At 30.6% G+C, this 57,671-nt stretch carries 47 protein-coding genes and 1 other RNA gene (1 of these 48 running past the window's edge); 15 read left to right on the forward strand and 33 right to left on the reverse strand.

What is annotated here, in order from left to right:
- Nucleotides 1–272: 272 nt before the first annotated feature.
- The gene (locus ACKTTC_RS17520; RefSeq protein WP_408041156.1) at nucleotides 273–659 is read left to right on the forward strand and encodes a DUF2147 domain-containing protein; all 387 of its coding nucleotides are present in this window, start codon (nucleotides 273–275) and stop codon (nucleotides 657–659) included.
- 51 nt (nucleotides 660–710) lie between these two features.
- Here the strand turns inward: ACKTTC_RS17520 and ACKTTC_RS17525 are convergent, their stop codons facing one another.
- The 6 genes from ACKTTC_RS17525 to acs form a co-directional block, all read right to left on the reverse strand.
- Entirely contained in the window at nucleotides 711–1,460 is a 750-nt protein-coding gene (locus tag ACKTTC_RS17525) for a DUF4294 domain-containing protein (protein WP_408041157.1), read from the reverse strand.
- Between the two features lie 102 nt (nucleotides 1,461–1,562).
- Complete coding sequence (locus tag ACKTTC_RS17530; protein WP_408041211.1) at nucleotides 1,563–2,813, reverse strand: aminotransferase class I/II-fold pyridoxal phosphate-dependent enzyme; 1,251 nt, start codon at nucleotides 2,811–2,813, stop codon at nucleotides 1,563–1,565.
- Between the two features lie 71 nt (nucleotides 2,814–2,884).
- A complete protein-coding gene (locus tag ACKTTC_RS17535; protein WP_408041158.1) occupies nucleotides 2,885–6,337 on the reverse strand; it encodes a pyruvate carboxylase in 3,453 nt (1,150 codons plus the stop codon).
- 297 nt (nucleotides 6,338–6,634) lie between these two features.
- Nucleotides 6,635–8,797 carry a xanthine dehydrogenase family protein molybdopterin-binding subunit gene (locus ACKTTC_RS17540; protein WP_408041159.1) on the reverse strand — a complete coding sequence of 721 codons (2,163 nt, stop codon included), beginning with the start codon at nucleotides 8,795–8,797 and terminating at the stop codon, nucleotides 6,635–6,637.
- Between the two features lie 11 nt (nucleotides 8,798–8,808).
- On the reverse strand, nucleotides 8,809–9,270 hold the full coding sequence (locus ACKTTC_RS17545) for a (2Fe-2S)-binding protein (RefSeq protein ID WP_408041160.1): 462 nt from the start codon (nucleotides 9,268–9,270) through the stop codon (nucleotides 8,809–8,811).
- 168 nt (nucleotides 9,271–9,438) lie between these two features.
- A complete protein-coding gene (gene acs / locus ACKTTC_RS17550; protein WP_408041161.1) occupies nucleotides 9,439–11,346 on the reverse strand; it encodes an acetate--CoA ligase in 1,908 nt (635 codons plus the stop codon).
- A 134-nt stretch (nucleotides 11,347–11,480) separates the two neighbouring features.
- Between acs and ACKTTC_RS17555 the strand changes: the two genes are divergently transcribed.
- Nucleotides 11,481–11,990 (forward strand): hypothetical protein, encoded by a 510-nt coding sequence (locus tag ACKTTC_RS17555; RefSeq protein ID WP_408041162.1) that lies wholly within the window; start codon nucleotides 11,481–11,483, stop codon nucleotides 11,988–11,990.
- A gap of 2 nt (nucleotides 11,991–11,992) precedes the next feature.
- Here the strand turns inward: ACKTTC_RS17555 and ACKTTC_RS17560 are convergent, their stop codons facing one another.
- The 7 genes from ACKTTC_RS17560 to ACKTTC_RS17590 all read right to left on the reverse strand — a co-directional run bounded on the left by ACKTTC_RS17560 (nucleotide 11,993) and on the right by ACKTTC_RS17590 (nucleotide 17,660).
- The gene (locus ACKTTC_RS17560; RefSeq protein ID WP_408041163.1) at nucleotides 11,993–12,469 is read right to left on the reverse strand and encodes a hypothetical protein; all 477 of its coding nucleotides are present in this window, start codon (nucleotides 12,467–12,469) and stop codon (nucleotides 11,993–11,995) included.
- A 274-nt stretch (nucleotides 12,470–12,743) separates the two neighbouring features.
- Complete coding sequence (gene fabV, locus ACKTTC_RS17565; protein ID WP_408041164.1) at nucleotides 12,744–13,931, reverse strand: enoyl-ACP reductase FabV; 1,188 nt, start codon at nucleotides 13,929–13,931, stop codon at nucleotides 12,744–12,746.
- A 23-nt stretch (nucleotides 13,932–13,954) separates the two neighbouring features.
- Complete coding sequence (locus tag ACKTTC_RS17570; RefSeq protein WP_408041165.1) at nucleotides 13,955–14,320, reverse strand: glyoxalase; 366 nt, start codon at nucleotides 14,318–14,320, stop codon at nucleotides 13,955–13,957.
- Between the two features lie 7 nt (nucleotides 14,321–14,327).
- On the reverse strand, nucleotides 14,328–15,014 hold the full coding sequence (locus ACKTTC_RS17575) for a DUF4240 domain-containing protein (RefSeq protein WP_408041166.1): 687 nt from the start codon (nucleotides 15,012–15,014) through the stop codon (nucleotides 14,328–14,330).
- The gene (locus ACKTTC_RS17580) at nucleotides 15,007–15,954 is read right to left on the reverse strand and encodes a phosphoribosylaminoimidazolesuccinocarboxamide synthase (protein WP_408041167.1); all 948 of its coding nucleotides are present in this window, start codon (nucleotides 15,952–15,954) and stop codon (nucleotides 15,007–15,009) included. Before ACKTTC_RS17580 ends, ACKTTC_RS17575 begins: the two co-directional genes overlap by 8 nt.
- A 147-nt stretch (nucleotides 15,955–16,101) precedes the next feature.
- Nucleotides 16,102–16,704: a hypothetical protein gene (locus ACKTTC_RS17585; protein ID WP_408041168.1), complete on the reverse strand. Its 603-nt coding sequence runs from the start codon at nucleotides 16,702–16,704 to the stop codon at nucleotides 16,102–16,104.
- Between the two features lie 2 nt (nucleotides 16,705–16,706).
- On the reverse strand, nucleotides 16,707–17,660 hold the full coding sequence (locus tag ACKTTC_RS17590; protein ID WP_408041169.1) for a PhoH family protein: 954 nt from the start codon (nucleotides 17,658–17,660) through the stop codon (nucleotides 16,707–16,709).
- A 122-nt stretch (nucleotides 17,661–17,782) separates the two neighbouring features.
- Here ACKTTC_RS17590 and ACKTTC_RS17595 point away from each other — a divergent pair, with 122 nt between their 5' ends.
- The 4 genes from ACKTTC_RS17595 to gldG all read left to right on the forward strand — a co-directional run bounded on the left by ACKTTC_RS17595 (nucleotide 17,783) and on the right by gldG (nucleotide 21,381).
- Nucleotides 17,783–18,640 (forward strand): SAM hydrolase/SAM-dependent halogenase family protein, encoded by an 858-nt coding sequence (locus ACKTTC_RS17595; protein WP_408041170.1) that lies wholly within the window; start codon nucleotides 17,783–17,785, stop codon nucleotides 18,638–18,640.
- A 64-nt stretch (nucleotides 18,641–18,704) separates the two neighbouring features.
- Entirely contained in the window at nucleotides 18,705–19,001 is a 297-nt protein-coding gene (locus ACKTTC_RS17600) for a putative quinol monooxygenase (protein WP_408041171.1), read from the forward strand.
- A gap of 27 nt (nucleotides 19,002–19,028) precedes the next feature.
- Entirely contained in the window at nucleotides 19,029–19,748 is a 720-nt protein-coding gene (gene gldF / locus ACKTTC_RS17605; RefSeq protein WP_408041172.1) for a gliding motility-associated ABC transporter permease subunit GldF, read from the forward strand.
- The gene (gene gldG / locus ACKTTC_RS17610; protein WP_408041173.1) at nucleotides 19,741–21,381 is read left to right on the forward strand and encodes a gliding motility-associated ABC transporter substrate-binding protein GldG; all 1,641 of its coding nucleotides are present in this window, start codon (nucleotides 19,741–19,743) and stop codon (nucleotides 21,379–21,381) included. Before gldF ends, gldG begins: the two co-directional genes overlap by 8 nt.
- A gap of 112 nt (nucleotides 21,382–21,493) precedes the next feature.
- On the opposite strand, the gene ACKTTC_RS17615 is transcribed toward gldG, so the two are convergent.
- The 4 genes from ACKTTC_RS17615 to ACKTTC_RS17630 all read right to left on the reverse strand — a co-directional run bounded on the left by ACKTTC_RS17615 (nucleotide 21,494) and on the right by ACKTTC_RS17630 (nucleotide 26,521).
- Nucleotides 21,494–22,447, reverse strand: a complete 954-nt coding sequence (locus ACKTTC_RS17615; protein ID WP_408041174.1) for a hypothetical protein — start codon at nucleotides 22,445–22,447, stop codon at nucleotides 21,494–21,496.
- A gap of 65 nt (nucleotides 22,448–22,512) precedes the next feature.
- Nucleotides 22,513–25,077, reverse strand: a complete 2,565-nt coding sequence (locus tag ACKTTC_RS17620) for a TonB-dependent receptor (RefSeq protein ID WP_408041175.1) — start codon at nucleotides 25,075–25,077, stop codon at nucleotides 22,513–22,515.
- Between the two features lie 12 nt (nucleotides 25,078–25,089).
- Nucleotides 25,090–26,007, reverse strand: a complete 918-nt coding sequence (locus ACKTTC_RS17625; protein WP_408041176.1) for a FecR family protein — start codon at nucleotides 26,005–26,007, stop codon at nucleotides 25,090–25,092.
- A 4-nt stretch (nucleotides 26,008–26,011) separates the two neighbouring features.
- A complete protein-coding gene (locus ACKTTC_RS17630; RefSeq protein WP_408041177.1) occupies nucleotides 26,012–26,521 on the reverse strand; it encodes an RNA polymerase sigma factor in 510 nt (169 codons plus the stop codon).
- 250 nt (nucleotides 26,522–26,771) lie between these two features.
- On the opposite strand from ACKTTC_RS17630, the gene ACKTTC_RS17635 reads away from it, so the two are divergent.
- On the forward strand, nucleotides 26,772–28,292 hold the full coding sequence (locus ACKTTC_RS17635) for a PKD domain-containing protein (RefSeq protein ID WP_408041178.1): 1,521 nt from the start codon (nucleotides 26,772–26,774) through the stop codon (nucleotides 28,290–28,292).
- A gap of 248 nt (nucleotides 28,293–28,540) precedes the next feature.
- On the forward strand, nucleotides 28,541–30,814 hold the full coding sequence (locus ACKTTC_RS17640) for a neutral/alkaline non-lysosomal ceramidase N-terminal domain-containing protein (RefSeq protein ID WP_408041179.1): 2,274 nt from the start codon (nucleotides 28,541–28,543) through the stop codon (nucleotides 30,812–30,814).
- A 104-nt stretch (nucleotides 30,815–30,918) separates the two neighbouring features.
- On the opposite strand, the gene ACKTTC_RS17645 is transcribed toward ACKTTC_RS17640, so the two are convergent.
- Nucleotides 30,919–31,581: an MIP/aquaporin family protein gene (locus ACKTTC_RS17645; protein WP_408041180.1), complete on the reverse strand. Its 663-nt coding sequence runs from the start codon at nucleotides 31,579–31,581 to the stop codon at nucleotides 30,919–30,921.
- A gap of 100 nt (nucleotides 31,582–31,681) precedes the next feature.
- Between ACKTTC_RS17645 and ACKTTC_RS17650 the strand changes: the two genes are divergently transcribed.
- Nucleotides 31,682–32,527, forward strand: a complete 846-nt coding sequence (locus tag ACKTTC_RS17650) for a DUF2911 domain-containing protein (RefSeq protein ID WP_408041181.1) — start codon at nucleotides 31,682–31,684, stop codon at nucleotides 32,525–32,527.
- 92 nt (nucleotides 32,528–32,619) lie between these two features.
- Here ACKTTC_RS17650 and ACKTTC_RS17655 read toward each other — a convergent pair whose 3' ends face one another.
- From ACKTTC_RS17655 to ACKTTC_RS17695, 9 genes are all read right to left on the reverse strand, one after another.
- The gene (locus ACKTTC_RS17655) at nucleotides 32,620–33,801 is read right to left on the reverse strand and encodes an alanine racemase (protein WP_408041182.1); all 1,182 of its coding nucleotides are present in this window, start codon (nucleotides 33,799–33,801) and stop codon (nucleotides 32,620–32,622) included.
- Nucleotides 33,798–35,087: a D-arabinono-1,4-lactone oxidase gene (locus ACKTTC_RS17660; protein ID WP_408041183.1), complete on the reverse strand. Its 1,290-nt coding sequence runs from the start codon at nucleotides 35,085–35,087 to the stop codon at nucleotides 33,798–33,800. Before ACKTTC_RS17660 ends, ACKTTC_RS17655 begins: the two co-directional genes overlap by 4 nt.
- A complete protein-coding gene (locus ACKTTC_RS17665) occupies nucleotides 35,087–35,695 on the reverse strand; it encodes a TetR/AcrR family transcriptional regulator (protein ID WP_408041184.1) in 609 nt (202 codons plus the stop codon). Before ACKTTC_RS17665 ends, ACKTTC_RS17660 begins: the two co-directional genes overlap by 1 nt.
- A gap of 103 nt (nucleotides 35,696–35,798) precedes the next feature.
- Nucleotides 35,799–36,413 carry a VOC family protein gene (locus ACKTTC_RS17670; protein ID WP_408041185.1) on the reverse strand — a complete coding sequence of 205 codons (615 nt, stop codon included), beginning with the start codon at nucleotides 36,411–36,413 and terminating at the stop codon, nucleotides 35,799–35,801.
- 142 nt (nucleotides 36,414–36,555) lie between these two features.
- Nucleotides 36,556–38,250: a sodium:solute symporter gene (locus ACKTTC_RS17675; protein WP_408041186.1), complete on the reverse strand. Its 1,695-nt coding sequence runs from the start codon at nucleotides 38,248–38,250 to the stop codon at nucleotides 36,556–36,558.
- A 139-nt stretch (nucleotides 38,251–38,389) separates the two neighbouring features.
- Nucleotides 38,390–39,169, reverse strand: a complete 780-nt coding sequence (locus ACKTTC_RS17680; RefSeq protein WP_408041187.1) for a DUF6503 family protein — start codon at nucleotides 39,167–39,169, stop codon at nucleotides 38,390–38,392.
- A 230-nt stretch (nucleotides 39,170–39,399) separates the two neighbouring features.
- Entirely contained in the window at nucleotides 39,400–41,193 is a 1,794-nt protein-coding gene (locus ACKTTC_RS17685; protein WP_408041188.1) for a cytochrome-c peroxidase, read from the reverse strand.
- A gap of 3 nt (nucleotides 41,194–41,196) precedes the next feature.
- Nucleotides 41,197–42,717 (reverse strand): alkaline phosphatase PhoX, encoded by a 1,521-nt coding sequence (locus tag ACKTTC_RS17690; RefSeq protein ID WP_408041189.1) that lies wholly within the window; start codon nucleotides 42,715–42,717, stop codon nucleotides 41,197–41,199.
- A 226-nt stretch (nucleotides 42,718–42,943) separates the two neighbouring features.
- Nucleotides 42,944–43,414, reverse strand: a complete 471-nt coding sequence (locus tag ACKTTC_RS17695; protein ID WP_408041190.1) for a Dps family protein — start codon at nucleotides 43,412–43,414, stop codon at nucleotides 42,944–42,946.
- 113 nt (nucleotides 43,415–43,527) lie between these two features.
- Here ACKTTC_RS17695 and ACKTTC_RS17700 point away from each other — a divergent pair, with 113 nt between their 5' ends.
- On the forward strand, nucleotides 43,528–44,469 hold the full coding sequence (locus ACKTTC_RS17700; RefSeq protein ID WP_408041191.1) for a LysR family transcriptional regulator: 942 nt from the start codon (nucleotides 43,528–43,530) through the stop codon (nucleotides 44,467–44,469).
- A gap of 61 nt (nucleotides 44,470–44,530) precedes the next feature.
- Here the strand turns inward: ACKTTC_RS17700 and ACKTTC_RS17705 are convergent, their stop codons facing one another.
- A complete protein-coding gene (locus ACKTTC_RS17705; protein ID WP_408041192.1) occupies nucleotides 44,531–46,153 on the reverse strand; it encodes an ABC-F family ATP-binding cassette domain-containing protein in 1,623 nt (540 codons plus the stop codon).
- 182 nt (nucleotides 46,154–46,335) lie between these two features.
- Here ACKTTC_RS17705 and ACKTTC_RS17710 point away from each other — a divergent pair, with 182 nt between their 5' ends.
- Together ACKTTC_RS17710 and ACKTTC_RS17715 are read left to right on the forward strand one after the other, a co-directional pair.
- Complete coding sequence (locus ACKTTC_RS17710) at nucleotides 46,336–47,688, forward strand: TlpA family protein disulfide reductase (protein ID WP_408041193.1); 1,353 nt, start codon at nucleotides 46,336–46,338, stop codon at nucleotides 47,686–47,688.
- 121 nt (nucleotides 47,689–47,809) lie between these two features.
- Nucleotides 47,810–49,630, forward strand: coding sequence for a DEAD/DEAH box helicase (locus tag ACKTTC_RS17715; RefSeq protein WP_408041194.1), 1,821 nt, complete (start codon nucleotides 47,810–47,812; stop codon nucleotides 49,628–49,630).
- Nucleotides 49,631–49,685: 55 nt separating this feature from the next.
- Here ACKTTC_RS17715 and ACKTTC_RS17720 read toward each other — a convergent pair whose 3' ends face one another.
- The 5 genes from ACKTTC_RS17720 to ACKTTC_RS17740 all read right to left on the reverse strand — a co-directional run bounded on the left by ACKTTC_RS17720 (nucleotide 49,686) and on the right by ACKTTC_RS17740 (nucleotide 52,731).
- Nucleotides 49,686–50,249, reverse strand: coding sequence for an outer membrane beta-barrel protein (locus ACKTTC_RS17720; RefSeq protein ID WP_408041195.1), 564 nt, complete (start codon nucleotides 50,247–50,249; stop codon nucleotides 49,686–49,688).
- Between the two features lie 101 nt (nucleotides 50,250–50,350).
- Complete coding sequence (gene rny, locus ACKTTC_RS17725; RefSeq protein WP_408041196.1) at nucleotides 50,351–51,922, reverse strand: ribonuclease Y; 1,572 nt, start codon at nucleotides 51,920–51,922, stop codon at nucleotides 50,351–50,353.
- A 53-nt stretch (nucleotides 51,923–51,975) separates the two neighbouring features.
- A non-coding RNA gene (gene ssrS / locus ACKTTC_RS17730) (6S RNA) lies at nucleotides 51,976–52,080 on the reverse strand.
- A gap of 53 nt (nucleotides 52,081–52,133) precedes the next feature.
- Nucleotides 52,134–52,424: a cell division protein ZapA gene (locus ACKTTC_RS17735; protein ID WP_408041197.1), complete on the reverse strand. Its 291-nt coding sequence runs from the start codon at nucleotides 52,422–52,424 to the stop codon at nucleotides 52,134–52,136.
- Between the two features lie 16 nt (nucleotides 52,425–52,440).
- On the reverse strand, nucleotides 52,441–52,731 hold the full coding sequence (locus ACKTTC_RS17740; protein WP_408041198.1) for a hypothetical protein: 291 nt from the start codon (nucleotides 52,729–52,731) through the stop codon (nucleotides 52,441–52,443).
- A gap of 147 nt (nucleotides 52,732–52,878) precedes the next feature.
- Between ACKTTC_RS17740 and ACKTTC_RS17745 the strand changes: the two genes are divergently transcribed.
- From ACKTTC_RS17745 to ACKTTC_RS17755, 3 genes are all read left to right on the forward strand, one after another.
- Nucleotides 52,879–54,570 carry a M23 family metallopeptidase gene (locus ACKTTC_RS17745; protein ID WP_408041199.1) on the forward strand — a complete coding sequence of 564 codons (1,692 nt, stop codon included), beginning with the start codon at nucleotides 52,879–52,881 and terminating at the stop codon, nucleotides 54,568–54,570.
- A gap of 64 nt (nucleotides 54,571–54,634) precedes the next feature.
- Nucleotides 54,635–57,028 (forward strand): TonB-dependent receptor, encoded by a 2,394-nt coding sequence (locus ACKTTC_RS17750; protein ID WP_408041200.1) that lies wholly within the window; start codon nucleotides 54,635–54,637, stop codon nucleotides 57,026–57,028.
- Nucleotides 57,029–57,072: 44 nt separating this feature from the next.
- Nucleotides 57,073–57,671 carry the 5' portion of a helix-turn-helix domain-containing protein gene (locus ACKTTC_RS17755; protein ID WP_408041201.1) on the forward strand. 448 nt of this gene lie beyond the right edge of the window, so the window shows 599 of its 1,047 coding nt (coding positions 1–599); its start codon is at nucleotides 57,073–57,075; the stop codon falls past the right edge of the window.

Consider the following 57,671-nt stretch of genomic DNA (forward strand, 5'->3'; position numbering starts at 1 on the left):
GCGGCTGCAAATGTACAATCTCTTTTGAATCCCACAACTTTTTTTAACCAAAAAATTAAGAAAAAATCACCTCAAAAACTCAATCAACTATCAAACAACAACTTAAAGCCAAAAGTTTTTTAAGTAATTAAACATACTCACATAAAAGAACTCCCCTTCTCCTCTATTTTATTAAACAAAATATCTATTGGTTTTTGATGTATGTTTCTACTTTTTTATTCGACTTTATTAAAATGGCATCTAGAAATCGTTTCATATTACTATTCGTACTTATGTCATTTACTCTTTCTTCTCAAAATATTTTAGGTAAATGGCGTACGATACATGAAAAAACAGGAAAACCAATTTCTATAGTTGAGTTATATGAAGAAAATGGAAAGGTTTTTGGAAAAATTGTTGAGATTTTAGAAAAAGAACACGAGCATGATTTATGTACTAAATGTGACGGAAACGAAAAAAACTCTCCTATTTTAGGCCTAACTATTATTAAGAATATGGAAAAAGTAGGGAATTATTATAAGAAAGGAACTATTTTTCATCCTGTAATGGGTAGAAAATTTAGATGTAGAATAAAATTTTTAAATGATCCTGATAAAATTCAAGTGAGAGGATATTTTTTATTTTTATATGGGACTCAATATTGGGAGCGGATTAAATGATTATTCTATATTCTTCTCTCTTACAATTTAGCTTTTGTTACAAGAACTTTTTTAGCCTACTCTTTTTAATTTCTGTTTCTTTTTCTTCTTTTTACGCTTCTTTCGCATTTTAGCAAACATCTTTTTATACTTTTCAACATCTACTTCTCCACTTCTTGCATTCAATATCTCATTTGAATCTATTTTTAATTTTGGTTCTTGATACTCCAAAGCTTCATCTATGTATGCTCTTTGTAAAATATCTTCAATTAAATAATCTTCATTTTCGGATTCTGGATGAAATTCATCTTTTAGCGATAAACTAAAAACATTAGCTGTAGTATTGTACCAAAAAGCTTTCCATCCACTTCTTAATTCTTTAATGTTTTGAAAAACAGTCTTTCCTGTTTGCCTATGAATTAACTTGATTAAAACTCTTCCTTCTGTCTTCGTCATCTTTTTAATTTGGTCCGTTAACTCTTCTTCTACATATTTTTGTACTCGCTTTACATATTTTCTTCTTTTACTCTTAGATTCTATACGATTTAATCTAGCATTTAGGCTATCTAATCTTTTAGATGCTAATATAGCATATGGATACGCTTTGAATACTTTTTTTCTAAACCAATAATAGTAATTCACATCTACTTTAGATTTGAATTTATGCTTTGGCAATACTGCTACTTCATTTAATTCAATCATTAGCGTATCTCCATCTTTTACTAAAAAATATTCATCTGTAAAATTAGGTAGTGTGTCTTTTACTTGTGCTGTTAAATTAAATACAGTAGTAATAAATAAAAATATTATTCTTAATCTCATATGCTTCTTTAAAACAAATACGTTACCAAATTTATTTTATTTTATGATACTCAAAAAAAAACTCGTGATTTTCTCACGAGTTTTTTTATATTCTTTATTTTCTTAAGCAGTCATTATTGCTTCTGCTATTTTTTTATAAGTACCGTTTTCTAATTTTTCTCTAATTGCTGTAAATGCTTCAATTGTTTCATTTACATCTTCGATTTTGTGTCTCGCTGTAGGAATTAATCTTAAAATAATCATTCCTTTTGGAATTACAGGATATACTACAATTGAGCAGAAAACCCCATGGTTTTCTCTTAAATCATGTACCATAGCCATTGCTTCAGGAATATCTCCTTTTAAATACACAGGAGTAATACATGTTTGTGTAGTACCTAAATCGAAGCCAGCATTTCTTAAACCAGATTGTAAGGCATTCGTGATATCCCAAAGTCTATCTTTTAACTCTGGCATTGTACGAATCATATCTAAACGTTTTAATGCTCCTTTTACCATTGGCATTGGTAATGATTTTGCAAACATTTGAGAACGCATATTGTATTGTAAAAACTGTACTACGTCTTTATCTCCAGCAAAGAAAGCCCCTATTCCGGCCATAGATTTTGCAAATGTTGCAAAATATACATCGATACCATCTTGAATCCCTTGCTCAAAACCAGTTCCTCTACCACCTTCTCCTAAAGTTCCAAATCCATGTGCATCATCAACAAGTAACCTAAAGTTGTATTTTTCTTTTAAGGCTACAATTTCACGTAATCTTCCTTGCTCACCTCTCATACCGAAAACACCTTCAGAAACTAATAAAATACCTCCTCCAGTTTTTTCTGCCATTTTAGTTGCTCTCTTTAAATTTTTCTCGCAACTTTCAATATCGTTATGTCTATATACAAATCTTTTTCCTGCATGTAAACGAACACCATCAATAATACAAGCATGTGTATCCATATCGTATACGATGATATCATCTTTAGAAACTAATGCATCTATAGCAGAAACCATTCCTTGATATCCGAAATTCACTAAATATGAAGCTTCTTTACCAACAAACTCTGCACATTCCTTTTCTAATTGCTCGTGATATTTTGTGTGTCCAGACATCATTCTAGCTCCCATTGGGTACGCCATTCCATCTTCAGCAGCAGATTCTCCATCTACTTTTAAGACTTCTGGATGATTTGCTAAACCAAGATAATCATTAATACTCCAAGTAATAACTGGCTTTCCATTAAACTGCATCCTATTAGAAATTGGTCCTTCTAGCTTTGGAAATACGTAATAACCTTCTGCTTTATCTGCCCATTTTCCTAAAGGCCCTTTATCATTTTTAATTCTATCAAATAAATCTTTCACCATAATTACTATTACTTGTTTGGGGCGCGAAATTAAGTTTTTTTAAGGGTAAATCAAAAACTTAACGCCTTCTACTTTAATTTTATTATTAAATCATTTGCATCTACTAAAGTTCCTGAGCTTAATTGCACTTTGCCAATAACACCATTTGTAACTGCTGTAACGGTTGTTTCCATTTTCATAGCTTCAATAATAAACAATGGTTGATTTTCCTTTACAGCATCTCCTTCTTTTACTAAGACTGATGATAGTAACCCTTGTAAAGGCGCTCCGATTTGTTTTTCGTCTGAAGTTTCTGCTTTTATATTTTCTACTTTATCAACTGTAATTGAGTTATCTTTTATTTGGACATTTCTCATTTGTCCGTTAATTTTAAAGAACACACTTACAATCCCATTTTCATCTGGTTCTGACTTTTGCATTAATGAAATTAATACTCTTTTTCCTGGTTCTATATCTACCATTATTTCCTCTCCTACTTCCATTCCAAAAAAGAAGTTCTTTGTGGGAATACTCATTACATTTCCATATTTCAGATGATTATTGTAAGCATCTGTAAATACTTTTGGATATAGTTTATAAGAAAGAAAATCTGTTACTTCTAGTTCTCTTCCCATTCCTTTTGAAAATTGTCCTTTAAACTCTTCAAACTCTTTTTCAAAATCGATTGGAGCTAAATGTGCGTTTGGTCTATCTGTATAGGGCGTTTCATTTTTCAATATAATTTTCTGAAGCTTTTCTGGAAAACCTCCTACAGGTTGTCCTAAATCCCCTTTAAAGAAACTTATCACAGATTGAGGAAATGAAATTGTTTCTCCTCTTTCCATTACATCTTCAACAGTTAGATTATTACTAATCATATACTGCGCCATATCTCCTACTACTTTAGAACTTGGTGTTACCTTGATAATATCTCCAAACATATGATTTACTTCTCCATACATTTTGGTTACTTCTGTAAACTTATCTTCAAGACCTAATGCAATTGCTTGTCCTTTTAAGTTTGAATATTGGCCTCCTGGAATTTCATGTTCATATACTTCTCCTGTACCAGACTTTAAACCAGATTCAAATGGATAATAATATCCTCTTACTGCTTCCCAATAATTAGAATATTCAGCTAGCTTTTGTGTATCTAATAAGTTTTCTCTTTCATTAAACTTTAGCATTTCTACCATTGAGTTAAAATTAGGCTGAGAAGTTAACCCTGAAAGTCCACCTAAAGCTACGTCTACCACATCTACACCTGCTTCTATCGCTTTTAAATAAGTTGCAGATTGTACCGACGATGTATCGTGCGTATGTAAATGTATTGGAATATTTATTTCTGATTTTAATGCTGAAATTAATTCGTAAGCCGCTTGAGGTTTTAATAACCCCGCCATGTCTTTTACACCCAAAATATGTGAGCCTGCATTTTCTATATCTTTTGCTAACTGTAAATAATATTTTAAATCATATTTCGTTTTGCTAGGATTTAAAATATCACCGGTATAACAAATAGACGCTTCTGCTAATCCTTGTGTTTTATTACGAACATGTTTTATACAAGGCTCAATAGATTTCATCCAGTTTAAAGAATCGAAAATTCTAAATACATCTATTCCTGTTTCCCAAGATTTTTCTACAAATTTCTCGATTAAATTATCTGGATATGCGGTATATCCTACTCCATTAGAACCTCTAATAAGCATTTGCAGTAAAACATTTGGCATTGCTTTGCGTAATAATGCTAAACGTTCCCATGGATTTTCTTGTAAAAATCGTAAACACACATCAAAAGTTGCTCCTCCCCAAACTTCCATACTAAAAATGTCTGAAAAGTTTTTGGCATATCCTTCTGCTACTTTTAGCATATCTGTTGTACGCATTCTTGTGGCTAACAAACTTTGATGCGCATCACGCATAGTGGTATCTGTAAAATGAATCTTTTTCTCATTTCGTAACCACTCTGCAAATTTTTCTGGCCCTAGCTCTGTTAATAGATCTTTTGTTCCTTTAGGATATGCTTCCGCTTTTGAAAACTTCGGAATTTTGGGCTCTGTGAATTGATGACTTGGATTTACTTTTTTAACATCTGGATTTCCATTTACAACCACTTCCCCTAAAAAGTTGATTAATTTATTCGCTCTGTTTTTAGGTTCTTTAAATTTGAAAAGTCTCGGTTCATTCTTTATAAAATTCACTGTTACTTCTCCTGCTTTAAATGTTGGATGATTTAGAATGTTTTGTAAGAATGCTATATTGGTTTTAACACCTCTTACTCTAAACTCTACCAAAGCTCTTAACATTTTTCTACAAGCTCCATCTAATGTTCTACTTCTTGCTGAAGCTTTTACTAGCATAGAATCGAAGAATGGAGAAATTTTTACTCCTTGATAAATACTTCCTGCGTCTAATCGAATTCCAAATCCAGATGCACTTCTATAAGTAGTTACTGTACCATAATCTGGTTTGAAATCGTTTGCTGGATCTTCTGTAGTAATTCTACATTGTAAAGCATATCCCGATACCACAATTGATTCTTGGCTTGGAATTTTAATCTGCTTATCTGATAGTTTATAACCTCCTGCAACGAATAATTGTGTTTTTACAAGATCTATATTGGTTACCATTTCAGTAACTGTATGCTCTACTTGAATTCTTGGGTTTACTTCTATAAAGTAAATTGTATTGTCTTCATCTACTAAGAATTCTACTGTTCCTATATTATTATAATTTACTGCTTTACAAATATCTATTGCGTATTTGTATAAACTGTTTTTAGTTTCTTCTGGTAAACCATAAGAGGGTGCAAATTCAATTACTTTTTGATAACGTCTTTGTACAGAACAATCTCTTTCATATAAGTGCACCATATTTCCATGTGCATCTGCAACTATTTGAATTTCTATATGTTTAGGGTTTTCAACAAACTTTTCTAGAAAAACAGTATCATCTCCAAAAGCATTTAACGCTTCTCGTTGTGCTTCTGGGTATGCTTTTTTAAGTTCTGCTTCATTACGAATTACACGCATTCCTCTACCTCCTCCTCCAGAAGCTGCTTTTAACATTACTGGATAGCTTATTTTTTCTGCTTCTTCTAATGCTATTTCTATAGAAGTTAAGTCTTGATCGCTACTTCTAATAATAGGTACATTATTCGCAACAGCTACTTCTTTTGCTGTAATTTTATCTCCCAAAGCCTTTAATACGGATACTTTAGGGCCAACGAAAATGATTCTGTTATCCTTACATTTTTGCGCAAATTCTGCATTTTCTGATAAGAAACCGTAACCTGGATGAATTGCATCTACATTATTCTCTATTGCTACTTTAATAATTGCATCAATATCTAAATAAGGTTTCAGAGGTTCATTATCTTCTCCAATTTGATAACATTCATCTGCCTTATATCTGTGTAAAGAATAACGATCTTCATAGGTGTAAATTCCTACTGTTTTAATTCCTATTTCTACACAAGCTCTAAAAACTCTAATTGCTATTTCTCCTCGATTTGCGACAAGTACCTTTTTAATATCCATCCTTTATGCTTTGTTGTAATTTCGTTCTCCTTCAAATTTAATTGAATTTGATTTTTATTTAAAGAAATATGTACTTTTATAAGAAATAACTCACTTTTTTAACACATTACTAAAACTAACCTATTAAAAAAATTGATTTACCATTATTTTGTTATCAATTTGATAATTTGATAATTTTTAAGGCTTTTCCTCCAATTTACAAAAACGTTTTCGTTTTAAAATTTGATTATCAAACGCTTACAAAAAGCAAAAAAGATGCTTAAAAAAGCATCTTTTATTATCATCGTTTATTTAGAATCAACCCAAAACTTCTGTCTTTTTTGTTTGAAGTTCTTTTATAAATGGTTGGTTATACATTCTATTTTTTAATGCTTTATACATGGCATTTGCTACAGCACCTCCTGCAGGCGGTAAACCAGGTTCTCCTAATCCTGTTGGTGATAATTCGTTTTCTACGAAATGAACTTCAACTTCTGGTGTTTCATTCATTCTAATTAATCTATAAGTATCGAAGTTTTTAGATGATGGTTTTCCGTTTTTAAATGTGAAGTCTCCATACATTGCATGTCCAATTCCATCTAGTACACCTCCTTGAATTTGATTAATTGCTCCTGTAGGATTGATTATAATTCCACAATCTACAGCTGCAATTACTTTTTTAACTACAGGAATTCCATCTTCCATTTCTATCTCTGCTACTTCCGCTACATGAGTATTATGACTGTAATAAGCTGCAAATCCTTTATATACTCCTTCTTTCTCTTCTCCCCAATTACTTTTTTCGGCTACTAATTTAATCGTATCCTCCATTCTTTGCCCAGAGTATTCTATTTTCTCATCGTTTGTATTTTTTACGTTTTGTAATAAATCTAAACGTAATTGTACTGGGTCTTTTCCTAACTCTTCTGCTACTTCATCAAAAAAACTTTGTTCAGCAAACGCTAAGAAATTAGTATATGGTGCTCTCCAAGCTCCTGTTGTAATTTTACTTTGATAGTTTTTAGTAGATACTTTGTAATTAGGAATACATCCTGCTGGAAAGAAATTAGGTATTAAATCGTACATATTACCATTAATAGCTGCTTCTTTTAAATGATATCCCGTGAGTTTACCATCTTTAATTGATGCGGCTATTCTATATTTTATAGCTGGACGGTAAATTCCATCAGTCATATCATCTTCTCGAGAGAATACTACTTTAACTGGTTTGTTTGCTAAACTAGAAACTTCTGCTGCTTCAAGAGCGAAATCTCCATATAATCTACGACCAAAACCACCGCCCATTCGTGTCATTTCTAACTCAATTTCACTCTCTTTTCGTTTTAATAATTGAGCAACTCTACCTGCCGTCCATTGTGGTGTTTGAATAGGTCCGATTAAATGAATTCTTTCTGGAGTTACATTTGCATAAAAGTTCATAGGTTCTAAACAATTATGCGGCAAAAAAGGTGAATGGTATGTTTTCTCTACAACTTTATCTGCTTCTTTAAATGCTCTATTTACATCTCCATCATTTCTGCGTGTTTCAAAATCATTTGCATCTAAAATCCCGTTTAATATTTTGTTATGATCGTCTGTACTTTCTAAATCTTTATCGCTGCTCCAAACTGCTTTTAAGGCTTTTTTTCCTTTCATTGCAGCCCAAGTATTTGTAGCCAGTACTGCTACTTTATCTCCAAACTTTAGTACATCTGTTACTCCATTTACTTTTTTTGCTTCCGTATCGTCAAAACTAACTAATGTTTGACCAAATGCTGGAGGTCTTAATACAGAAGCATACGACATTCCTTCAGCTTTATAATCTAACCCAAATAATGGTTTGCCTGTTACAATCTTCTCTAAATCGACATTAATTGCATCTTTTCCTATAATTGTATATTCAGATGGCTTTTTTAATGTTACGTTTTCTGGTACTTCTAATGTTGCGGCTTCCTTTACGACATCTCCATACCCTAATGTTTCTCCATTCGCATTTGTAATAATTCCTTTAGAAGCTTTACACGTTGCTGCATCTACTCCCCATTTTGCGGCTGCTGCATTAACCAGCATTTGCTTCGTTGTAGCTCCAGTTTGTCTAAGCGCATCCCATCCAAAACGTATAGATTGACTACCTCCTGCTACCTGACGGGTGTATTCTTTCTTATTATATTTTGCTTGTGCTACATTCACCTTATCCCATTCTACATCTAATTCTTCTGCAATAATCATAGGCATTGCTGTTTTTACTCCTTGTCCTATTTCTGGGTTTGGAGAAAAAATAGTTACGTATCCATTATCCGCTATTTTAATGAAAGCATTGAAATCATTAAAATTTAAGTTTGCGATATCTACTGGTGGTTTTGCTTCTGTTTTACATGCTGTAAATAGATTAAATCCTACCAATAATCCTCCACTAGCTAATGCTGAAGTTTTCAAAAAGTTTCTTCTGCTAAACGCTAAATTGTTTTCTTGTACACTCATGATGATTAGCTTTAAGACATTTTTGTTGCAGCTTTTGCAACTGCTTTTTCTATTCTATTATACGATGCACATCTACAAATATTTCCATGCATTGCTTCACGGATTTCTTTTGTAGTAGGATTCGGGTTATCTTTTAAGAATGCAGCAGCTGTCATAATTTGCCCTGCTTGACAATACCCACACTGAGGTACATCTACTTCTTTCCAAGCTTCTTGTAATGGGTGATCTCCTTTTTTTGAAAGTCCTTCAATAGTTGTTATTTCTTCATTATCAATCATTGAAACTTGTAATTGACAACTTCTCATCGCTGTTCCATCTACATGAACTGTACAAGCACCGCATTGGGCTATTCCACAACCAAATTTAGTTCCTACCAAATTTAATTCGTCTCGTAAAATCCAAAGCATAGGAGTATCAGCATCAGCGGTAACAGTGACTAAATCACCGTTGATTTTTAGATTATAGGTTGGCATTGTTTTGTTAGTTTTTATGAGCTAATTAAGTTACAAAAAATATAGTTTCAATAAGACTACAATGTATCTTTTAAGATTTTTTTAATAGAAAAAGAGCCGTTTAATAACGACTCTTTTCTGCTTTCATCTAAAATGATTTATTTTTCTCAAGATATAATTCAAATGAAATTACATTGCTTCATCTATAATTCCTTGAACTACCTCTGGATTTAATAATGTACTTGTATCTCCTAAGTTGCTAATATCTTTAGAAGCTATTTTTCGTAAAATTCTTCTCATTATTTTCCCTGAACGTGTTTTAGGCAATCCTTGAGTGAATTGAATTTTATCTAGTTTCGCAATAGGGCCAACTTGTTCTGTAATAATTTGATTAATCTCTTTTCTTAAATTATCATGATTTCTAGATTCTCCTGTATCTTTTAAAATCACATATCCGTATAAAGCATTTCCTTTAATATCGTGAGGGAAACCAACAATAGCTGATTCTGCCACAGCTGGATGTTCATTTATTGCATCTTCTATAGGAGCAGTTCCTAAATTATGTCCAGAAACAATAATTACATCATCTACTCTACCTGTTATTCTATAATAACCAACTTCATCACGCAATGCACCGTCTCCTGTAAAGTATTTATTTTCAAATGCTGAAAAATATGTGTCTTTATATCGCTCGTGATTTCCCCAAATAGTTCTAGCCATAGATGGCCATGGGAATTGTATACATAACTTCCCTTCTACTTGATTACCTTTTACCACTTCACCTTCAGTATCCATTAAAACTGGTTGAATTCCCGGAAACGGTAATGTTGCGTAGGTTGGTTTTGTTGGCGTAGAAAATGGAATTGGGGTAATCATTATTCCACCTGTTTCTGTTTGCCACCATGTATCTACGATAGGACTTTTTCTTTTTCCTATGTTATCGTCATACCAATGCCATGCTTCTTCATTAATAGGCTCTCCTACTGTTCCTAGAATTTTTAACGATGATAAATTATGTGGTTCTACATGTGCTAAGCCTTCTTTTGCTAAAGCTCTAATTGCCGTTGGCGCTGTATAAAACTGGTTGATTTTATGTTTTTCTACAATTTGCCAAAAACGTCCGTAATCTGGATAACTTGGTACTCCTTCAAACATTACTGTAGTCGCTCCATTAGCCAGAGGCCCATATACAATATAACTATGTCCTGTAATCCATCCAATATCTGCTGTACACCAATACACATCATTTTCCTTATACTGAAATACATTTTTAAATGTGTACGCAGTATATACCATATAACCTGCTGTGGTATGTAACATTCCTTTTGGTTTTCCTGTAGAACCAGATGTGTATAGAATAAATAAAGGATCTTCTGCATCCATTACCTCAGCATTACATTCGTCAGAAGCAGCAGCCAGTAATGGTTCAATCCATACATCTCTTCCTTCTTTCATTAGCACTTCTGAATTGATACGTTTTACTACTAATACATCTGAAATTGTTGGACAGTCAACTAATGCTTCGTCTACAATGCTTTTTAAATCAATCGTTTTTGAACCACGAAAAGAACCATCTGAAGTTATAACCATTTTACATTCAGAATCGTTTATTCTAGTAGCTAATGCTGTTGAAGAAAAACCTGCAAATACAACAGAATGAATTGCTCCAATTCTTGCACAGGCTAATAATGAAATAGCTAATTCTGGAATCATTGGTAAGTAAATACATACTCTATCTCCTTTTTTAATTCCTTTAGATTTTAAAACATTCGCAAATTTATTGACCCTCTTATGTAGTTCTTTATATGAAATTGCTTGTGCTTCTTCATCTGGATTATTAGGTTCGAATAAAATTGCTGTTTTATCTCCCCTAGTAGTTAAATGCCTATCTATACAATTTTCTGTTATATTCAGTTTAGCTCCTTCAAACCATTTTACTTCTGGTTTTGAAAAATTCCAACTTAAAACATTATCCCATCTTTTTCTCCATAAAAAATGCTCTTCTGCTATTTCTTCCCAAAAGTTTTCTGGATTACGTACTGATTTTCTATATACTTGAAAATATTCTTCTAGATTCTTGATGTGGTAGTTACTCATGTTTGATTTATTTGCCCTATAAATTTATTGTTTTTATTAAAACATCGTCAAAATTTAGTTACAAATCTTGGAGAAAATTTATCTTTGAATTTAACTATTAAGAGAAAAAGTGTTTCATAAAAATTACATGTAAAATGTATCATCTTATCAAAAAAACTAAACTTTACCAGAAATATATTATTCAAGAAAAATTACTTGGTTTAATACAAACTTTCTATATAAGTTTCGTCGCTAGATGGTATTTTATAAAATATAGAAATCAACTGATTCGTTCTTCTTATATAATTGATTCTAAAGTAACATATTATGCTATGCCTGGTGGTATGATTTGGGAGGATGAATATGAAGATCGTTTATTACACAAAATATCCAATATTCTAGGCTTTGCTATAGTCTACAGAACTAAGTTATTAAAATATCCCGATTACGAAAAGAGAACCAAACATCTTAATGATAAACATAAGACAGTTTTTTATTTAGCTAAAAAGTATTTCCCTGATTGGATTGGTTTTCAAAAATCTAGATGTAGCTATTCTTCTAAATTATCTAGTAAAATATATAGAATAGAGAAAGTAGTTAGTTGGAGAGTAAAGAGATTTGAACAAGAATTAGACAACTATGATCAAACTCATGATTTTGACTAAAATTAATTTTCTATTTCTTCAAGCAATAAATTATAATCGTATTGTAAGTCTTCATGCAGACTTTGCATTGTTTTTTTTATCATTCTTATTTGTGTATCAAACACATTTTGAATTCGCGGACTTTTTTTAATTGACGGTTTAAAATTCTTTAGTTTCATACAGAAATATAACAATAGCTCTACTTCTGTACTTTTTTTCTTTGAATAGCGAATGTATTTTTTAATTGTAGTTAGTATTTTTCGAACACTTTTTCTAATATAAAAGAAACTCTTCGTATTGATTTCGCTAAACATTACATCCATTTCTTCTTTTATAGCTTCAATATATCGGTCTTCATCATGAGCTTCGAACAATAAATATGTTAGTAATTCTTTATTTTCTTTCTTAAAACGAGCTAATTTTAAGCATACTTCTAATAGTTCTGCTGAATTTTTATGTTTTAACTCATCTTTTAAAGTTTTAATTGAAGCTGCTTTCATTTATCTTTTATTGAATTTATTTATATGATTATCCGTAATACATAATAAGTAACAAACGTCAACCTGAACTTGTTCTAGGTTCTCATTCCAAATCATTGTTTAATAGTACGATGAGATTCCGAAATAAATTCGGAATGACGCTAAAAACATAATTATGACTCGATACGGATATTCAATTTTATTTATATCTTTTTATATAATTACAAACCTGTAATGCATAAAAAAACCTCGTAAAGATAATTTTTACGAGGCTTTTACAATTATTTTTTGAATATTATTTAATACTAGGTATTTCTACCAATTCATTAACATCTTCATTGTAATCTACTCCTTCAACTTTAAATCCAAATAAGTTAAAGAAATCATTACTATATCCTTTTAAATCTCCTATTTCAGAAAGGTTATCTGTATCTGCTTTTTCCCAAAGCTTGCTTATTTCAGCTTGCACATCTTCTCTCATTTCCCAATCATCGATACGAATTCTTCCTTTATCATCTAAATCTAGGTTTCCTCCATATAATCTTTCAGCATATAAACGTTGAATTTGTTCTATACAACCTTCATGTATTCCTTTCTCTTTCATCACTTTAAATAATAAAGAAATATATAATGGAATTACAGGAATAGCTGAACTAGCCTGAGTTACTAAAGCCTTGTTTACAGAAACATAAGCTTCTCCCCCTATAGCTTTTAAATCATCAGAAATTGTAAATGCCGTAGCTTCTAAATGATCTTTTGCTGCTCCAATAGTTCCTTTTCTATATACTGCCTCTGTTAATGAAGGTCCGATGTAAGAATATGCAATTGTTTTTACTCCTTCAGCTAAAACATTCTCAGCTTTTAAAGCATCCATCCACATTTTCCAATCTTCACCTCCCATTACAGTCACTGTATTTTCTATATCGTCTCCTTCTGCTGGCTTTATAGAAATTTCAGATACTTTTCCTGTGTGAAAATCAACTGTTTTATTTGAGAACTCTCCTCCAATTGGCTTTAATACTGACTTAAATCGTTTACCGCTAACCGGGTGTGTTCTTACTGGTGATGCTAAACTATAAATTACTAAATCTACCTGACCTAAATCTTCCTTGATTAGCTTAATAACTTCTTCTTTAACTTCATTAGAAAAAGCATCTCCATTTATACTTTTAGCGTATAAACCTGCTTTTTTTGCTTCATTTTCAAATGCAGCAGTGTTATAAAACCCAGGTGAAGCAGGTCTTCCCGTACTTGCTGGCTTATCAAAAAATACTCCAATAGTAGCCGCATCAGATCCAAATGCACTTGTAATTCTTGACGCTAATCCAAATCCTGTTGAAGCTCCTATTACTAATACTTTCTTAGCTCCTTCAATTTTTCCTTTAGACTTTATATATTCTATTTGTTGTTTTACATTTTGCTCACAACCTTTTGGATGTGCTGTTAAACAAATAAAGCCTCTAGTTTTTGGTTCTATGATCATTGTTGTTGTTTGTTTTAATACACTTAATTTGATTGGTTATCTGTAATTCTTTTCCCAATCATATTCAATATTCTTTTATTGAACTCTGTTTCTTTTTCTTTATATATCAAAAATTCATCTGATGTGAATTGACCAATGATTAATCCTAATAACTGATTTCTTAAAACTATGTTTTTCTTTATAGTTTCGTTTATTTTAGTTTCAAACATTGCTTTATCAGCTACTTGAACAACTAACTTTTGCTTTTCTAAAAAACGAAAAAACACCAAACCTATAATATCATTTTGTAATTTTAAAATAGGTCGTAATACTTCATTTTGAAATTGTTCTTCTTTTGAACTAGAAGTTAGGTTTAAATTTGGTCTTATTGATATCTTACTTTTACTCATTCCAATATTAAGAGTTTACAAATTTATTCAATAACTTACTATATCTAATAGGTAAATCTTTTTCTTCCCAAACTTCTCCCTTAATATCTATTAACTCTTTGTTTTCTATTCTAGGCAGTAATTTTTCAAATCTCTTAAAATATACTTCTTGAATAGCTTCCTCCAATAAATCTAATTTTTTGTTTGGATAGTTAAATTCTTCAATATCCTTTTTTAATAATAACTCTACATTCAGACTCACATGTTTAAATACTACTCTACCCTGACTTATTAAGACATCTAAAAATAGTGTTATCCTAAAATCATCAATGCCCTTAAAAATTATGGCAACTGCTGCTAATACATCATAATTCATTTGATCTCTATACAAACGAATCAATAAATTATGTAGCCTTACTAATTCCGAATTTGATAACTTATACAAATGATCCTTAAATAATCCATAAAAGTTAGCATACTTACCTTTACATTTTAATCGTAATTCATCCACTACCTCCCAAAAATCGTCTTCATCAAACTCCGTAAAATCTTCTCTTATCTTCTGCTCTCTTTTAATCGCTTCAAATTCCTTGTTTCTCCTCTCTAGAATTTCTTCATCTAACTCTTTAGACTCCCGTTCTTCCTTAAAAAAGTTTATAGAATGATAAGCAAGCAATACTAATGCAATCGATATAGGAAGCCATAAGTTATCCATTTAGGAAATCGGTAACGTTCTTCTCTATTCTATCTAAGATATTTTCTGTGTTTGCTTTCACAAATGTTTCACCTGTTATTTGCTCGTATAGTTCAATATATCTATTAGAGATTTCTAGAATTTTCTCATCACTCATTTCTGGAATTTGTTGTCCTTCTTTTCCTTGAAATCCATTTTCTATTAGCCACTGACGCACAAATTCTTTAGATAATTGTTTTTGTTTTTCTCTCTTTGCTTGTCTTTCTTTATAACCTTCTTCATAAAAATATCTAGATGAATCTGGTGTGTGAATTTCGTCTATTAAAACAATTTTTCCTTCTTTGGTTTTTCCAAATTCATATTTAGTGTCTACTAAAATCAATCCACGCCTTGCAGCTATTTCTGTACCTCTAGCAAACAATTTCCTTGTGTAATCTTCTAATATTAAATAATCTTCCTCAGAAACAATTCCTTTTGCTAAAATTTCTTCTCTAGAAATATCCTCATCGTGTTCTCCATTATCTGCTTTAGTAGATGGTGTAATTATTGGAGTTGGAAATTGATCGTTTTCTTTCATTCCTTCAGCCATGGCTACGCCACATAATATTCGCTTTCCTGCTTTATATTCTCTAGCTGCGTGTCCTGATAAATATCCTCTAATAACCATTTCTACTTTAAAAGGTTCACATAAATCTCCAACTGCAACGTTTTCATCTGGATTTGCTATTAACCAATTCGGAACAATATCAGCAGTATCATTCATCATTTTTGTTGCAATTTGGTTTAGGATTTGTCCTTTAAAAGGAATTTGTCTAGGCATAATAACATCGAATGCAGATAAACGATCAGATGCTATCATTACTAATAAGGAGTCGTCTATGTTATAGACTTCTCTAACTTTTCCTTTGTATACAGATTTTTGACCTGGAAAGTTAAAGTTGGTTTTGTTAATTGTATTCATTCTATTGTGTTGTTGTGCCGCAAAAATATGTTTTTAACCTTAAATGTTGAAGGTTTTGTAGTTGAAAGTTATAAAGTTGGGAAGCTATAAAATCTTAAAAGGTATTAGGAGTGAATAAAAGTAATTATATTAATTCTAAGCTAGAGTTTATTTCTTAGGCAACCTTTTTATTTGTTTTACATTATCTGCTATGGGAGTTACAGCAATAATTCTTTCTCCATCTTCTATATAGAAAATGAATGCGCTATTTTGTCCAATGAGTCTTATCTTTTTCTCGCTATTATCTTTAAAAACTAACTGATAGTTTGGTTTTAATTCACTTGTAGAAATTCTTCTTTGCACACCTATTCCCATTCCCAATCTCATAGACACAAACATTAAAAAGAATAAGAATAATATTCCTTGGCGTAAATTTTTCTTATCTTCCATATCTTTATAAAGCTTATCCCACTTTTCTACATTATAAATTTTCTGATACCATTTTTTGTCTCTAAATCTTTTATAGATTCTAAAAGACCATTTTGTGGTATACACATACATGAAAGAAAAAGCGATAACTAGTACTATAGTAAGTTTCCAGTTATTTGTTAATAAACTAAAAGGAGAAACTAACGCGTCTAAAATAGACACGTAGTTTAAATACGGAATTCCTAAAATTGCGTAGAAAATAGCATCGCTTACAATTCCTAAAAGAATTAAATAAATATATCCTACATAAAAATATTCTTGTAAGCTTAGGTTTTTAAACATCCTTATTCTGTTTCAATTCCTTTATATGCTGAAATAATCTTTCTAACTAATCTATGACGAATCACATCTTTGTCATCTAAATATACTTGTCCGATTCCTTTGATATCTTTTAAAGCTAACAATGCTTCTTTCAAACCAGAAACTTGTTTACGAGGTAAGTCTATTTGTCCTGGGTCTCCAGTTATGATAAACTTTGCATGCATTCCCATACGCGTTAAGAACATTTTCATTTGGGCATGCGTTGTATTTTGAGCTTCATCTAAAATTACAAAAGCGTTATCTAAAGTTCTACCACGCATAAATGCCAAAGGTGCAATTTGTATTGTACCATTTTCTAAATACACTTGTAATTTTTCAGAAGGAATCATATCTCTTAATGCATCATATAATGGTTGCATATAAGGATCTAGCTTTTCTTTTAAATCTCCTGGTAAAAAACCGAGATTCTCTCCAGATTCTACAGCAGGTCTTGTTAAAATAATTCTTCTAACATCCTTTTCTTTTAATGCTTTTACAGCTAACGCAACAGCAGTATATGTTTTACCTGTTCCTGCTGGACCAACAGCAAATAACAAATCATTGTCATGCATTAATGCAACCATTTTTCGTTGGTTTGCTGTTTGAGGCTTTATGATTTTTCCACTAACTCCGTGGACTAAAATATCTTTTGCTTCTCCAAATTTTCTTTCTTCTTCCTCTTTTCCTGTAGAAGTTAAGATTCTTTCTATGCTATTTTCATCTAATTTATTATACCTATTAAAGTACTTTATTAGCCTTTCTAACCTCTTTTCAAATTCGTCTAAAATCTCAGGATCTCCATAGACTTTTAATTGATTGCCTCTGGCAACAATCTTGATTTTAGGAAAATATGTTTTTAATAGGGAAATTGTGCGGTTTTGTGCACCAAAAAATTCATTTGGGTTAATTTCTGTAAGTTCAATTACTCTTTCGTTCAAATGCTACTATTTTTAATTTTATTATGTTTAAATGTAATGATTATTTTATTCATTTGTGTAGCTTTGCTTTAATTTTTAGCTTAGTTTTTCACAAACTAATTAACAATTACAAGAAACTTTAAATGGCTCTAATTACCTTTACTACAGATTTTGGCACCAAAGATCATTTCGTAGGTGCTGTAAAAGGAGCTATTTATACTGAGTTACCTGAGGCTACAATTGTTGATATTACGCACGAAATAACACCTTTTAATATTACTGAAACAGCTTATGTTGTAAAGAATGCTTACAAGAGCTTCCCTAAAGGTACGATACATATTATAGGTGTAGATTCTGAATTGAGCATTCGAAATAAACATATTGCTATTTTCTTAGATGACCATTACTTTATTTGTCCAGATAATGGTGTTATTTCTATGATTGCTTCAGAAATTCAACCTACCAAAATTGTAGAAATTAATATTCATAATCATATAGAAAGTAGTTTCCCTGTTTTGGATGTTTTTGTAAAGGTTGCTGGTTTTATTGCCAGAGGAGGAAAACTCGATGTTGTAGGTAAAGAGATTCAATCTTATAAAAAAATGATTGAAATTCAGCCTAAAGTTAATCAAGAACGAAATACTATTATTGGTGGTATTGTTTACATTGATAATTATGGTAATGTGATTAGTAACATTAGTAAGAAAATATTTACTGAAATAGGTAAAGACAGAGCTTTTAAAATTACTGCTAGACGTTATACTTTTGACAAGGTATTTCATCAATACAATGAAATTGTAGACTTTTCTGTGGAAGACATTCGTCAATATGATGGAAATAAATTAGCTTTATTTAATTCTGCTAATTACTTAGAAATTGCTATTTATAGAAGTAATTTAAAAACTGTTGGAGGTGCTTCTACTTTATTAGGTCTACGCTATAGAGATAGAATTACTATTGAGTTTTTTGATGAAGTGAACCCTGACTTTACTCCTATTTAAGATTTTCAATTGAGAAAAAGTTTAACGTTTAGGCGATAATATTAATTAGAAATAATAAACTTATATGTTTGTACGTATTGTAAAAATGAGCTTTCAGCCTGAAAAAATTGAAACATTTTTAGCCAATTTTGATAAAAAGAAAACGTTTATACGAAACTTCCCTGGATGCCGTTTATTAGAATTGTATAGAGACAAAACAAATCCTAATATATTTTTCACTTACAGTTATTGGGAAACAGAACAAGATTTAGAGAATTATAGACACTCAGAATTATTTCAAAACATATGGGCAGAGACTAAAGTCTTTTTTAACGATAAGCCTCTTGCTTGGAGTGTTGATAAAGTTGTAAGTTTGAGTTAGCTAAAAAATTATTAAAGTATACACACATTGATAACGATATTAAAAAAAGAATTCAATTCATTTTTTTCTTCTCCTGTAGCGTATTTAGTTATTGGAGTATTTTTATTAATTAATGGATTGTTTTTGTGGGTTTTTAAAGATAATTTCAATATTTTAAATGCTGGTTTTGCAGATTTAAATTCGTTTTTCTATCTGGCTCCATGGCTCTTCCTTTTTTTAATTCCAGCAATTACTATGAAAAGTTTTGCTGATGAATTTAATACTGGAACTATTGAAATTTTAAAAACCAAGCCATTAACCGATTGGCAAATTGTTCTTGGAAAATTTGCTGCTTCTTTATTATTAGTTGTAATAGCTTTGGCTCCTACTCTTACTTATGTTTATACCATTAGCGCTTTAGGAAATCCTATAGGTAATTTTGATTTAGGAACTACATTTGGTTCCTATATTGGATTGTTATTCTTAGCTTCTGTATATTGTTCGGTAGGATTATTTACGTCTACATTATCAAAGAATCAAATTGTTGCTTTTATCTTAGGAATTTGTATTTCCTTTTTCTTTTTTTATGGATTCGATGCTTTGGCTAGTTTAATGGGTAGTTCTGACTTTTACATTAAGCAGTTTGGTTTTAACGAACATTTTAAAAGTATTAGTCGTGGTGTAATAGATACCAGAGATATTATTTATTTCCTAAGTGTTAGTTTCTTCTTTTTATTCATCACTAAAAAACAATTAGAAAATGATTAAGAACTTCAAAACCATTCTTCTTGTTTTAGTAGGGATTATTGTTTTAAACTTTGCTGGAAATTATTTTTTTAAACGTTTCGATATCACTTCAGATAAACGTTATACGCTTTCAGAAGTTACTCAAGAATTAGTAAGTACCATAAATCGTCAACTTGTTATTAATGTGTATTTAGAAGGCGATTTTCCTTCTGAATTCCAACGATTACAAATAGAAACACGTCAGTTTTTAGAAGAACTTCAGGCAGAAAACTCTAATATTCGTTTTCGATTTATTAATCCGGATGATATAAAAGAAGAGCTTGTTAAAAACGGAATGATTCCTAGTCAGCTTACCGTAGAAGAAGATGGAAAGTTATCTGAAGCTCTTATCTTTCCTTGGGCTGAATTATTTTATGGAGATAAAGTACAAACTGTTTCTTTACTACCTAACACATTGGCTGCTTCACAAGAAGCTCAGTTAGCGAATGCTGTTTCAGCTTTAGAATATTCTTTCGCAAATGGAATACAACTCATTACTCAAAAAAACAGAAAAAATATTGCGATTTTATCTGGTAACGGAGAGTTAGAAGATATTCGTTTGTATAGCTTTTTAAGCGCTTTAGGAAGCAAATACAATCTTGCTAAGTTCACATTAGATTCAGTAGCAAAAAATCCAAACGCTACATTAGATAAACTCGAAAAGTTTGATTTATCTATTATTGCAAAACCTACAGAACGTTTTACTAATGAAGAAAAGTTAGTATTAGATCAGTTTGTTATGAATGGCGGAAAGTCGTTATGGATGATTGACAATTTAAATGCTGATACAGATAGCTTGTATAACGAAGGAAAAATGTTGGCATATCCTAGAGACTTGAATTTAACAGATTTATTGTTTAGCTATGGTGTTCGTATTAATAATAAGTTAGTTCAAGATTTATACGCTTCTAAATTGACTTTAGCTTCTGGAATGTTAGGTAACCAACCACAATTTGAAAGTTTTGATTGGTTTTATCATCCTTTAGTTCAAGGAAATCCAAACCATCCTATTAGTAAAAATGTTTTACCTGTTCGTTTTCGTTTTACAACACAAATTGACACTCTTAAAAAGGATATCAAGAAAACTCCATTATTAGTGAGCTCTGTATTAACAAAACTATCTGGAACTCCTACTATTGTTGAGTTAGAAAGTATTGCAAAAGAACCTACACAACAAGAATTTTCAGCTAATAGTCAGTTGTTAGCAGTATTGTTAGAAGGAGAATTTCATTCTGCATATGAAAACAGAACCAAACCTTTTAATGTTTCTGATTTCAAGAAAAAATCTATTCCAAATAAAATGGTAGTTATCGCAGATGGAGATTTAGGTAAAAATCAAATTCTAAAAGGTAAACCTTATGATTTAGGGATTGATAAATGGACACAACAACGTTTTGGAAATAAAGATTTCCTTTTGAATACAGTGGATTATTTATTAGATGATTTTGGATTAATTCAATTAAGAAACAAAACGGTACAACTACCTTCTTTAGATAAGAAAAAGGCTTATAAAGAGCGAACTTACTGGCAGTTCTTTAATATTGTTTTGCCTTTAGTTTTATTATTAATTTTTGGAGTTAGTTTTAACTATTGGAGAAAAAAGAAATACAGTTAATAACCTTAATTAACCGTTATAGTATATTGTTATTATAACTGAAAAAAGCTCAAAACAAACGTTGTTCTGAGCTTTTAAACAAATTCAAATAAATAATAAACTAAATCATTTTCTAATTCATAACAGTAACTTCTTTATAAGTAAGATTCATTTCATAAATTGTAGTCACTCTAAAAAGTATATTATAAACTTCACTTGTAGATTTTAACGGATAACCATTTTCATTACCTTCATACGTAACTGATAAAAGATTTTGATTGGCTCTGATAGCTAGTACTTCTTTAAAGTTATTTGGGAATGTCCTATAATACCTATCAAATGCTCTATAATCTCGATATTTAAATAAACCTTCCAATGAAGTAAGTCCCGCTTTTGACAGTATTAGATGTAATGGATTTAAGCTATCGTCATAAGTAAGCTTTCTTGTTGGTTTATCATCTCTAATCCCAATAACATTATCTGGATAAAAATATAACGGATTTCCTTTGTTATCAAAGTCTGAATATCGTTCTTCACAAGGTCCGTTAAAACATGTACTTGGCACAATTTTATTTATAATACCTTTAAAATCGTATAAAAATTGGAAGCTATCTCCTTCTTCGAAAGTGTTATTTTTATTTACAAATTGAGTTTCTTTAACTAGTCTTTTATTAGTATCGTATTCTAAAACAACTTTTGTAAATATTTTATTAGAATTAATTATTGATTGCTGTAAATCAGCACTTGTAAAGCCTTCTCCTATATAATATTCTGAAACTTTCCCATTAGCACCATACACAAATTCATACATTCTACCTGATACTGTTTCAGTTTCTCTTCCGTTTTGATCTAGTGTATAACCATGTAAGTAAATTTTAGAAATTAATCCTTTATCGTTGTATAAAAATTGGTCTTCTTCATAATTACTAAGGTGTCTGTTTTTTAGATTTACTCTAGTTATTTTATCAACTACAGTTACTACTTCTGATTGCGTATTTGAATTAGGATTTGTTGCTATTTCTGTATCGCTATCGCAAGATGTTAATACTAATAACAATAGTATTCCTAGTAAAAAATTTGTCTTCATGTACTCTTTATTAAATCTTTATGCAATACTTATACAATTGACTTTACATTTACCCTACAAAAAAATTAAAAACTTACTCTAAAACTTACATTGGGTGTAAATCCTAATGATTCTGTATTCTGTTCTACTAGCTTACTCTCTTCAAAACCATTTGTATTGTCCTGTACAACGTCATACCCTCTTTTAAGAATATTTTTCTTGTTATATACATTTAAAAACGAAAGATTGATTCTACCTTTTAGGGTTTTCTTACGGTTCATATAAAAATCGTATCCTGCAGAAAAATCTAAACGATGATAATCTGGCAACCTTCTATCGTTTACACCGTTTCGTACTATAAAATAATTATTGGCCAAACCACTATTAGAAGTAAAAGGAATTCCTCCTCTGTAAGTAAAACCAAGAGAGAAATTAAAATTATTGTACTTAAAATTATTAGCTATGTACAAAGAATGCGCAACATCAAAATTCCCATTAAATTCATTTCCATCATTAATTTGATCGATTACAAATGATGTTTTCCCTGTATGGTAACTTATCCAAGCATTATAGTTTTTCCAACTTTTCTTGACTAAGAAATCTAATCCTATTGTTTTTGATCTTCCTATAAACAATTCGTTTGTAAAAGAATCGAATCCGCTAGTTAAGGATGTAATTCCACTTATATTTCTTCTATAAACATCTAAGTCTATTAACCAATTGTTATTTTGTAAAAATGCTCCTAATGTAATTTGCTCGCTCTCTAATAGAGGAATGTTGTTTTTGTTTGATAATGACCATAATTGATTTTCTAATCCAAAATCTGTTGTATAAAACTCTACTACTCTAGTGATATTTTGCTGCTTTCTTTCATAAGATGAGTTCAACCAAAATTTTGGTAAAATTTTTACTTGAGCAAATGCTCTAGGTTCGAATGTGACTTTATCTAGTAATGAAAAATAATTTACTCTATTTCCAATACTTACAGTAAAATCCTTATTCTGATTATATAAATATTCGTAAAAAACTGTATGAGATTCATTTGAATCATTTTGAGTTGAATAGCTTTCTACAAATACATAGTCGTTTTTTTTCCCTAAAAGAAAATATAATTTGTTAAATGCGTACTGATAACCTAAAGTTAGTAAAGTATTTGTTCCTATTTTATACCCTACACTCGTATTAATCTCTAAGTTACTTATACGATTATCCTTCTCAGTAAAAGCATACTGTACTCCATCCTTTTGCTTATTATTTCTATATCTTAAATCGTAATCTGAATAACTTACTGCTACTTTACTACTTATTTTCTTACCAAAGCTTCGATCCCAAGTTAGATTGTAGCCTTTATTCTCTATTAATAACTCGTCTTTTTTATTATCATTAAATGTTGAGGAAGCAAAAGAATGATTTAATGAGTTTTTGATACCTATTTGACTCAATGATATTTTGTCATTATCTGTAGGTTTATATAGTATTTTAGTATTAAAATCTTGAAAAAAGGCAACAGTATTTATATCTGCATCAACTTCACTAGCAATTCTTTCATCATCAGAAATAACTGTGTACTGAAATGTTTTTTGTGATAATTCTCTGTAAGTTGGTGTGTTTAACACATCTGTAATAGATCTTCTTCCTGAAACTAACAAACTTAACTTTTTGCTGATAGGAATATTTAAATTCGCATCTACATGTGTAAAGTTTACTCCTACTGATCCTTTTATTTTTTTTGGTACTGTATTAGTCGTTTCTACATCAATTACTCCTCCTATATGATTCCCATATTTTGCATTTGATGCTCTTCTATACACTTCTACTCTATCTATAGTTTCTGGATTTAATGCAGAAATAGCTCCAAAAAAATGCGAAGCTGTAAATAATTTAATCTGATCGAATAATATTAAATTCTGATCTGGTGTTCCTCCTCTAATATGCATTCCTGTTGCCGTTTCATCTACGTTAACAATTCCTGGTAATTGCTGCACTGTATAAAAAACATCTGGTTCTGTTAGTCCTGGAATTATATCTTGATTTTTAGGTTTAAAAACCACAGCTCCATCTATAGTTTTTGATATCCCATTTGTGAGATAATTCGTTATAACAACTTCATTTAATACATCATCTTCTTCTTTAAGAGAAATTGAAGCACATGTATTTGATAATAGTTCTTCTACTACTTTTTCTTTTGTTGTGTAACCTATATAGGAAAAACGAATAGTATCTTTTAACTCAATATTCTTTAATTGGAACGCTCCGTTAATATCAGTTTCTACACCAATACTTTTATTTTTTAAAGTTATGGTTGCTCCTACTAAAGGTTCTTTAGAATTTAAAGATGTAATAGTACCACATATATCAACCTTTTTCTTTTTAGGCTTCAAAATGATGTAGCGATTATTTGAAATTTTCCTAAAAAACAATTGAGATTGCAGTTCTAAATTTTTAATAACGATCTCTAGTTCATCTTTTTTTTCTTTTATAAAAATTACTTTTTTACCATTAATTACTTCGTCATAAAAAGAAAATTTAACCTCATATAAATCACTCAACTCAACTAAAACCTCCTTTAGAGTTTTTAATTGAGTTGTTTGTGAAGTAATTGAAATTGACATGCCAAATAATAGCAAGAATAGACAAGTGTATTTCTTCATTTTATAAAACTATCATCTTGATAATACAATCGTATTATTCTTTTTTATTACATAGCTAATATTCATAGGAATTAAAACAGCATCTAAAGCTAGATTTAAATCAGAATGCACAAAACTTCCTGTAAACAGTTTATTTTGTTCTTTTATATCACCTATGAATTTCATATTGTACTGATTCTCCAACGATTTTAAAACGATTTCTAACGGAGTACTCACGAAAGTACTCTCTCCCACTACCCAAGAAGATTCATTTTTTGTTTTTTCGGTTCTTGTTCTTATCTCATTTTTCAACTTTGTGAATACTTTCCCTCTAGTTAATATGACAATTTCCCCGTTGAAATCTACACTTACTTTTCCTTCATAGCAAGTAACCTCTAGAAAATTATCATTCTCTAATACATTAAATTGAGTTCCTAAAACTGTGATAATACCTTCGTTAGTTTCTACAGTAAATGTGCTCCCTTTTTGAACTTTAAAAAATGCTTCTCCACTTAATTTTAATGTTCTATTTGTTTTCCATTTTCTTTTATTGTAAACAATAGAAGATTTAGAATTCAATATAACTTCTGAATTGTCTGGTAATACAATTGATGCTCTTTCTCCATAACCCGTTATAAATTCATCTTCTTTAAAATTAAGATAAAGCATGCTTATTAATAATGCTAACGAAGCTGCAACTGCAATGATTCTTTTGTTAAATAATGATCTTACTTTTGTTGTATTCTTTTTGCGTTTTTCAAGCTCTTTCAAAATATTTAAGTATACTTTATCACTATCTAATTTTGGTCTTTCAAAACTTTCCGATTCTTCTGCTATCCTATTAAATAAATGATAATCTTCTGTGTTTTCTAAGGCTTTTAATTCTTCTTGAGAAATTTCTCCAGAAAGCCATTTTGCTAATAATGTTTCTGATTTTTCGATTGATTCCATGAGTTTATATGCCTTTTATTTGAGTTCTTAATGTTTTTAATGCAAGGGTCATTCTTTTTTCAACTGCTTTTATCGAGATATTGAGCTCCTCTCCTATCTCTCTATATTTTTTCTTGTCTATTCTATTCATTAGAAAAACTTCTCGTTGTTTTTCAGGTAAGTTTGCAATAGCTTGTTGTAACTTCTTTAAAAATTCTTGCTCTTCTATTAAGTATTCTGGAGTTTCATTAGTACTCGTTTTAACTCCTAATTTTCTATGTGCTAATACTACTTTTTGGTGCGCATAATCATCTAGAAATAAATTATTAGCGATGGTATATAAATACGATTTAGCTTTTTCATAAATTACCTTCGAGCAGTTGGTCCATAACTTAACAAATGCTTCCTGTACAAAATCTTCTGCTTTATCACTATCTCCACATTTATATAACATGAAACCATACAATCCATCAGAATACAAATCGTATATTTTTTTATAAACTACCTGAGCACAAACAGATTTAATTTCTTTCATAAAAAGTTTCTTTACTCATATAATACGATTCAAAAGCAAAATACCCTACCAAAATTTTTTTAGGTAGGGTATTTCTTTTCTATCTCGTTTAACCTTCGAATTTTAAATAATAACATCATGAAGAATTTTAAAAAATACACTATCAGGTTGCGAGAAGTAAAAACGTTTGTAGAAGATTTAGCTGTAGGAGCTTCATATGCTATAAAACATTAATCAAAAGAATTATTAACATAAATTATACATAATTACAATGAAAAGATTTTTTCTAACAACAGCTTCATTAGCAATATTATTGTTTTCATCTTGTAGCGATAGTAGTTTTGAAACACAAGGTGTAGAAAGTTTAAACATTATTGGAGAAACTCCTTCAAATGAATCAATAACAACCACGCCTACTTCTCCTCCTACAAGTACATCAACAATTTTATACGACTTAGATTTTGAAGATGACAATGAAGGTTTTGTAGGTCATTATAGTACTAATACAGGATGGCACAGTCCTAATGATGGAGTAAAAAACATTACAGAAACTCCATATAAATCTGATATTGCTAGAGGTAAAAGCGAAGAATTTCACAACGGCTCGAGTAGTCTTTTTGAAGGAAATAACACTTATTTTTTAGGACGTGCATACAGTGGTGCCATTCCTGAAAATGGCGGATGGTCTGATACTTCTGGACACGGATCGACAATTGCTCTCTTTGGTAGCCATACCACATTAAAATTTGAAAGAGACTATAATCCTAATGAATTAAGTATTGAGTTTGATTACTATGGAAAGCGAAGATTACCTATTGGATGGAGTTCTATGCTCATTTGGTTAAAACCTAAAAATGGTGGCGAAGCAATTCATTTATCACCTGAAAATAATGGCTATCAATGGTCTAAATATTCAACAAAATTATCCGAAAAAATTCCCGCTGGAGAGTATGATTTTGTTGTTTGGCATGCACCTAAAGGAATTGCTATTGATAACATTAAAATTTACACAAATGAACCTGATAGCAGCTCGAAAATTGAAGTTGACGCAGGTACTAACAGTACTATTGTTTTACCAACAAATACTTTTGATTTAAATAGCACTATTACAAATCCTGATGGAGAAACTATTTCTTCTATTAAATGGTCTAAAGTAAGTGGTAAAGGAGTTACTTTCTCTGACGCTACTAATGAAGATACCAAAGTCTCTAATTTACAAAATGGTGAACATGTTTTTAAAGTTACTGTAACAAATGATAGCGGTGAAACTATTGAAGATACAGTTACAATTACTGTAGATGATTCTAAAGTTTTATATGGATTTACTTTTGAGGAAAACACTAATGGATTTTCTAATGTAAATGCAGTAGTTGCTAATATTGATAAATACTGTAGAGGTCAAAAAGGAGACTTTCTTCCATATCTTGGGAATTCCTATAGTGAAAATAATACTTACTTCTTAGGAATTAATCAAGGTGATTTAAATGCATGGATAAATCCAAGTGCAAGTGAGAAAAATATTCGTTTAACTAAAGATTATAATGTAAATGAACTTGGTATACAATTTAGCAGTCAAACCATAGATCCCTGGGGAGACACCACTAAAATAACTGTAACTTTAAAATCTACTTCTGGTATTGAAATAGCTTCTTTTTCAGTAGAAAATTCAAATAGTTGGGTTATCACGAATTCTTACATAAATAAAGTTATTCCTGCTGGTGATTATATCCTTAGCATTAAACATATTGGTGGTATGAATGCTGTCGATGACATTTATCTATTTATGAGATAGTAATTTTATTAAAAAAGTTTTAAATGAAAATGCTAAGGTGTAGAACCTTAGCATTTTTGTTTTCTATTTAAAATTCTATTCTTCATTATATCTAATATTATTTTCAATTTCCATTCATAAAATTATACATTCAACCAAAATTATTTTAGTGATAGTTAAAAAAATAAAATATACATAAAAAATTAACTATTTATATGTAAATTATTCAACATAAAACGTATTTAAATTAAAATTAAACCCAAATAATTATGTTGAAAAAAATTAACCTCACCCTCATTTTTTGTATAATCTTATGTAAAGTTGCTTTTAGTCAAGACAATAACTATGTTATTGGAACAGGTATTTACGATATAACTGGACAAATTGCCGAAACTAATTTCTTTGGACACGGAAATCCTTTTTTTCAAAACAAAGGAATCAAAGACAGACAGTATGCAAGAGCTTATATAATAAAAGATTCAAATCAAAATAGTGTTGTTTTTGTTTCCATAGACAAAGGAGCTACATTTCAATCTGTAAACCTAGCCGTGCTCAATAAATTAAATACTATTTATGGCAACTTATATAACGACACAAACGTAGTGATTAGTGCTACACATACCCATTCATCTCCTGGTGGTTATTCTCATTATGACCTCTATAATGTATCTACAGGAGGCTTTTTTAAAACGAATTTTGATATTCTGGTAAACGGAATTATAAATGCTATTAAACAAGCGCATAACAATTTGTCTCCTGGAAGAATTTATATTAATAAAGGGCATTTAACTAATGCTAGTATCAATCGTTCATTAGTAGCGTATAACTTAAATAAGGATGCTTCAGATTTTTCTTCTATTGACGATGAAATGACAGTTTTAAAATTTGTTCAAGGCAATAAAGAAGTTGGTATGATATCTTGGTTTGGTGTGCATCCAACAAGTTTAACAAAAAAATACAAGTATTGTAGCGGAGATAATAAAGGACATGCTTCATTAAAATTTGAGCGTTTAAAACATTCATCTTATGGAAAAGGAGAGCATACTTTTGTAGCTGCTTTCCCAAATACGAATCCAGGAGATATGTCTCCAAATTTAAATTTACCTGCTCCAGGAGATCATTATTCAGAAGCTACAGGCCCTGGTTCTAACGAAGAAGAAAGCGTAGAAATTATAGGAAACAGACAGTATCACAAAGCTTTAGAATTGTATAACAATGCTACAGAACAACTAAGAGGATCTGTAAAAGCAGTTTCGCGATACAGCGATTTTTCTTCTATTATTATTGATCCAAAATATACAGATGGTAATTATCAGTCAACATGTAAAGCGGCTTTAGGTATTTCTTTTAGAGCTGGTGCCGAAGATGGAAGAAGTGGTATTGAAATTGAAGGTAGAACTCGTTCAAATCCAAACTCTGGACCAGCAGTAGATCGTTGTCATATGGAAAAACCAATAGATCCTTTATTTTTTATTGGCTCAAATGATAGTAACCCTAGAACTCCTAAGATTTTACCAACTTCAATTTTAAAAATAGGTCAGCTTGCTATTTTAGCCGCTCCAGGAGAATTTACAGTAATGTCTGGTAGAAGAACCAAAGCTACAGTTGCTGAACATACTAATTTGGGATTACAACACTTAGTGTTTGCTGGATATTCAGATGCTTATGCTGGTTATGTAACCACAAGAGAAGAATATGCTTCACAACAATATGAAGGCGCTAGTACACATTTTGGTCCATGGACATTGGCAGCTTATCGCCAACAGTTTGATAAACTAGCACAGCAGTTAGCTAATTCAAATGCTAATCCTTGGTCGAATCCAGAACCAACTCCTCCACAAAAAAGCTTCTTAGGGCTTGATAAAACTCCTTTTATTCTATTTGATGATAAGCCTTTATTTAAAAGTTTTGGTAGTGTATATTCAAATACAAATAATTATTATAATTCAGGTCAAACCGCTAGTGTTACTTTCTGGGGAGCGCATCCTAATAACGATAATAAAGTAAATGGAACGTATTTTACTGTTGAGAAAAAAGAAGGTTCTAAATGGATTACAAAGTTTGAAGACAGAGATCTTAACACCAAATTAATATGGAAGCGTAGTGGAATTGCTAATTCTAAAATTACAATTCAGTTTAAAATAACGCCAGATGTTGAAAGCGGATATTATAGAATTGTACACACTGGTAAATGGAAAAGTGGTTGGAACTATAATTTATATCCTTACACCGGAATCAGCAATATCTTTTATGTAAATGTAAATCAGAGTAGACAGGCAGCTACAAATAAAGAAACTGTTTTTAAAGCTCCTGAAAATTTAATTTTCCCAAATCCTACTAATGGAACATTCACTTTTATAAATACACAAAAACAAACAGGTAGTTATAATATTGTAAATGCCATTGGACAAAGTATACACAATGGCAAAATTTCATCTAAACAACATCAAAATATATCTTTTGTTGGCAAAACTGGAGTCTATTTTTTACATGTGTTCTTTGACAATGGTGAGGAAGTTAAAACTTCAGTTATAAAAAAATAAACAATTATCACAATGGGCTTAAGCCCATTGGTTTTCTATTTTACAGGAAAATCTTACACATAACATAAAAGCTAAAGGAATTCCTTTAGCTTTTGTGTTATTTATTAGCATCCCTCGTCGCAACAATTATCATCTTTGACTAATTTACACGTAGAAACTGCTAAAAGCGCTCCTAAAACTGGTGCTATTAAGTATAACCATAAATCTTTAAAATGTCCAGATACTATTGCTGGTGCTAAAGAACGTGCTGGATTCATCGATGCTTTTGTAATAGGTCCAGCAAACATTGCTTCCAATAAAACAACTCCTCCAATAGCAATTCCTGCCATAATTCCTACTTCTTTACTTCCTGTTGATACATTAATAATAGTAACCATTAAAAAAAAGGTTAATAATAATTCTAATATAAATGCTCGCATAGCATCTGTTGAAGGGATTGTTGCACCATAAAATTCACTTGTAGGAAATAAAAACCATAATAAAAAGCTAGCAGTTATAGCTCCCAATACTTGGGCAGTAATATATTTTGGCACTTCTGGCCAAGGAAATTTTTTAGCATAAGCAAAAGCTATAGAAACAGCAGGATTAAAATGTGCTCCAGAAATTTCTCCAAAAGCATAAATCATAGCCATTACAATTAATCCCCATGTTATTGCTATTCCTACGTGTCCAATTGAACCATTAGTAACTTCATTAATGGTCATTGCTCCTGTACCACAAAAAATAAGTGCAAATGTTCCTATAAACTCAGAAATGTATTTTTTCATAATGACACAAAGATACAATCTGGTATTTTAAGTTTTTGTTAACATTTATCACTTCTGTAAGCTGTAATTTTATCAAGAAGAAACAAACTAATTTATTATCATGAAAAAAATACTTTTAAGCCTATTTATTGCTTGTGTTACGTTTGTTGTAAATGCACAAGTAAAAACCCCTCAACCTAGTCCTTCTTCTAAATTACAACAAACAGTTGGTTTAACTGATGTTACTGTAGAATATGCAAGGCCAGGAATGAAAGGAAGAAAAATATTTGGTGACTTAGTTCCTTTTGGAAAATTATGGAGAACTGGTGCTAATAAAAATACTGTTGTAACTTTTGATCAAGATGTTACTATTGATGGAAAAAAATTAAAGAAAGGTTCTTACGCGCTTTATACTAAGCCTGGAGCTTCTTCTTGGGAAGTTATTTTTTATAACGATACAAACAACTGGGGAACGCCAAGAAAATGGGATGATTCTAAAGTTGCTTTAACAACTACTGTTCCTGCTCAAAAAATGCCAATGCCTATTGAAACATTTACAATTTCTATTGATGATGTTAACAATAGTTCTGCTGTTTTAGGAATGTTATGGGAAAATACATATGCTGGAGTAAAGTTTGAAGTTCCTACTGATGAAGCTGTTGTAAAAAATATTGCTTCAGTAATGTCTGGGCCTTCTCCAAACGATTACTATGCTGCTGCTTCTTACTACATGGAAGAAGGTAAAGATATTAAGAAAGCTGTTGAATGGATTGACAAAGCGATTGAGTTGACTAAAGATCAACCTCGTTTTTGGTATTTACGTAAGCAATCTTTAATCCACGCAAAAGCTGGTGACAAGAAAGGTGCAATTAAAGCTGCAAAAGCTTCATTAATGCACGCTGAAAAAGCAGGAAATGCTGATTATATTAAAATGAACAAAGACTCTCTAAAAGAGTGGGGAGCTTAATATATCCAAACTTAAATTAAAAGTGTAAACTCGGATTCAAAGAATCCGAGTTTTTTATACGTAAAGGTTTCAAATACCGTATTATTATAATCTTAAACGTTATTTAAGAGTGTCCAAGCTTTCATTATTTGACCATTTTTTACAGGCAGAATTTCTCCAAATTGTAACAATACGAATTCACTTTGATGTGGTCTTAAAAAAACAAAATCATCTATCTCAATTGAAGTTTTCTTAGGTACATTTAATAATGTTTGATTTGTTGAACTTCCAAATAATGTATTTTGTTTTATTCCTTCTGGATAATAATAGTCTGCTTTCCAAAAACCACCATAAATAAATAATGATTTCTTTCTGAAAAAACTTTTTAACTTTTCTAAACCAGGAATACTTATGTTTTCAAAAGTTTTTAAAACTGGAGTAGCGATAAATGTAGCTGGTCTGTATTTTTTTAAAGAATCTATATCGAAGGTAGTTGGTTTTAAAAAACAAGATCCTATGGAAATATCATTAATGGGTGATTGCTTTGTTTTGTGTAAGTTTAAAGTAGGACTTCCCGCACCATTAAACGTCAAATCGTCTCTCCAAAGAGTTGGAAAATCATTCTGAACTACATCTTTACATTCTTCATAAAACTGATTTGCCATCTGTAAAGCTTTCTTTTCTGTTCTAATAATTTTAGGGAGTTTCACTACATGTGGATCATATCCCATAAAACCAGAAAATGCTACAAATTCATTATTTTCTTCAATCAGTTTCAATCCTTTCTTTAAAGATGCTAGCGTAGAAAAACCACCTCGATGTAATCCTACATCTATTTCAATATTTAATTGTAGTTTTTGATTAAGCTTTCTTGCTAATTCAATGTACTCAATGATTCTTTTTTCTGTATCTACTAACCACTGAATTTGAGTAAATGGGTTAAATTCTTTATGTTTTTTTTCAAGAAAACGATCGTAAAAATATTCAGCTGTCTTCACCGGCATTGGTTTTCCTAACAAAACATCGTGTCTCTTATCTAAACGAACTACTAAGTCAGATAAAAATGGTTGATGGAAAACCATTAATTTATAAGTATCTAATCGTTGAGAAATATATTCAATCAATTCATAAGAAGGTAACGATTTTACTACAATTCTAAGCGCTACGTTTTCTCTTAGATTAGATAAAGTAGTTTCTATATTTTCATCTAGTATATCTAAATCTATTACTAAGCAGGGAATTGCCCTTTGATAATTTCTTAGTACTGTATTTAAGTTTTTAAAATAAGGATTCATGATACACCTAATAGTTTTTCTAGATATGGATTGATAAATATATTCTCTGGGTCTTGTTCTTTTCTATTTTTTAGAAAAACTTCAAATTTTGGATACTTTTCTATAATATCTTCTGTGGTAAATGTATTTAACTTCCCCCAATGAGGTCTACCATCATATGCTTTAAAAACTTTTTCTAAATCAGCAAAATATGTTTTATACTCTTTTTTGTTGTAAACATGGCAAGCAATGTATGCTGAATCTCTACCATAAGCTGGACTCATGTGTATATCATCTCCTTTTACCCACCTATTTTCAATTGGAAAATGAATATTGTACTTTTTAGAATTGACTATTTTTTGCACATCTTTAAACACATCTTCATATGCTTCAGCTGGAATGTTATATTCCATTTCATTAAACTTTACCAATCTTTGCGTTGCATATACTTTATGACTGTGGTATACTTTTTTAACATTACTAATACTAGCTGCTGTAATTTTAGAAACTAATCTGTTTTGTGAAGGGAAAATTTTAGCATAATCACAAAACAATTTAAACACGTAATTTTCTAAAACATATTCAGTCCAATAATTAAAAAAGTTGACTTTATCTGGTTCTGAGTTTTCTACAATATTGGATGTTTTTGTCCAAGCTGTATTTGTATAAGGCATCCAATAGTATTCGAAATTTCTATTTTTAGAATTTCTTTCATTTAACGTTGCCAAAACATCGCTTAATCTTTCTTTTTTATTTTGAAGTTTTAATTTATAGCTTGGCACACATTGTAACGTAATTTCAGTAATGATTCCTAAACAGCCTAAAGAAACTTGAGCCGATTTAAATAATTCAGTATTCTTGCTGTTAGAACACTCTATTATTTCTCCTTTTCCATTGATAAATTTTAAAGCAGTTACTTGGTTACTAATAGATTTTAATTGCGTTCCTGTACCATGAGTTCCAGTGCTAATTGCTCCTGCAATAGATTGTACATTAATATCTCCTAAGTTTTCCATGGCTAAGTTTTCTCTAAACAACAGTTCCCCTAATAACTCTAATTTTGTTCCTCCTCTTACCGTTGCTTGCTTTTTAGTTTGATCTATAGCAATTACTCCTTGATACTTATCTAAACTTATTAAAATATGACTTGTACTACATAGTGAAGTAAATGAATGACCAGAGCCAATGACTCGTATTTTTTTTTGTGTTTCGAGCGCTTTTAAAACAAGATTTTGTATTTCCTCTTCTGAAGATGGATATGCTATTTGGTTTGGCTTCCATTGTATATTACCTGACCAGTTTTTCATTAGTTATGGGTTATTAGGTTAATGTAAGGTTGAATAACTTCGTTATATTTTTGTAGTAAAAATGTTTTACTATTCTTTTCTAATGTAGAATGATGAATCATGATTCCTTCAATCATACCAATTAATTGTTGAGCAATAACAGGAGCGGAAAGAGTTATGGTTATTTCTTTTTTTTCGAAAGAAGAAACTATGATTTGGGTTATTTCTAGGCGATATTTTTGTAGTGTGTCAAGAATTTTAACTCTAATAATTTCATCTTCTTCACTTTCTAATTGAAATAAAAAATAACGACGAATAGGAAAATGAATACCTTCTCCTGTGTTTTCTACAAAATCAATAAGGTCTAATAAAAAAAGATATCTAGTTTTTAAACGCTCTGATAAAGAAAGTTCTGCATCGTCAATTAAAATGTCTTCATATAAGTTAAAAAAGAACATTTCTAAAGCTTCTAAATAAATAGCTCGTTTATTTTTGAAGTAGTGATAAATAGCTCCTTTAGATGAAGCTGTTGCAGTTATAATATCGCTTAAACTTGTATTCTTATATCCTTTACTTAAAAATAAAGCAAAAGCAGTTGTAATGATTTTTTCTCTACCTTGTTTTGCCATGTAAATTGATTGTAATCAAATATAAACAAAAAACAAACCGATTGGTTTGTTTTTTGTTTATTTACATTTTTAGTAAAGAAAGTGTTAGATTATTTCTAATTTCTTACACTTTTTCATACACTAAATCTTTTACTCCTTCTCCTATAAATAATTGAAGAGTTTTATCATCACATAGTTCATTTATTAAAGGAATAAGTTCTTCATTTGTACCAAAAGAAATACTCTTAATCTTTTTTATTCCATTAGGATGAATATAATTTTCTGGTTTAGGGTTTATGTTAAAATAAGTCATTAAAAAAGGTATTTTTAATTCGTCTGGGAATAACACTATAAACTTTAAAAGTCTATTTTTTACATCTAAACGTTTGCTATTTCGCTCAAAATATTTTTGACGGTATTTCTTTAAAACACTTTTCTCTTCTTCTAAATCTTTCTTATAATTCTCCAAGCAAACCGCAATCAACCCTTCTTCTGAATAATGCCAATTATAAATTCTTTCTACAACTTTTCCTTTTCCAAATAGCTTCATTAAAAAATTTAAGAAGCTTGGAAGTTTTATATTTCCTATTAACTCTAAATACGGGCCTTCTGAAAAATATATCACTGCGTTATATGGATTCTTTTTAGTTCCATATTCTACAGTAAAACCTTCCTTTCTAAAAGCTTCAACTCCTTTTTCTAAGTCGTTTACTTTGTACAAAATATGTCCTACTTTCATTTTTTGTGAATAATAATGGGGTAAGAATAATCAGTCTACACTAAAATTAGTAAATAACCTTTGAGTAAACACTAGTTAAATTATTCAAATTACACTTGTAGTAAATAAATAATCAGTTATGTTGAAATAAATCGTAAAACAATTACGCTCTTCCTTCTATATCCTCTATATCAACAACGCCTGTTTCTTTTGAGCTTCCAGATTGAATCAATACTGCTAACAACATTACGATTCCACAACCTAATGCATTTAACCATAAATAAGGTAATATGTCTAAATACCAAACCACAATAATGATTAACTGTGTAATAAATGCTGCAATAAAAACTGCATTGGATTTTACATATTTTATGAAGAATGCTAGTAAGAAAATACCTAATACATTTCCATAGAAGATAGATCCTATAATATTAACTAACTGAATTAAATTATCAAACAAATTAGCCACACAAGCTACTAAAATGGCTAAAATTCCCCACCCTAATGTAAACCACTTCGACATAGCTACATAATGATGTTCTGTTTTTTCTTTTGTTTGATTTCTTTTATATAAATCAATAGCTGTAGTAGATGCTAACGCATTTAATTCCGACGCTGTAGAAGACATTGCTGCCGATAAAATAACGGCTAATAATAAACCTATAAGTCCCTTAGGTAAATTATGTAAAATAAAGTGAATAAACACATAATCTTTATCGTTCGTCTCTACTGTTGAATCTGATTTTTTAATAATTGCTTGTGCTTCTGTTTTTAAAGCAGCATCTTCTGCATTTAAAACTTGTAATTGTGCCTTACTTGCATCTGTAAGACCACTTAAAATAAGAGTTTTCTTCTCCTGCTCTATTTCTTGGTGTCTTTTTTCTAAGTTTTTATATGCTGGTGCATATTCAGAATTAATTACTGCTTCTTGTGCTGTAGGATTAAAATTTAAAGGAGACTCGTTAAACTGATAAAAAACAAATACCATTACTCCTACCAATAAAATAAAGAATTGCATTGGTACTTTTAATAATCCATTGAAAATCAAACCTAACTGACTTTCTCTTACAGATTTCCCTGATAAATAGCGTTGTACTTGACTCTGATCTGTTCCGAAGTACGATAACATTAAAAAAGTTCCACCTAAGAAACCTGTCCAAACTGTATAACGGTTGTTTAAATCCCATGAGAAATCTAAGACTTTCATTTTATCACTTGCTCCTGCAATTTCTAATGCTTTAGAAAAAGTAATTCCGTCTGGTAAGTATTGAAGAATTAAATAAAAAGCTATGAACATACCAGCAAAAATAATTGCCATTTGTTGCTTTTGTGTTACACTTACTGCTTTAGTTCCTCCACTAACAGTGTAAATAATTACTAAGAAACCTATAATGACATTCAGCGTAATTAAATCCCAACCTAACACTGCTGATAAAATAATTGCTGGTGCATAAATTGTAATTCCTGCTGCTAATCCTCTTTGGATTAGAAATAAAATGGCCGCTAATGTTCTTGTTTTTAAATCGAACCTACTTTCTAAGTATTCGTAGGCTGTGTACACTTTTAATTTGTGATAAATAGGTATAAAGACCAAACATATAATTACCATGGCAATTGGTAATCCAAAATAGAACTGTACAAATCCCATTCCGCTATGAAATGCTTGACCTGGTGTAGATAAAAAAGTGATGGCACTAGCTTGTGTTGCCATTACAGACAACCCGATAGTCCACCACTTTGTTTCGTTTCCGCCTTTTATATATTGTTCTACGCTTTCACTACCTCTTGTTTTCCATGTTCCATATAAAACAATAAACAATAGTGTAATGGATAGTACAATCCAATCTAAAATTTGCATGAGTAACTTATTTAGTTAGTATATATGTTAGTTATAAAATAAAAAAGGACAATGTACATTAAATTTGCTAGCAGTACGACTGTGTACTCTTTTTTCCATATATACTTTTTACTCATGATATAGTTTTTAGTTTGTTTAGTTATTCGGCCTTTGGCTTACTGTAAAAATCATCAGCCAATGGTACTTCTGTTATCGACGCTTCTTCAAATACGATTGGATCACGCGCTGGTTCCAAAGGTACTCCATTTTCGTCTTTCTTGAACCAAGTTATAGATTTTGGCAATAATAAACCGTTAACGTTTTCCCAATCATTATATCTAATGATGTTAAACTGCTCTGATGGCTTTTTACTAAAATATGTTACTGTGTACCCTAACCATGCCATTTGCTTTGTGTTAGGATCGAAATAAAGATAGTAATTATCATCTGGAGAAACACCTACATTTGCTTCGTAAGAAATTTTTAATCCAGGATATTTTACACCTTCAAACTCTAATGGAGCTGTTTCAGAATATACAATTCCGTCATCTGCTAATACAAATGGCATTGCATAAAAATAGAAATATAAGTTGTAATAAAACTCAGGGTTCATTTTAGCTGCAGTAGAATCTTTTGGATTTAACCATACTTCTTTTCCATCGTAACCTAATGAAAAATTCTCTCCTTTTACTACAGCTTTTCTAGTAGGTAAATCTGTAGTATGCTCTTGTCCGTTTACTTTAAACTTTAAAACTCTTGCTTTTCTCCAAGCATCTAAACCTCCGTGCTTTTCAAAAACTTCTGTCAATTCAGCTGGAAAGTTATTTTCTTTTTTAGTTTCTTGTTCTTGCGGTGCTTCTTTGGTTACTTCTTTTTTAGCCTCTGTTTTACAAGCTGTCATAATAAGTACCACTAAAAATAATGTGATTAGTTTTCTCATTTTGTTTTGATTTTACAACATTTGGTCGTTTTTTTTCTGAAACATTACACTTTATTTCAAAAAATTCTTCACTTCCCTTCGAGTCACCTCAGGTGTCGTTCAGAATGACAAAAGGAGTATCAATGTCATCCTGAAAGAAACAAAAAACCTATCACATTTAACAAACATTATTCTAAACGATAGATTCTTCGTTTCACTCAGAATGACAAAAGAGTAAAGAATAGAAGGCTCTATTCTTGATCTGTAAGAGTTTTTGTAAATGCTACCAACGCTTTAATTTCTTTTGAACTTAGTTGAAGGTTATCAAAAGGTAAGGTTTGATTATCATTATGTAATCCTAAACCTGCTCCTCCTCCTTTGTTATAAAATTCCATAACTTCTTCTAAAGTATTATACACTCCATTATGCATATAAGGTGCTGTTTTTCCTGCATTCCTAATCGTAGGTGTTTTAAAGAAATGCTTTCGTTCTTCAGTTTTAAATAGATTATACCTCCCTAAATCTGTAGATAATTTTGGATTGATTGTATCTGTAGTAGCTGGCACACCAATAAACTCTAACTCTGTATCATTAAAATTAGGCGGTACCGTACCATTAAAAACAGGTGGAAAGTGGCATGTTGCACACATTCCTTTTCCCATAAATACATTAAACCCTAATTTTTCTTCATCAGTTAATGTATTCTCTTCTCCACGAATATTTTTATCGAACTTTGAATTAAATGAACTCAACGTTCTTATATACGATGCAATTGCATGTCTTATATTCATTCCTATTCGTTTGTTTCCATATAAATCTGCTATCTTCTCTTTATATTTTTTATTTTTTAATACACGTCCCACTATAGAGTCCATAGACATATTAAATTCGTTATGATTTTTAACAACTCCAACTACTTGTCCTTCTAAACTACCTGCTCGTGCATCTGTAAAAAAACTTTGTTGATATGCTGCATATGCTACTGTTGGTGTGTTTCTTGTTTGATTAACATCAAACGTTTTTCTACCATCTGTAAATGCTAACTCTTCTACATGACAGGTAGCACAAGCCATGTTATAATCTTTAGATAGCGAAGTATTATTAAATAACTCTTTACCAAAAATCTGTTTTTCTACCATGTTGGTAGTATCGTTTAAACGATCTGAAAAATAGGTGATATTCAAAGCATCTTCAGAAAAAAGTGTTGTCATATTATTAGATAATGCCATTTCAAAAGGAAAATTAACCTTCCAATCTTTTTGAATTTCTACTAACATTTCTAATTGTGGATCCGTATTCTTTTTTATAAAACTAAAACGATCAAAAGTATCAAAATCATGCTCCAACTCTTTTTGTGATTGTTGAAGAGAAACTATGAATTTATCCATTAATTCTTTTGAATGGAATTTTGATGCATTCATTTTTACAATATCAATTAAAGTTTGATACGTATAGGCACTTTCTAATAATGATTGGTTTAATACTGGAGAATCGAAACCTGTAATTCCTGTAGTAGCAATTCTTACTAGTTGATCTCTTATCAACCAAATAATATGATAATTTTTTAACTGTAATGAAAAGTTTTCTTTTATCAGTTTTAATCTAGCACTTGTTATATTTATTGCTCTTTTTAAGGTAACTGTATCTATTTCTGATTCATATAAATTCTCTTCAATCACTTGAAACCCTATAGGCTGTATCACTTTTGTATCTTGTGTATCTTCTCCTTTCACTTGAATAATATTAGGAGCATTTAGTGATTTATAGTTGTTCTTATCAGAATGTGATAAAATAGGCTCTAGTAATTTGAAATTTTTACGTGCTTCCATATAATATCTCTGCCCTTCTTCGGGTGCCAATTCATCAATATCTATACGATCTAAATTTGTGATTGCATTGGTTAAATACCTATTGTATAACTCAGAAATTTGTTCCGAAGTAGTATCTATAGCCTGATATTTTTGTTCTTTTTGATTACATCCTACAAACAAAAGCAAAAGACATACACAAAGGTATGCCTTAGCTTGACTTAATATGTCTTTCATGTTTTATCTTGCTAATCCAGTTACTAAATGTAATACAGAACCTTCTTTTCTATTTCCTAAATCTGGGTTTGCTAATGGATCTGTAAATGAAGTTCCATCTGCTGGCTCCCACCCATGATTTTGAGTAATTACTAAGAATGTATTTTTTCCGTTATTTACAACATCAGTAACATCTATCATACCTGTAATTTCCCAGCTTCTTGTATTTGTTCCATACCCCATAGTTGCTGCTCTATCTTGATCACACTCTAATACTGTTTTCATTTCTCCAGTATTTAAGTTGTACTGATATAATTTAGCATATCCAACAATGTCTGGATTTTCAGAAGCATATCCATTTGGATCTTCTTGAATGTATGCATAGCTTTCTGTAACTAAAATATTGTCTGGTGAATGAAATCCATCTGCTTTTCCACCATCTTTATCTCCATCTAATACACAAGTAATTTTTGCTGCTCCAGTTGGATTCGTATCATTTAACACTACCTTATAAACACGACCTAAAACTGTTCCTTTACCAATTAAACCTGCTTTATTACGTCCTGTTACTGCAAAATAAATTTCTCTTTGATTTCCTGCAGTTCCTCTTCTCCAATCAATATCTTCTAAACGAGAGAAGCCCATTACTCCTTTACTTTTTGCTTCTGTATCTAAGGCATTGATTTCTCTTTCTGTCAATTCAACAAATTCAGCATCATACTCAGTTCCTTCAACCATATCTACTTCGTATGTTACACCTGGAGAAGTAACTTTTAAACCGTATAATTTACCTCCTTCTAAATCTCCTCTATTTCCTACATACATTCCTAATTGTCCAGAAGGCACATCGTTATCGGAATGATCGTCTCCAATAAATGCAACTGTCTGATTTGGATATGCGTCTTTACCGATTACTACTGCATTTTCTGTAGACCATTGTCCAAAACCAGCTAATAACTTTCCTGTTCCTGCATCTCCAACAGATTTATATGGATCTGTAGCAAAAACTCCTTTCGAAGAACCTCCCCATTCTCCTCCTGATAAATACATTGGTCCAAAACCATGTTCTTCCATGGTAATCATAGAACCAGAACATTGTGCTGTTTCAGCAGTAGCAGCAGCATTTAAAATATATTCTCCCTCAGTTGGTCTTAAATTTTTGTTTAATTTAATTCTAGCAATAGAATAATCTGCTTCAATATTGTTGATTAATGTAAAAGTCCCATCTGCTTCTCTTAATAAACCAGCACCATCTGCCATGGACCCATAAACGAAATCTGGAGTTCCTGGAATTACATCTTCTGAAGATAAAATTGGCGTGATTTTTAAACCAACAAAATCGCTAGTTACTTTTAAGAAATTTGGTGTTTTAGATACTGTTAAGTAAACAGTTGCATCTGAACCATCTTGACCGTTCTGTCCGTCTTGACCATTTACTCCATCAACACCATCTACACCGTCTTTTCCATCTTCACAGGCAGTGAATGTAGTAAAGCTAATAGATAAAGCTAATAAGGCTGCTAAGCTTAGTTTTAAATTTTTCATTTGTGTCCTTTATTTAGTTTTGTTTTTTATTTCTTACAAAACAAGGACACAAGCTTAAAGTTTGAATCACCTCTATTTTAATTCCATTTTAACAAAATGTTACATAATTAAACTTAGCTTTAATAATTAGAATCAATTTAAATAAAGAAATAATTCATTTTTAATTAATAAAAAAAGCAACCATTTGATATGGCTGCTTTTGGAAATATATAAGGACTCTGAACTATTAATTTAGCCATGCATTTAACATCCAGATGGTTTTTTCCTGCTCTGCAATAAAATCACTCATCATTGAATTTGTTCCTTCATCATTTGCATCATCAGAAGCTTCTAAAATATTTCTTTCTATACTTAATAGTTCTGTCAAAGAACTTACCACTAACCTTACTGCTTCTTCATCATTACTCACACTTTTACCAACAGGTACACTTCCTACTTTAATATAATCTTCAAATGTATGTAACGGTTCTCCTTGTAAGGTTAACACTCTTTCAGCAATCATATCTATTTTCATTTGAGAATCTGTATACAATTCTTCAAACTTTACATGTAATTCAAAAAAGTTTTTCCCTTTAATATTCCAGTGTAATCCTCTCAAGTTTTGATAATACAACTGGAAATTAGCTAATAATGTATTTAAATCTGCAACTAATGCGTTTGTCTTTTCTTTATCTAGTCCAAGAATGGTTTTAGTCATTATGTTATTGTTTTTTAATTTTTAATTTTACACTTCAAAATTACAGCAAATAAACACCAATCAACTATTAGTTTGATTGATAGTTTTAATATATTTATCGAAATTTATTATAGATGACCATTACACAATTAAAATACACGCTTTCTGTTGCTGAGCATAAAAACTTTACAGTAGCTGCTGAACATTGTTTTGTCACACAACCAACATTAAGTATGCAAATTCAAAAATTAGAAGAAGAATTGGATGCTAAAATATTTAATAGATCTAAAAAACCTATTGAATTAACTCCAGTTGGTAAAAAGATTGTAGAACAAGCTAAAGTTATTGTAGATGAAAGCAATCGTATTATTGATATAGTGCATCAACAAAAAGGATATATTGGAGGAGAGTTTAAGTTAGGAATTATTCCTACTGTAATGCCTACTTTATTACCAATGTTCTTAAAGAACTTTACTCGTACTTATCCTAAAGTACAATTAATTATTGAAGAGTTAACTACTGAAGAAATTATCAGAAAATTATCTGATGGTTATATCGATGCAGCTATTGCTGCAACTCCATTAGGTAATGAAGCTATAAAAGAACGCGTATTGTATTATGAGCCTTTTGTAGGTTTAATTCCTGAAGAACATCGATTATATCAAAAAAAGCAATTATCTGTAGAGGATTTAGAGCTTGAGGATATTTTATTATTAGAAGATGGTCACTGTTTTAAAAATAGTGTGATTAATCTTTGTAAAATGAACAGGCTAGATGAGCACAAAAAGTTTCATTTAGAAAGTGGAAGTTTTGATACGTTAATAAAACTTTCTAAAGATGGTTTAGGTATGACATTATTACCATATTTAAATACGTTAGATTTAAATGAAGAAGATAGAGGTCATCTACGAGAATTCGAAACTCCACCACCTGCAAGAGAAGTGAGTTTAATTTACCATAAATCGCAATTAAAAATGCAACTTATAGAAGCATTAAAATCGAGTATCGATGGTATTATTAGAGGTGCTATTGCCTTTAGTGATGTTGAAATTATCAGTCCAATTCGTAAAGAATAGATCATAAAAAAAGGAAGCTAATAGCTTCCTTTTTTATTTATTTAATACTGTATGTATTACATTATGCATACATCTTTTCTCTTAACTCTTTTACTTTAGGATCATCTAAGTATTCATCAAAACTAGCATACTTATCAATTACTCCTTTTGGTGTAATCTCAATAATTCTATTTGCTACAGTTTGTGCAAACTCGTGGTCATGCGTAGTAAACAACACTGTACCTTTAAAGTTAATTAAAGAATTGTTTAACGACTGAATTGATTCAAGATCTAAGTGGTTTGTAGGTTCATCTAACATTAAAATGTTTGCTCTAGTCATCATCATTCTAGATAACATACAACGTACTTTTTCTCCTCCAGATAATACATTACTTTTCTTTAATGCTTCTTCTCCAGAGAAAATCATTTTTCCTAAAAAACCTCTTAAGAAAACTTCTTCTCTTTCCTCTTCTGTCTTTGCATATTGACGTAACCAGTCTACAAGATTTAATTCACCATTTTGGAAGAATTCAGAATTATCAGCTGGTAAATATGACTGTGTTGTTGTAACACCCCAAGCATATTTTCCTGCATCTGCTTCTTCATTCCCATTTATAATTTGGTAAAAAGCAGTTGTTGCTTTAGAGTTTTTAGAAATGATAGCTACTTTATCTCCTCTATTTAAGTTGATATCTACATTCGAAAATAATAATTCTCCTTCAATATCTGTCTTAGATAATCCTTCAATATTCAAAATTTGATCTCCAGCTTCTCTATCTCTATCAAAAATAATAGCTGGGTATCTACGACTAGAAGGCTTAATTTCTTCTACATTTAATTTTTCAATCATTTTTTTACGAGACGTAGCTTGTTTAGACTTTGCTACGTTTGCTGAGAAACGACGAATAAACTCTTCTAATTCTTTCTTCTTGTCTTCAGCCTTTTTATTAGCCTGTGCTCTTTGTTTAGCAGCTAATTGACTAGACTCATACCAGAATGTATAATTTCCTGAATAATTATTAATTTTTCCAAAATCAATATCAGAAATGTGCGTACAAACTGCATCTAAAAAGTGACGGTCGTGCGATACAACAATTACTGTATTATCGTAATTTGCTAAGAAATTTTCTAACCATGCAATTGTCTCAAAATCTAAGTCGTTGGTAGGCTCATCCATGATTAATACATCTGGATTTCCAAATAAAGCTTGTGCTAATAATACACGTACTTTTTGCTTACCATCTAAATCTTTTACTAAAGAGTAATGTAAATCTTCTTTTATTCCTAAGTTAGAAAGCATTGCTGCAGCTTCAGAATCGGCATTCCATCCATTCATTTCTTCAAACTGTACTTGTAGCTCTCCAATCTTTTCTGCATTTTCATCAGAATAATCTGCATACAAAGCATCAATTTCTTTCTTGATCTTATAAAGATCTTTATTTCCCATTACCACAGTTTCTAATACAGGGAATTCGTCAAAAGCATAGTGATCTTGCGATAATACCGACATTCTTTTTCCTGGCTCTAAGTGAACTTGTCCAGAAGTAGGATCGATTTTACCTGATAAGATTTTTAAGAATGTAGATTTTCCTGCTCCATTAGCTCCGATAATTCCGTAGCAATTCCCTTGTGTAAACTTAGTATTTACTTCATCAAACAATACTCGCTTACCAAACTGAACTGATAAATTAGAAACTGTTAACATTTTTCATTTTTTTAAATTCGATGCAAAAGTATAAAATACTCCTTTCTTTTACAGCATTTGTAGCACATAAATTATAGCGTTAAAAATCTCTTAGAATTTTGAATATTAACATCGAATTAACATCAAATTCTCGCCTATATTTCTATTTTTGATCGTTGATTTATACGCGTTTTAGTAATTATATGATTAGATATATTGTTCCCTTCTTATCCATCTTATTAGTTGGTTGTAGCCCCTCTAAGAAAGACGAATTAACATATTTTGGAGGAAAGATAATTAATCCAAAAAGTGATAACGTTACTCTTTATGACCATAATGACGAGGTGATAGACACAATAAAATTAAATCCTGATAATACTTTTACAGGTGCTTTTAAAGACTTTAAACCTGGTTTATATATGTTTAGGCATGGTACGGAATACCAGCATATTTTTTTAGAACCAAAAGACAGTCTTTTAATTCGTCTAAATACATGGGATTTTGATGAGTCTTTAGTATTTAGTGGAACTAATGCTCATCGTAACAATTTATTGGTAGAAACTTTTTTGGCGAATGAAGAACAGGAAAAAAACTTCTACAAGTATTTTAAATTGGCACCTAATGAATTTATGCATAAAATAGATTCTTTAAAAAATATAAAAGATAAATATCTAGAAAAATACTTAGCGGATAATGAAAATGTATCAGAACAATATGTAGATATACTTAAAATTGCATTATATTTTCCTTTGTATAAAAAAATTGAAGCTTTTATTATTGATAATAGTCTAAAGGAAACTCCTGAAAATTTAAGTGATGCATTTACAGCTCATAGAAAGGATATTAACATTGGTAAGGATTCTTTAATGTTTTTCCCTCCATATAGATTATATGTATTCAATAACCTATATAGTAACATTTATGAGCAGAATATAAAAGATGATAGTGATGACTTTACAATTGCCTTATTGAATAGCATTGATAAAAGAATTAATTCTGAAGAACTTAAAAATAAGCTTTTAAAGCAAACTACTATTCGTCATTTCTATAAAAAGACGAGTTGTAATATGAATAAAAAGGCTTATCAAACTTTTCTTTCATTATCTACAAATGAGAATGATAAAAAAGATATTTCTTTATTACTTAATGATGTAAAAGGTATTGTTAAAAATAGAAAATTACCAAACTTTAAAGTTCTTACTCCTCAAGGTTCTTTAGAAAATATAACAGACATTATAAAAAATGAAAAAGCTGTTATTTACTTCAGAAATAGAGAATACTCATCCGATGCTTGGGTTGCTTCAAGAGTAAACTTTTTAATTAACAATAATCCTAATGTAGAATTTTTAGTTATCAATATAGGTGATGACCAAAAACAATACATTAAAGATTTGAACATTAAATATCAATTTTTCTTAAAGAATAACAGTAAAGCACATCAATTTTTAACAAGTAAATATCCTAGAACCGTTTTGGTTAATAAAAAAGGAATTGTTATCAATAATTTTTGTTCTATAGCTGGCAAGAAATTTCAAAAACAATTATCTGAATTATAGAAGTTTATAAGAAATAACGATTACTTTATTTTTATTTCATTACTTTTGCGCCGTCCTAAAAATTAATAATAAGTTAAGAATTCGCGGATAGGGCATCTGTGAATTCGAATAAATTCACAGTATGTCTAAATTTATAGAGTTAGGTTTAAAAGAACCTATCACAAGAGCATTGACAGACTTAGGTTATGAAACTCCTACTGTCATTCAAGAAAAAGCAATTCCTCAAATTTTATCTTCTGAAGAAGATCTTAAAGCCTTTGCACAAACAGGAACTGGTAAAACAGCTGCCTTTAGTTTACCAATTGTTGAATTAGCAGATTATGATAATTCACAAACGCAAGCTATTATACTATCTCCTACCCGAGAATTAGCAGTTCAAATTGGAAAAAATATAGAAGACTTTTCTAAATATTTACCAAATCTTAAAGTTGCTACTGTTTATGGTGGTGCTAATATCGAGCAACAAATTAGACAACTTAAAAAAGGAGCACAAATTGTTGTTGGAACACCTGGTAGAACTGTAGATCTCATTAAAAGAAGAGCTTTAAAATTAGGCAATGTAAAATGGCTAGTTTTAGATGAGGCAGACGAAATGCTTAACATGGGCTTTAAAGACGAATTAGATAAAGTTTTAGAAGCTACACCAGAAGAAAAACAAACATTACTTTTTTCAGCTACATTCCCAAGAGAGGTAGAAGCAATTGCTAATAACTACATGCATAATCCTGTTGAAATTACTTCTGGACAAAAAAACCAAGGTTCAGATAATGTTTCTCATGAATATTATTTAGTTACTGAAAAAACTCGCTATCCTGCCTTAAAACGTATTGCTGATATCAATCCTGATATTTATGCAATTGTTTTTTGTAGAACACGTAGAGAAACTCAAGAAGTAGCAGATAAGTTAATACAAGATGGCTATAACGCTGATGCATTACATGGAGATTTATCTCAAGCACAACGTGATAGTGTAATGGAGAAGTTTCGTAAAAGAAACATCCAAATGTTAGTTGCTACAGATGTTGCTGCAAGAGGTTTAGATGTAGATAGCCTTACACACGTGATTAATCACAAACTTCCAGACCAAATAGAAAACTATAACCACAGAAGTGGTAGAACTGGTAGAGCTGGAAATAAAGGAATTTCTATTGCTTTAGTTAATAGAAAAGAACGCGGTAAACTAAACCCTATTGAAAGAATTTTAAAGAAGAAATTCATTCAAGTTTCAATTCCTACTGGAAAAGAAATCTGTGAAAAACAACTTTTTCACCTTATCGATAAGGTAGAAAATTCTGAAGTAAATACGGCAGAAATAGACACTTATTTACCGAGTATCTATGAAAAGTTAAGTACGTTTTCTAGAGAAGAATTAATTCAAAAATTTGTATCGTTAGAATTCAATTCTTTTTTATCGTATTATGAAAATGCACCTGATTTAAATAAAATCACTTCAAGAGACAGAGGCGAAAGAGGAGATAGAGAACGTGGAGGAAGAAACGGAAGAAGGATGTCTAGTGAAAATATGACTCGTTTCTTTATCAATCTTGGAAGAAAAGATCGCTTAAATCCTGCAAAACTAATGGGCTTAATTAATGAGCAAGGAATTAATAAAAGTGTAGAAATTGGTGCTATTGATATTTTAGATACTTTTTCATTTTTTGAGATTGATAAAAACTATGAAAGCCAAACATTAGATGCTTTTGCTTCTAATGCTCCTGATTTTAATGGTAGAAATGTAAATATCGAAATTACTAAGACTGAAAGAAAAGGCGGTGGCGGTAGAAGACGTAATAGCAGTAGAAGAAGGAACGATAGTGGAGGAAATGGCTCTTCTGGCGGATTTGGAAGATCTAGAAGAAGTAAACCTAGATCAAACAACAATAATGAAGGAGGAAGAGAAAGACGAGGATTTGGAAGATCAAGAAATAATAATAGAAAATAAAAAAAGCCGCTAATTAGCGGCTTTTTTTATTTTGTTTATATAGGGATTATAATAGTTAAAACTTATATGCTAATCCTACTTGAAATACATCAAACTTCGTAGTTACATCAAAACTTTGTCCTGAAAAAATATCTACTATAGGATCAGAAGTTCTATTATTCAATCCTAAAGAATATTTAGTTGTAATTGCTAACTTCTGTGTAATATCAAAAGCTCCTCCAAAAGCAATTCCAAAACCAAAATCGCTTAAGCTATTATCTTCATTAGCTAATAACAGATCAAATGTTGGACCAGCTTGTAAGTTAAACTTTTCAGCTACATAGTATTTAAACATTACAGGAAGGAATAATTTTTCTGTTTCTCCTCCTCCTGAAAAAATCTGTGCAAACTGAATTTCTGGCTGTATTTTTAACTTATCTGCCAATCCAAATTCACCAAAGAATCCTACATAATACCCTGAAGCTCCATTTGAGCCACTTCCTGACATGCCTTCTAAACTTGCAGTAAGTGTAAAATCATGGAATCCAGCAGAAACTCCAAAAGAAGATTGCCCAAAAGATTTCTCAGTAGTTAACAATAATGCAAATACGATACATAAAAATGGTAGTGTTTTTTTCATTTTTTTACAATTTTAATTAATAGTGAATTCAAATGTATTAAAATAAAAAACACAAGCAAAAGTTGCTTGTGTTTTTTAACATCTTTATTTTCTGACGATTACTACTTCGCTACATTAACCGCTCTAGTTTCTCTGATCACCGTTACTTTTACTTGACCAGGATACGTCATATCATTTTGAATTTTTTGAGAGATATTAAATGATAACTCTGCTGCTTTTTCATCGTTTACTTTTGTGCTCTCTACCATTACACGAAGTTCTCTACCAGCTTGAATTGCGTACGCTTTTTGTACTCCGTTAAATCCAAATGCAATGTTTTCTAAATCCTTTAAACGTTGAATATAACTATCAAGTACTTGTCTACGCGCTCCTGGTCTCGCTCCAGAAATAGCATCACATACTTGTACAATTGGCGCAATCATCGTTTTCATTTCTATTTCATCATGGTGAGCTCCAATCGCATTACAAACATCTGCTTTCTCTCCGTATTTCTCAGCCCATTGCATTCCTAATAATGCGTGTGGTAATTCGCTCTCTGTTTCTGGTACTTTACCTATATCGTGTAATAAACCAGCTCTTTTTGCTGCTTTCGCGTTTAATCCCATTTCTGCAGCCATTAAACCACATAAATTAGCAACTTCCCTAGAGTGCTGTAATAAATTTTGCCCATAAGAAGAACGATACTTCATTCTACCTACAGTTTTTATCAATTCAGGATGTAAACCATGTATTCCTAATTCAATTACTGTACGCTTACCAACTTCAATAATTTCCTGATTGATTTGTTTTTCTGTTTTCTTTACAATCTCTTCAATTCTAGCAGGATGAATTCTACCATCAGTAACTAATTTGTGCATCGATAATCTTGCAATTTCACGACGTACTGGATCAAAACAAGAAAGAATAATAGCTTCTGGAGTATCATCTACTATAATTTCTACTCCTGTTGCAGCTTCCAGTGCTCTAATATTACGTCCTTCTCTACCAATAATACGTCCTTTAACATCATCAGACTCTAAATTGAATACAGAAACACAGTTTTCTATTGCTTGCTCTACCCCTACTCTTTGAATTGTATTTAAAACAACTTTTCTAGCTTCTTGTTGAGCAGTCATTTTAGCTTCTTCAATAGTTTCTTGGATAAAACTCATAGCATCTGTCTTAGCTTCTTCTTTTAAAGATGCAACTAATTCAGTTTTAGCTTCATCTGCAGAAAATCCTGAGATTTGCTCAAGCATATCTACATGACGCTTGTGAAGTTTTTCAATTTCAGACTCTCTTTTGTCTAAAAATTCTAGTTTATAATCTAACTCAGATGTTTTCTTTTCTAATGACTGAGATAGTTTTTTATTTTTATCTAATTCAGAAGAAACTCTAGATTCTTTATCTCTGATTCTTTTTTCAACATCAGACATTTTTTTCTCCCTAGATAAGATTACTTTTTCGTGCTCTGCTTTTAATTCAATAAACTTTTCTTTTGCTTGAAGAATTTTATCTTTTTTAATAGCTTCTGCCTCTACTTTTGCTTCTTTTACAATGTTCTGAGCCTCTTTATTTGTTTCTTTCAATAGCTTACTTGATCTAGCCCTCTCTAACATTTTTGCAATGATAAAACCAACTGCAATTCCTATAACTATTGTACCAACAAAAATTGGCCATCCTAATCCTTCCATAAAATGAATATATATTCTTATAATAAAAAAAGCCTACATTAGTAAGGTTTTATAAACTCCTGAAAAACAGGTTTAGAACTAACTGGCTGATCAAGAATCCGTAATACGGCGCGCTTTACTAACCAAGACTCATTCTTTTTAATTGAATAGTGTTGAGTTTATTAAACTTTATACTAATATAGGCAGTATTGTTAACTGTTATATAATGAACTTATTTTAAATGATATTCTAACAAATTTGTTAACTCATTTATTTTATTTGTTACTTCAATAGCTTCTTGCGATGCTTTTATTGTATTTATTTCCAATTTAGATGCAAATTGTAATGCACACATTGCTAAAACATCTTGCTTGTCTGCTACTGCATAGTTCTGTTCAAAATTTAAAATTAAATCATTAATATGTTTTGCTGCCTTTCGCATTCCCTCTTCTTCATCTTCTCCATTTACGATTAAAGGGTATGTTCTACCAGCGATTACAACATTAACTTTTAATTTTTCCATTCCTAAAAGAACTTCTCTATGCATTCAAGAGTGTGATACATTTATCTATCTCTCGAATTAAAGCATTTATTTTGAGTTTTGTATTTCTCGAATCCTTATTACTGCCTTCAATAGTTTTTGCAACTTTGAGCAAATCAAATTGTTTTTTTTGCTCTTGTAATTGTTCCTCCCTCTCACTTAACAAAATTTGTAATTTTCCGTTTTCTTGAAGCAATATGTCGTTTTCTTTTTTTAAGAACTCGTATTTACTAAGTAAATCTTTTAACCTAATTTCCAGTAAATGAATTGCTTCTGATGTGTTACTCATTTAATTGTGAGAATAAACTATTTCAACAAAATTAATAATCTCAATTAAGAATAACAACTCTTTGTTAAAATTTTCTTAACTTTTTAAAAATCAGCGCCCTAGATTTTTGGTATAATTTTAGTAATTTCGTTACTAAATTGTAGCACTTTGAAGTATTATTTTTCTTTATTTTTTATTGTATTTACCCTTATTAGTTTTTCTCAAGAAAAGTACCCAGAAAATTATTTTTCTCCTCCAATGGATATTCCTATTGTATATGCAGGAACTTTTGGTGAATTAAGAAGTAACCATTTCCATTCTGGTGTAGATTTAAAAACTCAAGGAAAAGAAGGTATTCCAATTATTGCAGCAGCAGATGGTTATGTTTCTAGGATAAAAGTTGGTCAATATGGCTTTGGTAAGGTTTTATATGTAAATCATCCTAATGGTTATACTACCGTTTACGCACATTTACAAAAATTTGCTCCCAAAATTCAGGAATATGTAAAAAGTATTCAATATAAAAAGGAAAGTTATTATACGGGGAATATATTTCCTAAACAGGATAAGTTTCGTGTAAAAAAAGGTGAGATTATAGCATATTCAGGTGATACTGGAAGTTCTTCTGCTCCTCATTTACACTATGAAATTAGAGATACTAAAACAGAAAATATTATAAATCCTATGTTTTTTGGACTCATTCCTGAAGATACTAAAAGCCCTATTATACAACGATTAATGGCTTTTCCTTTAGACAGAGATGCTCGTATAAATAATGCTAATAATAAAACTATAATTCCTATTACTAAATTAGAAAATGGTGATTATGCTGCCGAGCGTTTTTCTGCTTATGGAAAAATCGGATTGGGAATTAGTGTTTTTGATCGTCAAAATGCTGCCATGAATAAAAATGGTATTTACAGTTTAGAAATGAATGTAAATGGTAAAAGAGTATACTATCATGACGTGGAAACTTTTTCTTTTGCAGAAAGTAAATACATTAATTTACTTATAGATTACGAACATTATGCGAATTATAAAAAACGAGTACAAAAAACACATCGTGTTCCTAAAAACATCTTAAGTTTATATGAAGACCTAGTAGATGAAGGAAAAATTACTGTAAATCCATACCAAAATTATAATGTAGAAATTATAGCGAAAGATTATAAAGGAAATGCTTCTGCCATTAGAATTCCTATTAAAGGAGTTCCTAGTACTCCTATGTTCTCACAAAAAGATACTACTTCTTATAAAATTACTGCTTCAAATTTTCAAAAATTTGAGCAAGACAGCGTTAGTATTGCATTTCCAAAAAACACATTTTATCATGATTGTTTTTTAGATTTTAATGTTGAAAATGGCGTTGCAAAAATTCATGAACCTACAATTCCTTTAGATAAAAAGTTTACATTAACATTTTATACAGATCATTTATCTCCTACTGAAAAACAACAAGTATATATTGCTAATGTAACTAAACCTAAATACCCTAGATATGTTACTACTAAAAAGAAATCAGACAAAGTATACACCAATCAAAAAGTATTAGGTAATTATACCTTATTATTTGATAACAAAGCTCCTTCTGTTTCTTTAATTAATTTCTCTAATGGTAAAACTATAGGAAAACATAAATACCTTAAAGTTAAAATTAAAGATAAAGAATCTGGCATTAAAGATTTTAGAGCTACCATAGATGATGAATGGGTTTTAATGGAATACAATCATAAAAAAGGAATTTTAACCTACGATTTGTCAGATAAAAAATTGGTTGGTAGCAAACATATTTTTAAACTTGTAGTTTCTGATAATGTTGGAAATACTGAAACTGTTTCTTCAACGTTTTATCGTAAATAATAATATCATTTTGAAAAAACTCTTATTAGCCCTCCTATTTCCTTCGTTGATATTTGCTCAACAAATGTCTACTGTAAAAGGTAAAATTGTAAATAAATTTAATGATCCTATTGAAGGTGTTGCCATTTCTTATTTAGATAAAGGAACCACAACCGATGAAAATGGGAACTATCAATTTCAAATCCCAATTCGAAAAACAGTTCCTGTAACTTTTTCACATGTTTCTTATAAAACAATCTTCAAAAAATTTACCACTCGTGGTAAAAGAACGATTAACTTCTCTCCTACTTTGGTTATTAAAACTGAAGAATTAGAGGAAATCATTATTAAAAACCGAAAAAAAGAAGCACAGGGAGTTACCAAAATAGATTTACAAAAAGTAGAAACTGTTGTAGGACCTAATGCTGGTGTGGAAGCTGTGCTAATGACGCTACCTGGAGTAAGCAATAACAATGAATTAAGTACACAATATAATGTAAGAGGTGGAAACTTTGATGAAAACCTTGTTTATGTAAATGGTATAGAAGTCTACAGACCTTTTTTAATACGATCTGGTCAACAAGAAGGATTGAGCTTTATTAATCCACACCTTATTCAAAATATTGATTTCTCTGCTGGTGGATTCCAAGCAAAATATGGTGACAGACTTTCTTCTGTATTAGACATTACTTACAGAAAACCAACAAAAGCTGCGACACAAATAGATTTAAGTTTACTTGGAGGAAGTGCTACTACAGAAGGACTTTTATTCAATGATAAACTGAGTGCTATTCTCGGAGTTCGTTATAGAGATAATAGTTTATTTGTAAACTCTAAACAAACTGAAGTTAACTTTAGGCCAAACTTTACAGATGTTCAAACGTATTTATCTTATACTTTAAATGAAAAAGTTTCTATTGGTTTCTTAGGGAATTTCTCGCTAAACAACTACAATTATAAACCGTTAACTAGAAGAACACGTTTTGGAACTATTGCAAATCCTTTAGAGCTTATTGTATTTTATGACGGACAGGAAGCAGATACTTTTCAAACGTTATTTGGAGCGTTGTCTGTGGATTACCAAGCTACAGATGATTTAAAAATTACAGCTACAGCTTCGTCTTTTAATACACAAGAAGAAGAATATTTTGATATTGCTGCTATATACAATCTTGGAGAAGTAAATACCAATGCTGGTTCTGAAAATTTTGGTGAAGTAGAATTTGCACAAGGAATAGGTTCGCAGTTAAATCATGCTCGTAACGATTTAGATGCACTTATTAGTAATGTGCAACTTAGAGCAACATTAAAAGATAACGATAATGAATGGAGAGCTGGAGTACGATTTCAGACAGAAAATATAAAAGACCGAATTCGTGAATGGGAAGTAATAGATAGTGTTGGTTTTTCTGTAAGACCGCCACATCATAATATCAATAATAACCAACCTTACGAACCATTTACAGGACCTATACAGCCATTCCAAAGTGTAAGAGCTCAAAACGAAGTAGATATTAATCGTCTTTCTGGTTTTTTACAGTTTAGTAGAAAAACAACATGGAGCGATCATGAAGTTTGGTTTAATGCCGGTATTAGAGGGCAATATTGGTCTGTTAGTCCACAAGGCGGTTCCTCAAAAAGCCATGTTATTATTAGTCCAAGAGCACAATTTGCAATTAAACCCGACTGGAAAAAGGATATGTTATTCCGATTGTCTGGTGGATTTTATGCGCAACCTCCTTTTTATAAAGAGTTAAGAGGTTTTGATGGACAAATTAATCCTGAAGTTGAAGCTCAGAAATCTATTCATGCTGTATTAGGTAATGATTATAGTTTTAACTTATGGAATCGTCCTTTTAAATTAACTACAGAATTATACTACAAACATTTAACGGATGTTAATGCCTACTCTATAGATAATGTTAGAATTCGATATAGAGCTGATAATGTTACAGAAGCTTATGCTTATGGATTAGATGTTCGCTTGAATGGAGAGTTTGTTCCTGGTAGTGATAGTTGGGTAAGTTTTGGGTATTTAAAAACTGAAGAAAATATTGCTAATAGAGGCTATATTGCAAGACCTACTGATCAGCGTATTAAATTAGGTATTCTTTTTCAAGACTATGTTCCTAATTTACCAGATTTAAAAGCTTATTTAAACTTAGTGTATAATACAGGAGTTCCTGGTGGTGCACCTGCTTATGCAGATCCATATGATTTTCAAAATAGATTGGAAGATTATAGACGTGCAGATATTGGTGTTTCTTATGTGTTCGTAGATGCAAATAAGAAAGCAACTAACAAATTTTTAAATCAGTTTGAAGAATTAACCGCTGGTTTAGAATTGTTCAATATTTTTGACATTCGTAACTCTATTACAAACACATGGGTACGAGATGTTTATAGCAAGCAACAATTTGCCATTCCTAACTTTATGACAGGTAGAATTTTAAATTTTAAACTGAGAATGAAGTTTTAAATAATTATATTTAAAGGACTAATTTCAATAGGTTTTAAAAATTAATGGTAACTAAGTTTACTCCTGAAATCAATAAAATTTACTTGCTGGAAACCCATTCACTCTTTCATATATTAGAGGGAAAAGGGACAATTCAAGTAGATTTTAAGAATTATTTGAATTGGGATGATAAATTAATTTTTCTAGAGAAAGGACAGTATATAAAGTTTTCTTCGGACTCTTTTGTTGTTAGAAGAATTGATTTTGACAATCAACTTTTATTTAAAAGTCAGGATATAAGAATTCTATTTAAACACTTAGTTTCTTTAGGGTATATTAATTATTTAGACTGTAAAGATTGCCAGACTTACTTAACTAATACTATTTTTTCTTCTCCTAAAGATATTATTGATATATCTGTTAATCAATGGTATTGGCAAAACCCTTTTAATGCAGATAGAAAAGAATATCAAATTATTTTTGATGTAAAAGAGATTATTGATCAAGAGTTTAGGAATCATCTTTCCGTAACTGATTTGATAAAAAAAATAAGTGGTAAAAATCAAAACATCAATTATCTGTTAAAGAATAAGGTTGGGCTAACCATTAAAAAACTTGAAGTAAACAAACGTTTACTCGAAGATCAAAAGTTAATTGCTTTTAC

Origin of the sequence: Tenacibaculum amylolyticum, assembly GCF_964511145.1 — a bacterium.
Taxonomy (GTDB): Bacteria; Bacteroidota; Bacteroidia; order Flavobacteriales; family Flavobacteriaceae; genus Polaribacter; species Polaribacter amylolyticum.

What these genes read in the sequence shown, in the direction of transcription:
- ACKTTC_RS17520 (WP_408041156.1), top strand. Translation starts at nt 273, where the DNA reads ATGTCATTTACTCTTTCTTCTCAAAATATTTTAGGTAAATGGCGTACG.
- ACKTTC_RS17525 (WP_408041157.1), bottom strand. Translation starts at nt 1,460, where the DNA reads ATGAGATTAAGAATAATATTTTTATTTATTACTACTGTATTTAATTTA.
- ACKTTC_RS17535 (WP_408041158.1), bottom strand. Translation starts at nt 6,337, where the DNA reads ATGGATATTAAAAAGGTACTTGTCGCAAATCGAGGAGAAATAGCAATT.
- ACKTTC_RS17540 (WP_408041159.1), bottom strand. Translation starts at nt 8,797, where the DNA reads ATGAGTGTACAAGAAAACAATTTAGCGTTTAGCAGAAGAAACTTTTTG.
- ACKTTC_RS17545 (WP_408041160.1), bottom strand. Translation starts at nt 9,270, where the DNA reads ATGCCAACCTATAATCTAAAAATCAACGGTGATTTAGTCACTGTTACC.
- acs (WP_408041161.1), bottom strand. Translation starts at nt 11,346, where the DNA reads ATGAGTAACTACCACATCAAGAATCTAGAAGAATATTTTCAAGTATAT.
- ACKTTC_RS17555 (WP_408041162.1), top strand. Translation starts at nt 11,481, where the DNA reads ATGTATCATCTTATCAAAAAAACTAAACTTTACCAGAAATATATTATT.
- ACKTTC_RS17560 (WP_408041163.1), bottom strand. Translation starts at nt 12,469, where the DNA reads ATGAAAGCAGCTTCAATTAAAACTTTAAAAGATGAGTTAAAACATAAA.
- fabV (WP_408041164.1), bottom strand. Translation starts at nt 13,931, where the DNA reads ATGATCATAGAACCAAAAACTAGAGGCTTTATTTGTTTAACAGCACAT.
- ACKTTC_RS17570 (WP_408041165.1), bottom strand. Translation starts at nt 14,320, where the DNA reads ATGAGTAAAAGTAAGATATCAATAAGACCAAATTTAAACCTAACTTCT.
- ACKTTC_RS17575 (WP_408041166.1), bottom strand. Translation starts at nt 15,014, where the DNA reads ATGGATAACTTATGGCTTCCTATATCGATTGCATTAGTATTGCTTGCT.
- ACKTTC_RS17580 (WP_408041167.1), bottom strand. Translation starts at nt 15,954, where the DNA reads ATGAATACAATTAACAAAACCAACTTTAACTTTCCAGGTCAAAAATCT.
- ACKTTC_RS17585 (WP_408041168.1), bottom strand. Translation starts at nt 16,704, where the DNA reads ATGTTTAAAAACCTAAGCTTACAAGAATATTTTTATGTAGGATATATT.
- ACKTTC_RS17595 (WP_408041170.1), top strand. Translation starts at nt 17,783, where the DNA reads ATGGCTCTAATTACCTTTACTACAGATTTTGGCACCAAAGATCATTTC.
- ACKTTC_RS17600 (WP_408041171.1), top strand. Translation starts at nt 18,705, where the DNA reads ATGTTTGTACGTATTGTAAAAATGAGCTTTCAGCCTGAAAAAATTGAA.
- gldG (WP_408041173.1), top strand. Translation starts at nt 19,741, where the DNA reads ATGATTAAGAACTTCAAAACCATTCTTCTTGTTTTAGTAGGGATTATT.
- ACKTTC_RS17615 (WP_408041174.1), bottom strand. Translation starts at nt 22,447, where the DNA reads ATGAAGACAAATTTTTTACTAGGAATACTATTGTTATTAGTATTAACA.
- ACKTTC_RS17620 (WP_408041175.1), bottom strand. Translation starts at nt 25,077, where the DNA reads ATGAAGAAATACACTTGTCTATTCTTGCTATTATTTGGCATGTCAATT.
- ACKTTC_RS17625 (WP_408041176.1), bottom strand. Translation starts at nt 26,007, where the DNA reads ATGGAATCAATCGAAAAATCAGAAACATTATTAGCAAAATGGCTTTCT.
- ACKTTC_RS17630 (WP_408041177.1), bottom strand. Translation starts at nt 26,521, where the DNA reads ATGAAAGAAATTAAATCTGTTTGTGCTCAGGTAGTTTATAAAAAAATA.
- ACKTTC_RS17635 (WP_408041178.1), top strand. Translation starts at nt 26,772, where the DNA reads ATGAAAAGATTTTTTCTAACAACAGCTTCATTAGCAATATTATTGTTT.
- ACKTTC_RS17640 (WP_408041179.1), top strand. Translation starts at nt 28,541, where the DNA reads ATGTTGAAAAAAATTAACCTCACCCTCATTTTTTGTATAATCTTATGT.
- ACKTTC_RS17645 (WP_408041180.1), bottom strand. Translation starts at nt 31,581, where the DNA reads ATGAAAAAATACATTTCTGAGTTTATAGGAACATTTGCACTTATTTTT.
- ACKTTC_RS17650 (WP_408041181.1), top strand. Translation starts at nt 31,682, where the DNA reads ATGAAAAAAATACTTTTAAGCCTATTTATTGCTTGTGTTACGTTTGTT.
- ACKTTC_RS17655 (WP_408041182.1), bottom strand. Translation starts at nt 33,801, where the DNA reads ATGAATCCTTATTTTAAAAACTTAAATACAGTACTAAGAAATTATCAA.
- ACKTTC_RS17660 (WP_408041183.1), bottom strand. Translation starts at nt 35,087, where the DNA reads ATGAAAAACTGGTCAGGTAATATACAATGGAAGCCAAACCAAATAGCA.
- ACKTTC_RS17665 (WP_408041184.1), bottom strand. Translation starts at nt 35,695, where the DNA reads ATGGCAAAACAAGGTAGAGAAAAAATCATTACAACTGCTTTTGCTTTA.
- ACKTTC_RS17670 (WP_408041185.1), bottom strand. Translation starts at nt 36,413, where the DNA reads ATGAAAGTAGGACATATTTTGTACAAAGTAAACGACTTAGAAAAAGGA.
- ACKTTC_RS17675 (WP_408041186.1), bottom strand. Translation starts at nt 38,250, where the DNA reads ATGCAAATTTTAGATTGGATTGTACTATCCATTACACTATTGTTTATT.
- ACKTTC_RS17680 (WP_408041187.1), bottom strand. Translation starts at nt 39,169, where the DNA reads ATGAGAAAACTAATCACATTATTTTTAGTGGTACTTATTATGACAGCT.
- ACKTTC_RS17685 (WP_408041188.1), bottom strand. Translation starts at nt 41,193, where the DNA reads ATGAAAGACATATTAAGTCAAGCTAAGGCATACCTTTGTGTATGTCTT.
- ACKTTC_RS17690 (WP_408041189.1), bottom strand. Translation starts at nt 42,717, where the DNA reads ATGAAAAATTTAAAACTAAGCTTAGCAGCCTTATTAGCTTTATCTATT.
- ACKTTC_RS17695 (WP_408041190.1), bottom strand. Translation starts at nt 43,414, where the DNA reads ATGACTAAAACCATTCTTGGACTAGATAAAGAAAAGACAAACGCATTA.
- ACKTTC_RS17700 (WP_408041191.1), top strand. Translation starts at nt 43,528, where the DNA reads ATGACCATTACACAATTAAAATACACGCTTTCTGTTGCTGAGCATAAA.
- ACKTTC_RS17705 (WP_408041192.1), bottom strand. Translation starts at nt 46,153, where the DNA reads ATGTTAACAGTTTCTAATTTATCAGTTCAGTTTGGTAAGCGAGTATTG.
- ACKTTC_RS17710 (WP_408041193.1), top strand. Translation starts at nt 46,336, where the DNA reads ATGATTAGATATATTGTTCCCTTCTTATCCATCTTATTAGTTGGTTGT.
- ACKTTC_RS17715 (WP_408041194.1), top strand. Translation starts at nt 47,810, where the DNA reads ATGTCTAAATTTATAGAGTTAGGTTTAAAAGAACCTATCACAAGAGCA.
- ACKTTC_RS17720 (WP_408041195.1), bottom strand. Translation starts at nt 50,249, where the DNA reads ATGAAAAAAACACTACCATTTTTATGTATCGTATTTGCATTATTGTTA.
- rny (WP_408041196.1), bottom strand. Translation starts at nt 51,922, where the DNA reads ATGGAAGGATTAGGATGGCCAATTTTTGTTGGTACAATAGTTATAGGA.
- ACKTTC_RS17735 (WP_408041197.1), bottom strand. Translation starts at nt 52,424, where the DNA reads ATGGAAAAATTAAAAGTTAATGTTGTAATCGCTGGTAGAACATACCCT.
- ACKTTC_RS17740 (WP_408041198.1), bottom strand. Translation starts at nt 52,731, where the DNA reads ATGAGTAACACATCAGAAGCAATTCATTTACTGGAAATTAGGTTAAAA.
- ACKTTC_RS17750 (WP_408041200.1), top strand. Translation starts at nt 54,635, where the DNA reads ATGTCTACTGTAAAAGGTAAAATTGTAAATAAATTTAATGATCCTATT.